The 57,671-nt window shown below is 46.5% G+C and carries 49 protein-coding genes (2 of these 49 cut by a window edge); 24 read left to right on the top strand and 25 right to left on the bottom strand.

Annotated features, from left to right (window positions below; genetic code table 11):
* Positions 1 to 1,122 carry the 5' portion of a PQQ-binding-like beta-propeller repeat protein gene (locus tag VL525_RS04705; RefSeq protein ID WP_325383881.1) on the bottom strand. 228 nt of this gene lie to the left of the window's left edge, so the window shows 1,122 of its 1,350 coding nt (coding positions 1-1,122); it begins with the start codon at positions 1,120 to 1,122; its stop codon lies beyond the left edge, outside the window.
* Positions 1,123 to 1,317: 195 nt separating this feature from the next.
* On the opposite strand from VL525_RS04705, the gene VL525_RS04700 reads away from it, so the two are divergent.
* Together VL525_RS04700 and VL525_RS04695 are read left to right on the top strand one after the other, a co-directional pair.
* On the top strand, positions 1,318 to 1,689 hold the full coding sequence (locus tag VL525_RS04700) for a hypothetical protein (protein ID WP_325383879.1): 372 nt from the start codon (positions 1,318 to 1,320) through the stop codon (positions 1,687 to 1,689).
* A gap of 202 nt (positions 1,690 to 1,891) precedes the next feature.
* Positions 1,892 to 4,165 (top strand): TonB-dependent receptor, encoded by a 2,274-nt coding sequence (locus VL525_RS04695; protein WP_325383877.1) that lies wholly within the window; start codon positions 1,892 to 1,894, stop codon positions 4,163 to 4,165.
* A gap of 45 nt (positions 4,166 to 4,210) precedes the next feature.
* Here the strand turns inward: VL525_RS04695 and VL525_RS04690 are convergent, their stop codons facing one another.
* Positions 4,211 to 5,410 carry a DUF3179 domain-containing (seleno)protein gene (locus VL525_RS04690; RefSeq protein WP_325383876.1) on the bottom strand — a complete coding sequence of 400 codons (1,200 nt, stop codon included), beginning with the start codon at positions 5,408 to 5,410 and terminating at the stop codon, positions 4,211 to 4,213.
* A 161-nt stretch (positions 5,411 to 5,571) separates the two neighbouring features.
* On the opposite strand from VL525_RS04690, the gene VL525_RS04685 reads away from it, so the two are divergent.
* Complete coding sequence (locus tag VL525_RS04685; RefSeq protein WP_325383874.1) at positions 5,572 to 6,747, top strand: MFS transporter; 1,176 nt, start codon at positions 5,572 to 5,574, stop codon at positions 6,745 to 6,747.
* On the opposite strand, the gene VL525_RS04680 is transcribed toward VL525_RS04685, so the two are convergent.
* The 11 genes from VL525_RS04680 to VL525_RS04630 all read right to left on the bottom strand — a co-directional run bounded on the left by VL525_RS04680 (position 6,744) and on the right by VL525_RS04630 (position 26,990).
* Complete coding sequence (locus VL525_RS04680; protein WP_325383872.1) at positions 6,744 to 7,019, bottom strand: hypothetical protein; 276 nt, start codon at positions 7,017 to 7,019, stop codon at positions 6,744 to 6,746. The genes VL525_RS04685 and VL525_RS04680 overlap by 4 nt on opposite strands.
* 192 nt (positions 7,020 to 7,211) lie before the next feature.
* Complete coding sequence (locus VL525_RS04675; RefSeq protein ID WP_325383870.1) at positions 7,212 to 8,423, bottom strand: glycoside hydrolase family 27 protein; 1,212 nt, start codon at positions 8,421 to 8,423, stop codon at positions 7,212 to 7,214.
* Positions 8,424 to 8,447: 24 nt separating this feature from the next.
* Entirely contained in the window at positions 8,448 to 10,196 is a 1,749-nt protein-coding gene (locus VL525_RS04670) for an alpha-L-arabinofuranosidase (protein WP_325383868.1), read from the bottom strand.
* 54 nt (positions 10,197 to 10,250) lie between these two features.
* Positions 10,251 to 11,498 carry an AGE family epimerase/isomerase gene (locus VL525_RS04665; protein ID WP_325383866.1) on the bottom strand — a complete coding sequence of 416 codons (1,248 nt, stop codon included), beginning with the start codon at positions 11,496 to 11,498 and terminating at the stop codon, positions 10,251 to 10,253.
* A gap of 3 nt (positions 11,499 to 11,501) precedes the next feature.
* On the bottom strand, positions 11,502 to 12,707 hold the full coding sequence (locus VL525_RS04660; protein WP_325383864.1) for a glycosidase: 1,206 nt from the start codon (positions 12,705 to 12,707) through the stop codon (positions 11,502 to 11,504).
* Positions 12,708 to 12,831: 124 nt separating this feature from the next.
* The gene (locus tag VL525_RS04655) at positions 12,832 to 14,664 is read right to left on the bottom strand and encodes a sodium:solute symporter family protein (protein WP_325383862.1); all 1,833 of its coding nucleotides are present in this window, start codon (positions 14,662 to 14,664) and stop codon (positions 12,832 to 12,834) included.
* A 248-nt stretch (positions 14,665 to 14,912) separates the two neighbouring features.
* Positions 14,913 to 15,788: an AraC family transcriptional regulator gene (locus tag VL525_RS04650; protein ID WP_325383860.1), complete on the bottom strand. Its 876-nt coding sequence runs from the start codon at positions 15,786 to 15,788 to the stop codon at positions 14,913 to 14,915.
* Between the two features lie 276 nt (positions 15,789 to 16,064).
* On the bottom strand, positions 16,065 to 17,339 hold the full coding sequence (locus VL525_RS04645) for a hypothetical protein (protein WP_325383858.1): 1,275 nt from the start codon (positions 17,337 to 17,339) through the stop codon (positions 16,065 to 16,067).
* A 24-nt stretch (positions 17,340 to 17,363) separates the two neighbouring features.
* On the bottom strand, positions 17,364 to 18,995 hold the full coding sequence (locus tag VL525_RS04640; protein WP_325383856.1) for a RagB/SusD family nutrient uptake outer membrane protein: 1,632 nt from the start codon (positions 18,993 to 18,995) through the stop codon (positions 17,364 to 17,366).
* Positions 18,996 to 19,015: 20 nt separating this feature from the next.
* On the bottom strand, positions 19,016 to 22,216 hold the full coding sequence (locus tag VL525_RS04635) for a TonB-dependent receptor (RefSeq protein WP_325383854.1): 3,201 nt from the start codon (positions 22,214 to 22,216) through the stop codon (positions 19,016 to 19,018).
* A gap of 541 nt (positions 22,217 to 22,757) precedes the next feature.
* Entirely contained in the window at positions 22,758 to 26,990 is a 4,233-nt protein-coding gene (locus tag VL525_RS04630) for a two-component regulator propeller domain-containing protein (protein ID WP_325383852.1), read from the bottom strand.
* A gap of 273 nt (positions 26,991 to 27,263) precedes the next feature.
* Between VL525_RS04630 and VL525_RS04625 the strand changes: the two genes are divergently transcribed.
* From VL525_RS04625 to VL525_RS04610, 4 genes are all read left to right on the top strand, one after another.
* Positions 27,264 to 28,076, top strand: a complete 813-nt coding sequence (locus tag VL525_RS04625) for an ABC transporter permease (RefSeq protein ID WP_325383850.1) — start codon at positions 27,264 to 27,266, stop codon at positions 28,074 to 28,076.
* A gap of 9 nt (positions 28,077 to 28,085) precedes the next feature.
* Positions 28,086 to 28,859 carry an ABC transporter ATP-binding protein gene (locus tag VL525_RS04620; RefSeq protein ID WP_325383848.1) on the top strand — a complete coding sequence of 258 codons (774 nt, stop codon included), beginning with the start codon at positions 28,086 to 28,088 and terminating at the stop codon, positions 28,857 to 28,859.
* A 14-nt stretch (positions 28,860 to 28,873) separates the two neighbouring features.
* Positions 28,874 to 29,869, top strand: coding sequence for an MlaD family protein (locus tag VL525_RS04615; protein ID WP_325383846.1), 996 nt, complete (start codon positions 28,874 to 28,876; stop codon positions 29,867 to 29,869).
* A gap of 84 nt (positions 29,870 to 29,953) precedes the next feature.
* Positions 29,954 to 30,295, top strand: coding sequence for a hypothetical protein (locus VL525_RS04610; protein ID WP_325383844.1), 342 nt, complete (start codon positions 29,954 to 29,956; stop codon positions 30,293 to 30,295).
* 143 nt (positions 30,296 to 30,438) lie between these two features.
* Here the strand turns inward: VL525_RS04610 and VL525_RS04605 are convergent, their stop codons facing one another.
* Positions 30,439 to 32,355: an SPFH domain-containing protein gene (locus VL525_RS04605; RefSeq protein ID WP_325383842.1), complete on the bottom strand. Its 1,917-nt coding sequence runs from the start codon at positions 32,353 to 32,355 to the stop codon at positions 30,439 to 30,441.
* 274 nt (positions 32,356 to 32,629) lie between these two features.
* On the opposite strand from VL525_RS04605, the gene VL525_RS04600 reads away from it, so the two are divergent.
* The 5 genes from VL525_RS04600 (at position 32,630) to VL525_RS04580 (ending at position 37,206) form a co-directional block, all read left to right on the top strand.
* Positions 32,630 to 33,037 (top strand): hypothetical protein, encoded by a 408-nt coding sequence (locus VL525_RS04600; protein WP_325383840.1) that lies wholly within the window; start codon positions 32,630 to 32,632, stop codon positions 33,035 to 33,037.
* 119 nt (positions 33,038 to 33,156) lie between these two features.
* Positions 33,157 to 33,696 carry a sigma-70 family RNA polymerase sigma factor gene (locus VL525_RS04595; protein ID WP_325383838.1) on the top strand — a complete coding sequence of 180 codons (540 nt, stop codon included), beginning with the start codon at positions 33,157 to 33,159 and terminating at the stop codon, positions 33,694 to 33,696.
* A complete protein-coding gene (locus VL525_RS04590; protein WP_325383836.1) occupies positions 33,677 to 33,949 on the top strand; it encodes a hypothetical protein in 273 nt (90 codons plus the stop codon). The genes VL525_RS04595 and VL525_RS04590 overlap by 20 nt, the downstream gene beginning before the upstream one ends.
* Before the next feature lie 12 nt (positions 33,950 to 33,961).
* Positions 33,962 to 34,639: an ATP-dependent Clp protease proteolytic subunit gene (locus VL525_RS04585; RefSeq protein ID WP_325383834.1), complete on the top strand. Its 678-nt coding sequence runs from the start codon at positions 33,962 to 33,964 to the stop codon at positions 34,637 to 34,639.
* Positions 34,640 to 34,824: 185 nt separating this feature from the next.
* Positions 34,825 to 37,206 carry an ABC transporter permease gene (locus VL525_RS04580; protein WP_325383832.1) on the top strand — a complete coding sequence of 794 codons (2,382 nt, stop codon included), beginning with the start codon at positions 34,825 to 34,827 and terminating at the stop codon, positions 37,204 to 37,206.
* Between the two features lie 124 nt (positions 37,207 to 37,330).
* Here the strand turns inward: VL525_RS04580 and VL525_RS04575 are convergent, their stop codons facing one another.
* Positions 37,331 to 38,071 (bottom strand): ADP-ribosyltransferase domain-containing protein, encoded by a 741-nt coding sequence (locus VL525_RS04575; protein WP_325383830.1) that lies wholly within the window; start codon positions 38,069 to 38,071, stop codon positions 37,331 to 37,333.
* A 223-nt stretch (positions 38,072 to 38,294) separates the two neighbouring features.
* Between VL525_RS04575 and VL525_RS04570 the strand changes: the two genes are divergently transcribed.
* Entirely contained in the window at positions 38,295 to 38,903 is a 609-nt protein-coding gene (locus VL525_RS04570; protein WP_325383828.1) for a hypothetical protein, read from the top strand.
* Positions 38,900 to 39,346: a hypothetical protein gene (locus VL525_RS04565; RefSeq protein ID WP_325383826.1), complete on the top strand. Its 447-nt coding sequence runs from the start codon at positions 38,900 to 38,902 to the stop codon at positions 39,344 to 39,346. Before VL525_RS04570 ends, VL525_RS04565 begins: the two co-directional genes overlap by 4 nt.
* A 647-nt stretch (positions 39,347 to 39,993) precedes the next feature.
* Here VL525_RS04565 and VL525_RS04560 read toward each other — a convergent pair.
* On the bottom strand, positions 39,994 to 41,220 hold the full coding sequence (locus tag VL525_RS04560) for a multidrug effflux MFS transporter (protein ID WP_325383824.1): 1,227 nt from the start codon (positions 41,218 to 41,220) through the stop codon (positions 39,994 to 39,996).
* A 125-nt stretch (positions 41,221 to 41,345) separates the two neighbouring features.
* On the opposite strand from VL525_RS04560, the gene VL525_RS04555 reads away from it, so the two are divergent.
* Complete coding sequence (locus tag VL525_RS04555; protein ID WP_325383822.1) at positions 41,346 to 41,702, top strand: nuclear transport factor 2 family protein; 357 nt, start codon at positions 41,346 to 41,348, stop codon at positions 41,700 to 41,702.
* 38 nt (positions 41,703 to 41,740) lie between these two features.
* Here the strand turns inward: VL525_RS04555 and VL525_RS04550 are convergent, their stop codons facing one another.
* Positions 41,741 to 42,118, bottom strand: a complete 378-nt coding sequence (locus tag VL525_RS04550) for a VOC family protein (protein ID WP_325383820.1) — start codon at positions 42,116 to 42,118, stop codon at positions 41,741 to 41,743.
* Positions 42,119 to 42,326: 208 nt separating this feature from the next.
* Here VL525_RS04550 and VL525_RS04545 point away from each other — a divergent pair, with 208 nt between their 5' ends.
* The 3 genes from VL525_RS04545 to VL525_RS04535 all read left to right on the top strand — a co-directional run bounded on the left by VL525_RS04545 (position 42,327) and on the right by VL525_RS04535 (position 45,498).
* Entirely contained in the window at positions 42,327 to 43,643 is a 1,317-nt protein-coding gene (locus VL525_RS04545; protein WP_325383818.1) for a gluconate:H+ symporter, read from the top strand.
* A gap of 94 nt (positions 43,644 to 43,737) precedes the next feature.
* A complete protein-coding gene (gnd, locus tag VL525_RS04540) occupies positions 43,738 to 44,694 on the top strand; it encodes a phosphogluconate dehydrogenase (NAD(+)-dependent, decarboxylating) (protein WP_325383816.1) in 957 nt (318 codons plus the stop codon).
* A gap of 42 nt (positions 44,695 to 44,736) precedes the next feature.
* Complete coding sequence (locus VL525_RS04535) at positions 44,737 to 45,498, top strand: TlpA disulfide reductase family protein (protein ID WP_325383814.1); 762 nt, start codon at positions 44,737 to 44,739, stop codon at positions 45,496 to 45,498.
* On the opposite strand, the gene VL525_RS04530 is transcribed toward VL525_RS04535, so the two are convergent.
* The gene (locus VL525_RS04530) at positions 45,482 to 45,847 is read right to left on the bottom strand and encodes a response regulator (RefSeq protein WP_325383812.1); all 366 of its coding nucleotides are present in this window, start codon (positions 45,845 to 45,847) and stop codon (positions 45,482 to 45,484) included. The two genes, VL525_RS04535 and VL525_RS04530, sit on opposite strands and share 17 nt — an antisense overlap.
* Positions 45,848 to 46,019: 172 nt before the next feature.
* Between VL525_RS04530 and VL525_RS04525 the strand changes: the two genes are divergently transcribed.
* The gene (locus VL525_RS04525; protein WP_325383810.1) at positions 46,020 to 47,573 is read left to right on the top strand and encodes a M20/M25/M40 family metallo-hydrolase; all 1,554 of its coding nucleotides are present in this window, start codon (positions 46,020 to 46,022) and stop codon (positions 47,571 to 47,573) included.
* On the opposite strand, the gene VL525_RS04520 is transcribed toward VL525_RS04525, so the two are convergent.
* Positions 47,568 to 48,056: a DinB family protein gene (locus VL525_RS04520; protein ID WP_325383808.1), complete on the bottom strand. Its 489-nt coding sequence runs from the start codon at positions 48,054 to 48,056 to the stop codon at positions 47,568 to 47,570. The two genes, VL525_RS04525 and VL525_RS04520, sit on opposite strands and share 6 nt — an antisense overlap.
* Before the next feature lie 119 nt (positions 48,057 to 48,175).
* On the opposite strand from VL525_RS04520, the gene VL525_RS04515 reads away from it, so the two are divergent.
* From VL525_RS04515 to VL525_RS04505, 3 genes are read left to right on the top strand one after another with little or no spacing between them, the layout of a single operon-like run.
* Positions 48,176 to 48,586 (top strand): Dabb family protein, encoded by a 411-nt coding sequence (locus VL525_RS04515; protein WP_325383805.1) that lies wholly within the window; start codon positions 48,176 to 48,178, stop codon positions 48,584 to 48,586.
* 43 nt (positions 48,587 to 48,629) lie between these two features.
* Positions 48,630 to 50,186 (top strand): alpha-L-fucosidase, encoded by a 1,557-nt coding sequence (locus VL525_RS04510; RefSeq protein ID WP_325383803.1) that lies wholly within the window; start codon positions 48,630 to 48,632, stop codon positions 50,184 to 50,186.
* Between the two features lies 1 nt (position 50,187).
* Positions 50,188 to 51,201, top strand: coding sequence for a zinc-binding alcohol dehydrogenase family protein (locus VL525_RS04505; RefSeq protein WP_325383801.1), 1,014 nt, complete (start codon positions 50,188 to 50,190; stop codon positions 51,199 to 51,201).
* On the opposite strand, the gene VL525_RS04500 is transcribed toward VL525_RS04505, so the two are convergent.
* The gene (locus VL525_RS04500) at positions 51,202 to 52,227 is read right to left on the bottom strand and encodes a sterol desaturase family protein (protein ID WP_325383799.1); all 1,026 of its coding nucleotides are present in this window, start codon (positions 52,225 to 52,227) and stop codon (positions 51,202 to 51,204) included. It lies immediately after the preceding gene.
* Positions 52,228 to 52,549: 322 nt separating this feature from the next.
* On the opposite strand from VL525_RS04500, the gene VL525_RS04495 reads away from it, so the two are divergent.
* Positions 52,550 to 53,047 carry a hypothetical protein gene (locus tag VL525_RS04495; RefSeq protein ID WP_325383797.1) on the top strand — a complete coding sequence of 166 codons (498 nt, stop codon included), beginning with the start codon at positions 52,550 to 52,552 and terminating at the stop codon, positions 53,045 to 53,047.
* Between the two features lie 2 nt (positions 53,048 to 53,049).
* Here the strand turns inward: VL525_RS04495 and VL525_RS04490 are convergent, their stop codons facing one another.
* Positions 53,050 to 53,910, bottom strand: a complete 861-nt coding sequence (locus tag VL525_RS04490; RefSeq protein ID WP_325383795.1) for a hypothetical protein — start codon at positions 53,908 to 53,910, stop codon at positions 53,050 to 53,052.
* A gap of 47 nt (positions 53,911 to 53,957) precedes the next feature.
* On the bottom strand, positions 53,958 to 54,905 hold the full coding sequence (locus VL525_RS04485) for a 3',5'-cyclic-nucleotide phosphodiesterase (RefSeq protein WP_325383793.1): 948 nt from the start codon (positions 54,903 to 54,905) through the stop codon (positions 53,958 to 53,960).
* A 67-nt stretch (positions 54,906 to 54,972) separates the two neighbouring features.
* On the opposite strand from VL525_RS04485, the gene VL525_RS04480 reads away from it, so the two are divergent.
* A complete protein-coding gene (locus VL525_RS04480; protein WP_325383791.1) occupies positions 54,973 to 55,275 on the top strand; it encodes a hypothetical protein in 303 nt (100 codons plus the stop codon).
* On the opposite strand, the gene VL525_RS04475 is transcribed toward VL525_RS04480, so the two are convergent.
* From VL525_RS04475 to VL525_RS04465, 3 genes are all read right to left on the bottom strand, one after another.
* Complete coding sequence (locus VL525_RS04475) at positions 55,268 to 56,380, bottom strand: AI-2E family transporter (RefSeq protein WP_325383789.1); 1,113 nt, start codon at positions 56,378 to 56,380, stop codon at positions 55,268 to 55,270. The two genes, VL525_RS04480 and VL525_RS04475, sit on opposite strands and share 8 nt — an antisense overlap.
* A gap of 111 nt (positions 56,381 to 56,491) precedes the next feature.
* On the bottom strand, positions 56,492 to 57,565 hold the full coding sequence (locus VL525_RS04470) for a C39 family peptidase (RefSeq protein ID WP_325383787.1): 1,074 nt from the start codon (positions 57,563 to 57,565) through the stop codon (positions 56,492 to 56,494).
* Positions 57,566 to 57,662: 97 nt separating this feature from the next.
* Positions 57,663 to 57,671, bottom strand: the final stretch of a protein-coding gene (locus VL525_RS04465; RefSeq protein WP_325383785.1) for a nucleoside phosphorylase. 867 nt of this gene lie beyond the right edge of the window; the window shows 9 of its 876 coding nt (coding positions 868-876); its start codon lies beyond the right edge, outside the window; it ends in the stop codon at positions 57,663 to 57,665.

The following is a 57,671-nucleotide window of genomic DNA, read 5'->3' as shown; positions in this document are numbered from 1 at the left end:
AAATACACCGGATGGCTTGCCTGAACGAGCATCTATTGCGTATAAATTACCTGTAAAATCGCCAAAGTAAACAGTATTGCCAGCCAAAGCAGGTGATGAATAAATATAGCCATGCGTTTTGTACCTGAACTTCTCTTTCCCGGTTTTCGCATCAAATGCAAGGAAAAGAAAAGTATCTGAAGTACCCAGGTAAACTATGCCATCCTTAACAGACGGCGTAGTTAATACCCATGAATTATCGGCGGCATATTTCCATACCATTTTGCCGGTTGCTGCATCAAGCGCATAAAAAAATCCGTCCCTCGAACCGAAGTAAACGATGCCATCGGCACAGGCTGGTGATGACTGAATACCTTCGAGCAGATGGACAACAGGTTGGTCGTGCGTCTCAAATTTCCACTGAAGTTTCCCCGTCTCCGCATCAAGAGCATATAAAAACCTATCCCAACTTCCAAAATAAACCTTGCCCATATACAACGCGGGGCTACTATGTATTAGTCCATTTGTTTTATAGGTCCACTTCTTTTTTCCTGTGCCGGCATCCAGCGCGTATAAATTACCGTCGCTGCTGCCATAATAAATAACCGGCTGTGTTTTATCTGTATTAATAACCGGGGATGACAAAAAGAAATCAAACGGGTCATCCATATACTGGCCAGCAGGTTTCATGGTCCATAAAGCCTTTGCACCAACCAACTTTTCGCCTCCTGTTTTAAACTTCCAAATCAGCTTGCCTGTCACAGCATTAACAGCATAATAATAACCATCAAAACTGCCAAAGTATACCACATTTTTATAAACGGCAGCCGACGAATGCACAGCGCCCCCTGTTGCAAATTTCCACTGTATTTTTCCGTTCTTTTCGTTAATGGCGTACAAGCTATGGTCCTCACTACCTATGAGAATCGTCCCATTATAAACAGCGGGTGAGGAAAACACCTTGCCACCTGTTTTAAATTTCCACTTTAGCGTGCCCAAACTACTGCGTTTACCACTATCGTAAACCCCGGCATGACCGGCGGATGCGTGAAACGTGGCGCCTTTATCTTTAGCAGTGGGTTGAGCATTAGCTATATAGCCTATGCATAAAAGAATCACAAGAACAAATAAGCGTGTTGGCATAATTTAGGTGAGGATTAATTGGAGGGTCCAATGTACCTATGACCGGATTAACTTGCAACCAAATAAATATGTTAAAATCACTTTAAAAAGTAACCTTGGTTACTTTTTCCCAAACGCCCCTTATCTACTTTCGCAGGGTCGAACTTTAATTATTATGAATGTTGTAAATAATAAATACCGTTATACCTTTGCGCCATGAAGTACAGGATCACAGCCCTATTGCTTATCTTTTGCATTGTCAGCTGTAGTTTTTCGCGCTTTTTTATCTATGCAGGCTTCGAGTTTAACAGGAATTACATTGCCGCCAAACTTTGCGAAAACCGCAGCCGTCCATGGCTGCATTGCAACGGGCATTGTTACCTGATGAAAAAGCTGAAGCAGGCCGATGAAAAACAAGCCGCGAACGAGCGTGAAGCGCAAAAGAACCTGGTACAGGAAACCTATTTCCAGGCCCCGGGCCAGGTAAAATTCTTCACCCATGTTATCATGGTGCTGGCCATTCCTAACAACCGTATCCAGTTGCCGCAGGGACACGGTACCATCTTCCAGCCGCCGCAATTAGGGTAATAAACCCCTATCTGTTTTCTGTCTATTACTACTGTTCCGACGTTTTGACGCGATGAAGTTACCATAGTCTTGTATGGGACGGCGTCTCTGACCATACGTGTTTGGAAAGCCGGTAACAGTTGACGGAAACACTTCTTTTTACAAACGATCCGACATTTAATTAAGCCTGAAATTTTTATCTCAGGCCCAAAAACCATACTATATGAATACACTTAAAAAAGTGGTTCTGCTTGCTATTATCGCAGCTTTTACGGCACAGTTTGCCCAGGCGCAATACCTTGTAAAAGGAAAAGTGATAGACAGCGCCACACGGCAACCTATACAATACGCTACTATTTATGCTGATGGAAGGACATCAGTTACTAACCAGGATGGAGATTTTCGCATACCCGTAGCCAGCGATACCTCCACAGTAAAAATAAGCTGCATCGGCTGTAAATCAAAAATTATGACCTGTGGCATGACAGGGCAAAAAATGATCATATCTATCTCCAAGGGAGCTATCGATCTTAATGAAGTGGTGATCTCGCCGCAATTAAGCGCCAATTCGTTTCATACATTAAGCACTGTCGACCTGAGTCTGCGCCCGGTAAATTCATCGCAGGACCTGATGCGGCTGGTGCCGGGCCTTTTTATAGCCCAGCACATGGGCGGCGGCAAGGCCGAACAAATATTTGTGCGCGGTTTCGACGCCGATCACGGCACCGATCTGGATGTATCGGTGGACGGCATGCCTGTAAATTTGGTATCGCATGTGCACGGACAGGGTTACGCAGACCTACACTTCCTGATCCCTGAGACCGTATCAACGTACGACTTTGGTAAAGGGCCTTATTATGCAGGACATGGTGATTTCGCTACGGCGGGTTATTTGAATTATACCACCAAAGATGCACTGGACCGTAGTATGATAAGCCTGGAAGGCGGCCGGTTCAATACTTTCCGCATTGCGGGCGCTATCGATCTGTTAAGCACCAGGGCGAAACAAAATGGCGAGAACGCCTACATAGCCGGAGAATATAATTATACGGATGGCCCCTTTCAACTGGCCGAACACTACAAGCGTTTTAACCTGTTTGGCAAGTACACCAAACAGTTTGGCGCTAACAATAAACTATCGCTCAGCGCGTCCACCTTTAGTACAAGCTGGATACCATCAGGGGAAATTCCTGAGCGCGCCGTTGCGAACGGAACCACGGCAATAGACGATGAGGGGAATATTTATACGGTTGTATCTCCGGGAACGCTTATCAACAGGTTTGGAACCATAGACAGTGCGCAAAATGGCAAAAGTACGCGCACCAATGTGATTGCCAAACTCAATTCGGACCTGAAAAATGACTGGACGCTGGAGAATGAGTTGTATTACACCCACTATACGTTCCAGCTGCATGTAAACTCAACTTTTTTTGCGGAAGACAATGAGAATGGCGACGAGAGATTTCAAAACGAAACGAGAGATATGTTCGGCTACAACGGCAAACTGAGCAAGCGCAGTTATTACGGCAATAGCAACCTGACTTCGACCCTTGGTATTGCCGACAGGATAGATAAAACCTACGCCCTGTATGCAGGTGTCGACAGGCAGGATGTATTACTGGACGTTATAAACAGTGGCGATGTAAAGGAGAATAACGCTAATGCATACATCGACGAGACCTTTGAAACCGGGAAATGGCTCATCAATTTTGCAGCACGGATCGATTACCTGCACTTTAATTATCATGATACCACGCAAAACAAGGCCATCATCAGCCCCAAATTTAATATTCAATACACGGCTAACAACCAGGTTCAGTTTTACCTGAAAGCAGGCAAAGGCTTTCATTCCAACGACGCCCGTGCGGTTATCGGCAACAACGGCCTGCAAACCCTGCCGGCTGCTTACGGTGCCGACCTGGGTATTAACTGGAAACCTATCCCCCATTTATACCTGAACGCCGCCCTTTGGTACCTGTACCTGCAACAGGAATTTGTTTATACCGATGATGGCACCATTGAACCCGGCGGTAAAACCCGGCGCGAGGGTATCGACCTTTCAGCACGTTACCAGCTGGCTAAGTGGCTGTTTGCCGACCTGAACGTTAACCTGGCCAAACCAAGGCTGGTGGATGCCCCAAGCGGAGAAAATTACCTGCCCCTTGCCCCAACTTTCACAAGTACCGGCGGACTTGACTTTAAATTTGCCAACGGCATAAACGGAGGCATCAGCTACCGGTATATGCACCGGCGGCCGGGCAACGAGAATTACTCGCTGGTGGCGGATGGCTACTATGTTACCGATCTGAAAGTGAATTACACCCAAAAGCGATACGAGATAGGGCTATCCGTCGAGAACCTGCTGAATACCAAATGGAACGAGTTCGAGGCCGAAGAAGTAACCCAATTGAGAAGCGAAACAGCACCTGTGGACCAGATGAGCTTTACCCCCGGAACGCCTTTTTACGCCAAGTTGAGGGTAGCATTATTCTTCTGAAATAACCTTTAAGATTTACGAAGTCTTAAAAACTTCGTAAATCTTTTATTTCCAGAATAAAGTACCCGGATGAAAGTGCTGCCACGAATGCCAGTATTCCTGGTAGGCCTGCACCACGGCTAATTGCCTGCCCTTACTGGCGCCGGATATGCATTTTCCTTCCCAATTCCAGGTGGATGCAGTTTCGTTGTCGGTAAAACGGCCGGTGGTATCCTGCTTAAAAGTTAACGTTTTGCCATTTACCTGGCGGCTAAATACATGGAAGGTATGGTCATCATCCTCGAGGCTAATCAACAAAGGTGTCGTTCCGAGCCGGTCATTCAGGAGACAGGTTTTAGTGAGTTTACGCCAATCGTAGGCTTTGGGCTGTTTATCAATGATCACTCCCAATATCCAGCTTTTCCGTATCAACGAGTCTTTATTTTTAATGGTTGAATCACGGTCGACAGCCTGCTTTACGTCGTAATCTTTCAGATCGTCATAATCGCTTTTGAAGTGGCCGTCGGGCTGTAATATGAGCGAGCCGGGATGTTTGTTGAGCCATGCGCCAAGAGACGATTGTTCATAAGGTAATTCCTTTAAATAAGAACCCTGCATGGGCCCTACTGCCGCCTCGCCTGTTGCCTGGTACCACCAGGTGCCGGTGCTTTCGTCTTCGATAATGGCATTATAATGCCTGGCCCCTACCAACCGGAAAGTTTGCCTTTTTCCGTCAATAACAGGGCTGTAAACTCTGCCCGTGCGGCACATGGTGCAGTACGTAACCAGTACCGGAAGATCGCCGACATTATCCTGCACTTTGTGATGGTAGCCTAAATAAACGAGCGGGTATGCCTTAGCTACTCCGTTACGCACCACACCTAATACAATATAACTTTCGGGCACCTTATTGGCCACAGCATCGGCAAATTTGATAGTTTTTGGCTCCTCGAACATGGTTGAGGCCTTAAAGGCAAAATCGGTGATATAAAAACTGCTCAGGCCCAAAACCAATATCGTAACCTTCACTATCTTACCCCATCGCCTGTTATTTGTAAAATATTTTATAAGATACCAAAGGATAACCAACGCACCGGCGATACGCAGCGGCAGTATTATCTTCTCCAGGTAATAGCAAAGCTTTATCGCCTCGATGTTTTGGCTGCCCGGGAATGGCATCAGCAGGTAGGCATGCAGCAGCCCTGGAACGAACAAAAGCAGCATACCTGTCCAGAAAATATAGGAGCTGGTCGGTTTTTTCATCATTGGCCTTTAATTGTGAAAACTTCAAATTTGTAACTGATTAAAGATATTAATTAGTTTAGCGAAAGCAAATTAGCCGTTGATTTGCTTTTCGGCTAAAAAGCGATACATTTGTATAAAGCACCCTTAGTGTATTTATTACACTAATGAAAAATATTTTATATATGGATACATCCCTGCATCCAGTTGCCAAATCCCGTTTATCGCTTCGGATAGCTGTGGGCGCCATGTTTTTTATGGCCGGGCTAAGTTTCGCCAGCTGGGCCTCGCGGATACCTGCGATACAGCAGTCGCTGCATTTGTCGGAGGCCGGCCTGGGTGGTGTGCTGCTGGCAATTCCTACCGGGCTCATGTGTTCGCTGCCATTTACGGGGTGGGTGATCACTAAAATAGGCAGCCGCAAATTACTGGTCATTTCTATTACCTGTTATGCCATTTTATTGGTGGGGCTTGGTGCGGCACGGTCCGTTTATGAATTGCTGGGATGCCTATTCCTGTATGGTTTTGCCGGGAACGCAGCAAATATCGCTGTAAATACCCAGGCGGTGGCTACAGAGAAATTATACGCAAAGCCCATTATGGCGTCATTTCATGGTATCTGGAGTATGGCCGGGTTTACAGGTGCGGGTATCGGCATCTTCATGATCGGGCAGCATATTATCCCCTTATACCATTTTTTGGGTATCATGGTATTACTTATTATCGGCGTCATCATTACTTCGCGCAACCTGGATGAGGACTGTGATGCAAGGGTGAAGGATGAGGTTGTAGTTTTGTCTATCCGTGACAGGATCAGGTCGATGACGCCATTATTGAAGTTGGGGATAATTGCCTTCTGCTCCATGATATGCGAGGGTACGATGTTCGACTGGAGCGGCGTATATTTTAAAAAAGTGATACTGGCCCACAACGGGTGGATAGGCGCAGGCTATTTCGCTTTTATGTGCACAATGGCGTTAGGCAGGTTTACCGCCGACTGGTTCGCAGGCGTATATGGCTTAAGGCGGACGCTTATTTTAAGCGGATCGCTGACGGCCACCGGTTTGGTTGTGGCCGTGGCATTCCCCTACCTGTGGCCGGCTATTATAGGGTTTATGCTGGTTGGCGCCGGCGTTTCGTCTGTTGTGCCGATGATCTACAGTTCGGCCGGCAAAACTACTATTATGTCGCCGGGTGTGGCGCTGACTGCGGTATCAACTATTGGGTTTTCCGGTTTTTTGATCGGCCCGCCGCTGATCGGTTTTATAGCGGGGATAGCCACTTTAAGAGCATCGTTCCTGCTTATTGCGTGCATGGGCATGAGTGTAGCGATCATTTCCAGTCGCACAAAGCTTAATTAGTCACCAGATCCCAGATCTTCCTGGTTCGGATTCAGGATATAGTCAAAAACCTCGTTCCCATTTTTGAATATAAACCGCAGCCTGTCTTTCGGCACGTCTATATCCAGCGAAAAAGCGGCAATTACCTGCGGAACATTGTCGCGAACGATCTTCAGATCGCTGACATTAGGCATCTCGACGAGTATATCGTAGTCGTCCACTGCTTCTATCTTCCAGCCATCAAGTCCGGCGGCTTCTAAAACCTCGACCCATTTTTCCTGGTACGCACTCATAATCCCCTCTGTTTTATAAAGATATAACGGTTGAGAAGAGGATTGGTTTTGGGTTGACCGGTGGGAATATCTCAAAATATTTATCATTTCGCATGAGCGCAGCGAAGAGAAATCTTAAACACCATGTAAACGAATTATGCGGGATGTTTAAGATTTCTCACTATCGCTCGAAATGACATTATTTTAGTAAAATTATTGCTTACTCAACCGCACCATCACCACATCATAATTAGGGATGGGTTGTTTGAATACCTTTTGCGTCGTGCCCAGGTCTTTTTTCGACCATAGGTCACGGATCTTGAAAGTGGTTTGGGTGAAATCAACACTCGTTTTGGATGTGGTGTCGTTGATAAGGTGCGCTGTCCAATCGTAATTGAGCGTTTGTGCCCGGCCGGAACGATTTAAAAAGCAAACAGCCAGATCGCCGCCCGTTAAAGGTTTTATCCAAATTTCGATACCATCAAATGCATAATAACGGAAACCCTCGATACCCAAAGCGTCCTGGTCTACAGCGATCACATCTTTGTTGGTCAGGATATTTTTGGTTTGCTCTGTCAGTTTACCCAAATCGTTACCGGCCATCAGCGGGGCTGCCAGCATACACCAAAGCGAAAAATGCGCGCGGTCCTCGTTCACGGTCATACCGTTACCAACTTCCAGCATATCCGGGTCGTTCCAGTGGCCTGGACCTGCGTACTGGCGGATGCTATCCTGCCGATCGAGGATATTCAGCACGGTAAGCGGTGTCCAGCCATTTTTTGTTACCGGTTTATCAAAATACGGACCGATATCGCCTGTTGTGCGCCACAGCTGCCCGTCATCCTTTCCCCATACCCATGGCCGATGTGAACCCCATTCGCAAAGGCTGAAAACAATTGGCCGTCCGGTTGCTTTCAGCGCCTGGCTCATCACCCGGTAAGCTTCGATAGCATTCATCCCTTCGGCGTAACACCAGTCGAATTTGAGGTAATCAACACCCCATGATGCGTACAGGCGGGCATCTTCATATTCGTGGCCGCGCGTACCCGGGTAGCCGGCGCAGGTTTTGGTGCCCGCACAATTGTAAATACCGAATTTCAAGCCTTTGGAATGCACGTAGTCGGCAAATTCCTTCATTCCGTTGGGGAACTTTTTCGGATCGGCAACCAGTTGCCCGTTCTTGTCCCTTTCCATCGCCATCCAGCCGTCATCCAGCACAAAATAGGTATATCCTGCATCCTTCATCCCGGATGAAATATAGGAATCAACCATTTGCTTCAGCAGCGGCTCGTTAATGTTGGTCTGAAAAATGTTCCAGCTGTTCCAGCCCATAGGCGGCGTTGGCGCCAGCATGGTGATATCCTGGGCAAAGGTGCCGGTGCAGGCCACAGCCAGCAGCAACACGGTAAAAATGATTCTTCTCATGCCTAAAGCTATAAAATTCATCAATTACTTTGTATCTGCTACCAAATAAATTACACTGTAGGCTGGTATTGTTATCCTGATACCATCCTTTTGAGCGCCCGACGCCGGGGCAATGCCTGTAAAATTATCGGGGCCGCCGGATGCGCCCGAAGGGCCGTGACCGTTGACAACCACCTTGCGCGAGAAGGTTCCATCGGTTCCGCCCTGCAAAACATAAAAATAATAGTTGGTACCCGGCACGAAATTACTGATGGCAAGCGCTACAGTATGATCGGCTGATCCTTTATTCACCAGGACCACCCCAGCCTGGCCCGAAGTGAACGAGGATGCATAACTCAAAATATCGCTGCTGCCGATAACCGTGGAGGATACCACACGGTCGCCAAAATACTTCTGAAAGTAGTAATAATAATAATAAGCCGGGCGGGGATTCCAGGCAGCGGCGCCAGGTTCGGCACCGGAAGTTTGCGCCGAATTGTTAAACATCCCCATATCATTGCCGTTATCCCATGAGTTGGCAAGGTCCCAACGGGCAGCCATGCTTACCTGGTTCTTTAGCGCCTCGCCTAAAACCATCACCCCATGTATGCCCGCAATATCCGACACCATCTGGTTCGATCCCGTTGCAAATATGTTATACTCATCCAGCGCTACGGGTTTTTGTGTAACACCTGCACCCTGCGCACTGCTTTTAACCCAATTCAGCATCGATTGGGTGGCTGATACGGGGGTATTCAGGATGACATCGGCCGTTGAATTTTGATTATAGGGCGTGTAATAATTGTGCACCACATAAAAATCGGGAGAATTGCCGGCAGCGGACAACACACCCGCGTTCCAGTTACTTACCCCGGCTGAATTTGAATTGTCGTTAGCCTCGGTCAGTACAATACCCACCTGTATAGTGGCACCCACTTCTGCCGCGGCTGCGTGCATCGAATCGGCGAAAACTTTAAAATGAGTACCATAGGTTTGCGGCGTAAGTACTGCGGGTTGCCCGTCGAGGTTTGCAGCGGTGTTAATGCGATAGCCGGCTTCCCAGTTGCCGAAACATTCGTTACCAACCTCCCAATATTTAGTACGTCCCTTATCATACCGCACCCAATTAGCGGCCAGGTGCGCAGCCGCCTGGTCGGGGTGCGGGCCGGTGCCGTAGCGGGCATAACCATAATTTACGGTGATCAGCCCTGTACTATTGGTAAGCTGCAATGACTTGTAATAATTATCGAGGCTCATGGTCCATGATGCCGGGTTGTTGCCATACCAATAGCCCGCCGCAGATGCGTTCCCACTGGCATCAAGCAGCTGCGCAGGGGCATCTGCAGGCGATTGACCGTCGGCGGCGTTCCAGAAATAAATATCGGACAAGCTGCCACCAGGGAACCGTAATATATTGGGCGACAGCGCAGCGATGTTATTGATAAGCACCGGCTGATCGGCCACCTGTCCCATAAAAGGGTTGGTGTTATTACCGAACAGGTAGGGTGATGTTTTGGTGATCACCTTGCTTAAGTCGATGCTTACACCAACGTCGGAAATATCGGGCTTTGATACCGTGGTTACGGTGGCCGGAGCGGTGAAGGTTTTAGGCATCCACGAATTTTCGAGGAAAAACCCCTGGGTGGCCGCAACACTGGGATCTGTTCCTTTTACCATGGTTGCAGCGGTGTTGCCTGTTGACGCCGGCGGTACATTGGTACTGCCGGTATTGTTGTTATTTCCGCCGGTATCCACGTTGCCCTTCGGGCTCTTTTTACAGGAGTAAACTGTCATCAAAACAATTAAAAGTAAAGAAAATGTTCTCGTAATATTTTTCATATCGCGTTGTCAGAATGTTTTTTCGGCTGAAACTAAAGGTATTTGTGAGGTGATCCTGTTGATGATCTCTATACAGGCCCGGCTGTTGTGATAAGGGCATTTCCACATCCCTGCCTTATCTTCGGCTGTCATTGGGCGCCCGTCTTCATAAACACCCCAAAGCCATTCGCCGTTCCGCTTGTCAATGATGTTATTTTTTACAAAATCCCAATTGCCGACGGACAATTCAAGATATCTATTGTCGCCGGTCACCCGCCATGTATGGAAAAACCCCACCATAGCCTCGGCTTGCACCCACCAGTGTTTTTCCTTTACCAGGTGGCCAGCGGCCGGTTCATATTCGTACCAAAGTCCGCCGTCGCCGTCCAGTCCTTCTACGGCCGCATCGGATATTTTTATGGCACAGGCTTTCAGTTTTTCTATCGAGGCGGCATCATTGATGATCTCGGCAGCATCCTGCAGAAGCCAGGCTGCTTCAATGTCGTGCCCGTAAGAGACAAGGGTCGATCTTTTGTTCCAGTTCTCATCAAAAAACAGGTTGAGATGGCCTTTTTTTTCGTCAATAAAATGATCGGTAAAGTTATTCAGCAGCAGGATAATATGGCTGCGCAATGTTTTATCGGGCCAAACCCGGTATAGGTTGGTATAAGCTTCGATGACATGCAGATGCGTGTTCATCGTTTTCTTTTCGTTGGCGTCCTTCTCACTCAAACGCAAATCGTCTATCGGCTGCCAATCTTCCGTAAAAGCTTCGAAATAACCTGTACTCGACCAGTCATAGCTTTTATCAACCAGTAACCTGAACAATCCGACAGCCATATCGAGTGCTTCCTGCTTTTTTGAGGCCTTGTAATATTCGCTCAAGGCATAAATGGTAAAAGCATTGGCATAAACCTGTTTTTTGGTATCGAGCTTATTGCCCGCATGGTCAACCGACCAATACACCCCTCCATGAGTTTTATCAATGATATGTTCAATAATATATTGATAGGCACGATCGGCCATGGCCAGATATTCGATCTTCCCGTTGAAATTATGGGCAGCCGAAAAGCTCCACAATATCCGTGCATTCAACACCGAGCCCTTGGGTGAGCCGGGTATTACCCGGTTATCATTACTGATCCTGCCAAAAAAACCACCCTCTACTAGGTCCTGCGCATTATCGATCCAATAATTAAGGATATTGGTCAATTCGGCATTCAACTCGTTACTGTACGCCGCCAACAATTGCTTCTGGTTCCTTTCCACTTTCATCATCTGCTAACCTGGTTGCACCACTCCATCGTTGCCGGCGTATAAAAAATCCTTGTTTTTCCTTATGATGTCCGAAAGCGTTTTTACCGACAATGCCGAGCGTAGCCCATCTTCGGGGTTGTTCATCACATAATCCAGCAACTTATCTACCGTACTTACAGCCACATGCATCCGGGTATCCGATGAAGCGTAGTAGATGTAAACTGTGCCATCATCGTCTGCTATCCAGCCGTTACAAAATACGACATTGGATACATCGCCGATGCGTTCTTCACCCTCCGGTGCCAGGAAGTATCCGGCGGGCTTGTGCAGCACCCTGGCCAGGTCGGTAATATCGGTCATGAACATATAGAGCACGTACCTTAGCCCGGCAGCGGTGTTGCGTACGCCATGCGCCAGGTGCAGCCAGCCGTGCGCAGTTTTGATAGGCGCCGGGCCCTGCCCGTTCTTCGATTCATAAACGGTATGATAATTTTTATTGTCGATGATGGCCTCATGGTCGATATAGGCGTTTTCCATTGAATCCGTTAACCCGAAACCTATTCCGCCGCCTGTGCCGGCACTGATAAAGCCATCCTGCGGACGGGTGTACAGCGCATATTTTCTATCCACAAATTCGGGGTGCAAAACCACGTTGCGCTGCTGTGGCGACCTGGTCACCAAATCGGGCAGGCGCTCCCATTTTATCATGTCTTTTGTCCGCGAGATCCCGCAAGCCGCTACAGCCATCGATTGATCGTGAGCCGGAGCCCCGGGGTCGCGCCTTTCAGTGCAGAAAAGACCATATATCCAGCCGTCCTGGTGCGCGGTGAGGCGCATATCGTAAACATTGGTGTCCGGCTCGCCGGTTTCGGGCAGGTCGACCGGGTAATCCCAAAAGGTGAAATTATCAATGCCATTCGGGCTTTCGGCCACCGCGAAAAACGATTTGCGATCGAGCCCTTCTACCCTCGCCACCAGCAAATACTTGCCATTCCATTTAATGGCACCCGCGTTGAACGCTGCATTGATGCCGAAGCGCTCGAGCAGGTAAGGGTTGGTTTGCGGGTTAAGATCGTATCGCCAGAAAACAGGCGCATGGGCGGCCGTAAGCACAGGGTTTTGGTAACGGTCGAAAATACCGTTGCCCAGTTCCTGTTTTTTATTGGGTTTGCTTATCAACTGGCGGTAGCTGTTTTCCAGTTGGTTTAGCCTTGATTCGAATTCGGTCATATATTGCATCGTGTGTTATTAATCAAAATTATTATCGCCCGCCCAAGTGACTCACCCCGGCGTTGTTTCGCTCGCCAACGCTCTCTACCGCGAGCGGTAAAGAGGATTGGTTTTTGTTGTTTCTTTAATAATCCTTCAACTTGTTCCACCACGTTTTTTTCAAAATGATGATGGCGACAGCCAATAGGACGACGGTGTAAACCAGCGGTATTTTTTGCGACAGCACCAGGTACATGGGCAGTATGGTAAGGCAGCATTGCGCTATGGTGCCGATAACCACATTGAACATATTGAGCTTGAAATTTTTGTTAGGTTTGAACGACGGATCATCTTTCATGACGGCCAGCTTAACCGGCCCCCAAAAACCCCAGGGACGAACGTTTTTATAAAACGACGCCAGAACATTTTCCTCCGTTGGCGGCGAGGTGTAAGAGCCCAGTATGGAACCGGCAAGCGACACCCCAAAAAGCACGGGAAACCAATATATCAATTGTGAATTATCAATAAATAACGAAAACGCCATAGCCGATACGATACCGGTAAGCATACCCCAGAAAAATCCCCTGGCGTTAAAACGCCACCAATGCCATTTCAACACATTGGACGCGATGTACCCGCCATAAAGTGCAGACACGATCCATTGCAGCATTTCATTTACATTTTTTATGAAAAATCCGAGGAATACACCTGTTGCCACCACAATAACACCCACCAGGTAATTCATTGTGATGATCTTTTTTGTGGAGGCTTTGGGATTGACGTATTTAATGTAAATATCGTTGACGATATAGGCCTGGGCCGCGTTCATGGTGCCGCTGAAAGTGCTCATGAAAGCGCCTAATAAACCGGCGAGCAATAAACCTACCAAACCCACAGGCAGGAAATTATTGATAACAGCGGGCAGTATCCTCTCAAAATCGATGCCGCCGGTGGCGTCCTTCAGGTTCATCTGGTGATAGTAGATAAGGCCGAGTATCGTCAAACTAACGATCAGTGTATAACGTATCGGCAGCAGGATGATATTGACAAAACCGCTCATTTTACTGGCCTCCTCGGGCGAACGGGTGGAGAGTATCTTCTGCATATCGTAATTGGGCGCCGGACCAGCAAGCGCGGCAAAGAAGCCTTTGAAAGTCATCATCATAAAAAACAGGCCGAACAGGGAATAGCCGTCACTTTGTATCTTGGAATTAACTTCTTTGATGATGCGCGACCAATCGAGCCCAAGATGTGAGCCAAAGAAAGGGCTATACCACCCATCGGGCACATTTAAATGGTGGCTATTCAGTTGCCCGGCCGCGATGAAACCTATCCAAACACAGGCCACCGTCATGATGCTGTATTTGATCATATCCCCCACCACAATGCTGTGCATACCGCCCAAAATGGAATAGAACATAGCAAATAGCGTAAAGATGATGCCATACACATGCGGCACATATTGCGGGGCAACGTGAAAGGGCACGTAGCCCTTTATCATATCCCAGGGCACAAAAATTTCGATGAATTTACCCAGGCCGATGAAGCCGTAAGCCATAAAGGCCAGGCAACTAAGCAATGCAAAAGCAATAACCACCACCTGCGAACCACCCACGCCCGGCCCGGTTTTTCCGAACCGGGTTTGCAGCCACTCGGCACCGGTAGTGGCGTTAGAGCGGCGCAGCCAGCGCGACAGGTACATCATCAAAAACACCTGGTTAAACACCGGCCACAGCCAGGGTATCCAGATGCTTTTCATACCATAAACAAAACACAGGCTCACCATCCACATGGTGCCGCTGATATCGAACATATCCGAGGCATCGCTTAAACCCAGCTTGTACCAGGGCAGCGACTTGCCGCCGAGCATATAGCTATCCTTATTCTGGCTGGCCTTTTTACGGTACCATATCCCTATGAAAATGGTGCTTAAAAGGTAAAGCAGGATGATGGCAATATCGTAGCCGGATAATCTCATTGTCTGAATCAGAATTAACAGAATTTAAGAATTGGCACCATGGGAGTATCTTAAAAAGCAATAATTGGCATACTCTAAAATATATGGATTAATAACTTTTGACTAATACTATTTTAACGTTTGGTGATTTGTTAATTGGTGATTAATGATTTGTTGACTTTTGACCGGTGACTTGTTAACTTGTGATTCGTGACTTGTTGCCCCTGGTCAACTAATCACCAGTTAACTAATCACCAATTAACCGATCACTAAATGAAAACCCTATTCCCTGTATAGGTCTCCCGGAACTCTTTAGGAATGCAGAACTTTTTGCGCTTGAATATCCTGTTAAAGTTTGAAATGTTATTAAACCCGCATTTGTAAGCTATCTCGGCGATGGTATTGGTGGTGTCGATCAGCATGCGCGAAGCATGGCCGAGGCGGATCTCGTTCAGGCTGTCAATGAACGTTTTACCGGTACGTTTTTTTATAAAACGACTAAAGGATGCCTCGGGCATGTTGGCTATCCGCGATACTTCGGCCAGCGAAACCTGCTTATTATAATTGGTGTTCATGTATTCAAATACCTTTTCGATACGGCGGCTGTTGTAATAAAACTTTTCGTTAGTAAATGCGAGGTCGGACAGCGTACGCATGTTGCGTGATATGGAAAGGTCGTGCAGGATGGACAGCAGTTCGAGCACCGAGTCGAACCCGGTCTTTTTGTCGAGCGAAAGCAACCTGTCCTTCAATGCTGAAATAGTTTCATGCGAAAACAATATACCGCGCTGCGACCGCTCCAGCATGCTTTTTACAAAACTCAACTGGTTGCGCCTCAGGAACTTCTCGTCAAACAGATCCTTATGAAACTGGATGGTAACTTCAGTTATCTCCTCGCTACGGCACTGGTGCGTAAACCAGGCATGATACAAATTAGGGCCTATCAGCACAAGCTCCGCATCGTCTATTGCTTCGATATGGCCCCCAACTACCCTTTTTGCGCCGTTTGCATTTAAAATGAGGTTCAATTCATACTCCTCGTGATAGTGCAATGGAAAGTCAAATTTCTGCTTCACCCTCGAAAAAATGGTAAAGCAATCACTTGGGGTAAGTGGGGTTATCTCCCGCATTACGTTACTTGTCATATCAGAATTATTAGGTTTTTGAGTCGGCCCAGCTATAATACAAATTTAACCTAAATGTAGTCATTTATTACACGCTATCAAATTGAACCCAGGCCGAACTACAATAATAACCATCGCTTTCAACCTGCCGGCAGTACCTGCCATTAACCAAAAAAGATGCCGCCAGTGCTGTTTTCTTAAAAGGAACCTATCAATGGCGGCATCGGGCATTAATCAACTGATCTTATGTTTAAGACCTACGAAGTGATTGCAACTTCGTAAGTCTTTTCAATGTTTTTATTTAATGAAGGCCACCTCGTCAAAATACATGGTCTCGTTAACATCGCCGCTCATTCCCTGCAAAAAGAATCCCAGCTGTTGCGCCGGCGTGCCGTTTGCCCAATAGTTGAGCAAGGTCGATTCTTTTGAATATGCAGTTGACGGTGCGGTAAGCGGTATTTTGACGAATGTCCAAACACCGGCCGGAACCTTAACCAACTGGCCCGCATAGGCATTGGCGTTTTGTACCTGCCCATATCCGCCGGCCATTTTATCACCGACAAGCACCAGCGTGTGGTCGGCTTTTCCCCCTTTAACCCAGAAGGTTAAATACTTGTACGCAGCATCGTATGGAAAGCTCGGGTACCAGTTGGCCCAGCCTTCAACTTGCCAGGCACCGGCAGGATAGCTTGCCTGGATAGAGCTTGTACCGCCAAACGCATGCGGGTTACCAGGCTGCGAGCCGGATGGACCCGACCAGGAGTTATCGCCCCATGAATTTTGGAAGCTGTCTTTGAAATAAATGTTATAGGCATTGTCGAGGTCGTTAAAAATAGCGGTCGACAATGTTTGGGCGCCGGTATTTTCGCCCGAAGTATAGGTAAATAACAATGGCGATTCGGTAACGGTACTGGCTGCCGGCATCTGCAGCACCAGCGTACTATCATTTTGCGATACTATGGTTACATCATCGCTCGTGGTATTCAGTTTTATGCCCGACACCGATGCAAAACCTTTCCCCACAAGGGTGATCTGTGAGTTAGCCCAAAAGTCGAAGTCGCTTACCTGCAGGATAGTCGGCGGCGGTGGTAATGTGGTGAAAGCGTAAGTAACTTTCCCGTGCAGCGTGGTTACTTCTAATGTGTTAGACTGGGGCTGAACATAGGGAATATTTGTAGGCAAGGTGAAAATAATCGAATTGTCGTTGCCAAGGCTTCGATTATAATACACGGTAACCCCATTGATGGTAAGTTTAGTGGCACTGCCCAAATTGGCACCAACTATCATATACATATTGCCCAAATTACCGGTTGCCGTAGTTGAATCAAACGCCGTAACCGATTTGTGGTTAAAATTGGTATCCGTGGTCATGCTCACAACCCCCGAACTATTGTAAGTTGTTGTAGTTTGAACAACGGTATCCAATACATATTTGTTGATGGTTTTTACCGAATTGATAGTAGGCACACCCGTACCCGGCGTATATCCCAGGCTGTCCTGCTTTTTACAGGAAACTATACTAAATACCACCAACGCCGGCAGTATCCAGTAATAAATTTTTGATAGTTTCATTTTCTTGTTCATATAAAATGTTACTTAATTGCTGAAATTGTAAGGCACCGGCGCTTTTATCAGGTTCGGATCGGTTGCCGACTCCACTACCGGCACCGGGAAGAAAAAGTTTGCGTCGGTTGGCGTGAGTTTGTTAGAATAAATTACCGGGTTATTATCGGCTGTGGTACTGTAGGTCCCTCTTTCCTGCTGGCTGATAATGGCAATAGCAGTAGGATGCTGTGTAGGGCTGATGGCCGACCCTTCGGTCTTATATCCATCTATACGGCACAGGTCGAACCAATAATCCTGCTCGAGGGCAAATTCGAGACGCCTTTCGTTGAGCAGTTGCTGATAGGTAAACGAAGTAACCGCCGGAACGCCTACACGCGCCCTCACCATATTAAAATAGCTGAGCGCAGTCGCATTCGAGGTGGAAGCAGTAAGCGGTATCCCGGTGCCGGGTTGTACTCCTGCTTCCTGGCCTAAAATAGCTTCTGCCTCTATCAACAGAACATCTGAATAACGCATGATATAAGTGTTGTTACCGGCAGCCTGTGCAGCGCTCTTGCCGCCGTTGTCGGCTGGTGTGCCTACCACGTATTTTTTTGCCGCGGCATTTTGATTTTGAGCACTTGCGTTTACCGGAAACCTGTAGCCTCCGGATGCCGCATCAAGGTCGGGATAAAAGCTGCCCGGCATCATAATTGTAGCATGCCTGCGGGTAGTATCGCCCCCTTCGGCGGCAAATGCATTTTGCAAATCGATGGAAGGGCCGAAAACGCCATAACCGTCGCCTGTGCCGGTGATAGTACTGTTATAGGCCCATGATGCCTGTATGGAGTTACCATAATCATAACCTCCGTTCGATATCCACTGCATAGCCAATATACTCTCCTTATTATTGTTAAAGGCAGTCTGGAACAGGTTTTCGTAAGTTGGCAGCAGCGAAAATTCGCCGCTGTTGATCACCTTTTCCGCCTCCTTTTGTGCATTTGCATAATCCTGCATGTACAGGTAAACTTTCGCCAGCATTGCCGATGCAGAGCCGCTGTCGCCATGCCCCGTATTTGCAGTACCTGACGAACAATTGGCTTCTGCAAATTGCAGGTCCCTTACCATCAGCGTATATACGTCGGAAATCGGGTTAGTGGGTACGGTTTGAAAATTAGCAATATCGTTTAGCGGATTTTCAACAATGGGCACATTTCCAAAAACGCGTACGAGGTAGAAATAGGCGACCGCACGCATTAAATGCGCCTCGCCGAGTGCATTATTGACCATGGACTGCGGCACGCCATCGATAGTAGGGGCCATATTAACGATCAAAGCATTACATTGAGCGATCACCGTAAAGGGAGAATCCCACGCAGCGAGTATTTCAGGATTGGCGTTTGGCGCCGACCAGGTTATAAAAGCATTTACATCCGACGAATAAGTAAAGCCATTACCGCTCGATAGTTCGGTAATTGCCCACCCTACTTTATTGTTCCAGCCAAACCACGGCGACCCGTACAAGCCATTGGTAGCAGCCTGCACCTGTGATGTGGTTTTATAATAGTTGCCAACCGTAACGCTGGACTGGGGCGGACGATTAAAGAAGTCCTTTTTGCAACCTGCAACAAGTATACTTGCCATTGCAGCCATGCCCGTAACGTATTTTATATATCTTTTCATATCAAATTTCTTTAAAAAATTTAAAACTGCGCATTAACTCCAATGGTGAAAACCCGTGGTGTTGGGTACCGTCCCATATCAACGTTCATTAAAAGCGGGTTTTGGTTAAACGACCCAACTTCCGGATCGAGGCCGGGGTATTTGGTAATAACAAACAAGTTTTGCCCGCTTACATATACTTTTAAACTGCTCATTGCTATGTATTTGGCCCATTGCCCTGGTAAATTGTATCCTAAACGCACATTTTGTAAACGCAGGAACGATGCACTTTCCAGAAACCGGTCAGACATTACCAGGTTAGGATTGCCGAGCCCGCCACGCGGTGCAGGGATATTTGAATTCGGGTTATTAGGTGTCCAGAAGTTTGCTGTCGAGGCTAACTGGTTTGTATACAAACCCGATAATCCGGCTGTTTGATATTCCAGCACATCCAGTATTTTACCGCCGTATGAGCCGTAAATAAATATGGACAGGTCAAAATCCTTGTACGAGAAATTATTGGTGAAACCGTAAGTAAAAGTAGGATTGGGATTACCAAGCGGCACCTGGTCGTTCTCATCAACTTTACCATCGTGATTTGTATCGGCATATTGCAAATCGCCCAGCCAAATGGTATTTCCCTGCGCGCTGCTAACCACCTGCGGCGAGGTGCCGGTAACGTTTTGCGGGTGCGTGGCCAGGTAAGCCAGCTGATCCTCCGTTTTTACCACGCCCTGTACTTTGTAACCATAAAACTCGCCGATGGGCTTGCCAACAATTGTTTTGGTGGCCGCTAAGCTAACGTAGGCCGTGCCAACAGACTGATTAATAGCCGGCGCACCGCTTAGGGAGGTTACTGTATTGGTGTAATGCGATAACGTTAGCGTTGTGTTCCATTTAAAATTCGTCGTGTTAATGTTACGGCTGTTGATGGTAAATTCAAAACCTTTATTTTCAATATTTCCGGCATTTATATAAGGCGGAGCAATACCGGCAGGGTTATCGCCGTATTCGTTGGGCCCGCCCAAAAGGAAATAAGGCAAAGGCTGCTGGAACAGGAAGTTTTTAGCTGTTTTATCATAAGCATCAAAGGTGATATCGATGCGGTTAAGCAGCGTCAGGTCGATACCCAGGTTTTTCTGGATGGTGGTTTGCCAGGTCAGGTTTGGATTAGCAACATTGTTGATAATGAACCCTGTGCCAAAAGCTGTAGCAACTCCTTTAAGCGACGCACCATATACGTATTGGGGCACACCGGAATTACCGGTGGTACCATAACCCAACCTGATCTTGATATTATCGGCCACTGATTTTATCGAGGCCATAAACGGCTCTTCCGATAACCTCCATGATACCGCTACACCCGGAAAATATCCAATTTGCTTATTAGGGTCGGGGTTAAAATTTGAGCTTTGGTCGCTGCGTATGTTGGCTGTAATGCTATACTTATTGTCGTAGGTATAAATAACACGCGCGATATACGATTGCATAACCTGGGTGCCTATTTGTTCGGCCACCGAAGCCCCGACCGCGTTGGCCAGTGCGATGCTCTGCACATTATTGCCTGCCGGGAAACCTATGCCGGAAAGCGGTATGTAGTTATAGTTGGATTCCCACACTTCGCGGCCGGCTAAGGCCGTTACATTGTGTTTGCCCCATGTATGCCCGTAGTTCAAATACTCTTTCCAGCTCCAGTATGTACTGCTTGTAATTGCACGGTTCAGGGTAGCGTTATCATTGTGGAAAGCCGAGATGCTGCCGGTTTGCCCGTAGGAATAAGTGGGATTGAAGGTTTGGCCATTGGCCCAGTTGAAATCCCCGTCAAGTTCGGAATGCAGCGTCAGGTCCCTGAAAAACTTTACATCAGCGTATATGTTGCCGTTGACGTTGCTCCTGACCAGGTTATTTGTAATATTCAGCGCCTGTTGTACCGGGTTAGGGCCGCCCTGAATTTGACCGTTAACCACCGACGGGCCGGCAAACGTGCCATCGGCATTGTAAACCGCCTGGTCTGGCGCTGCCAGCAACGCATTGTAAATAATACCTGTATTGCTGCCCAGGCCAACATTCTCGTTGCTGCGGCTGGCGCCAAAAACAGTACCTAATTTTAACCATTCCTTGGCTTGCGAATTTATTACGCCGCGTATAGAGTAACGATCAAAATCATACCCTAAAATTGTACCGTCCTGTTTAAAGTAACCTCCGGAAACATAAAAATCCGATTTGTCCGTCGCGCCTGATACGGCGATATTGTGGCTATGCTCAACTGCTGTACGGAAGATAGCATTCTGCCAGTTGGTACCAGGACCTAATATAGCCGGATTGGCAAATTCGGCCCTGGGCTGCGTACCAAAAACAGCAGCCAGCCTGTTTTGCAAAACCGCGTATTGCTGCAGGTTATCTACATCCAAAAACCTGCCCTGCTTCTGGAAGCCGACAAAACCGTCGTACGTTACTTTCGCGTTACCGGTTTTGCCGCGTTTTGTTGTAATGATAATAACGCCATTTGCGCCCCTGCTTCCGTAGATAGCACTGGCCGATGCATCTTTTAAAATATCTATCGACTCAATGTCATTCGGGTTAAGCAGTGCGAGGGGGCTAACCGTGGTTTCCATGTTAGAGGAACCCGGGCTGTTTAACTGTGCGCCGCCGCTGTAACCGCCGGCTGCATTACCGCCAACCTCGACCCCATCAATAACATACAAAGGCTCGCTTTGACCGAAATTATTGATCCCGCGGATATGCACTGAAGTTGCGCTGCCAGGTTCGCCGGAGTTTTGGGTCACCGTTATGCCGGCAGCCTTGCCCTGCAGCAACTGATCGATACTGGGCTGGGGGATGTCCTGTATCTGTTTTGCGCTGATGGATGAAATTGCACCGTTTACATCGCCGCGTTTTTGCGTGCCATAACCGATAACCACCACATCGTTCAACGCAGTTGTCGACGAACGCATCGTTACGTTGATGGTGGTTTTACTGCCCACAGCAATTTCCTGTGTTTCCATCCCGATAAATTTAAAAACCAGCGTAGCACGCTGCGGAACGGTGATGCTGTAAAGCCCGTTAATATTGGTGACAGTGCTAACGTTGCCACCTTTTACGGCCACCGTGACACCGGGCAGGGTTACCCCCTTGTCGTCGGATACCGTTCCCTTGATCGCTGTTCCTGTTCCCTGTGCCATAGCTGATGCACAGGTGAAGAAAGAAGCAAACAGCAATGCCATTCGTAGAAATTTTCCCATAATGAAGTTTTGTTTACAATTGATTTGATTTTATTTGCTTATCATAAAGACTTAAAAGCACCTAAAAAAACAGCAACCACCAATTCGCATTGATCTGGTAAAAGGTCATTGAACAGGGTACAACAGCCGGGCATCGCGACCGGTTATTACAGGCTGAAAAATTTATAAATGGCTTATTAAGTTTATATCGTTTAACAGAAGCTGGTTAGGCACTGTTAAATTTTCATTATAACAGGGGTAAAACTATATGCTATCCCATTTGCGGTTGTGGATAAATAGGGGCACAAATGTCAACCCATCACATTTAACTGATAAACAGATATTTACATTGAAAAATAACTACGGTATCGCTACAAAGTAGACAAATGAGCCCCTGCATTATGCCGCCGATACTTTTTAAAATGGTGGAATGACGTTATAAAAGAATGGCAAAATTGTATTTGTTTTGCGGGGCGCAAGGCGGTTGGCGATCAGGAGGGTTGATAAGCGAAGTCCCGCATGTGCGGAATCAGGGCGGGTCAAATGATAACGCGGACTGTATTTAGTTCTCCTTCTCCCCCTGCGCCATTTCCGCATACCGCGATGGGATAACATTGAATTCGGCCTTAAAGGCTTTGACAAAATACTTCTGGCTTTTAAAACCTACCTTATGGCCTATCTGCAAAATGGTGAGGTGGCCGGTGCCCAGCAATTGTGCAGCGCGTTTGAGGCGCATGGAGCGGACCAGTTCGTTCGGGGTTTTGCCGGTCATCATCAGTATTTTTTTGTAGAGCGTATAGCGGCTTACAAACATATCGTCGCTCAGTTCCTCGACCGAGAAGTTGGGGTTGGAGATATTGTTATCTATAAGCAGCAGAACCTTTTTAATAAACAGTTCATCGGGCGAATCCACCTGCACTTCGGTTGGGGTAACGTCTACCTGTTTCTGGTAGGTTTTGCGCATGTGTTCCTGCTGGCTCAGGATATTTTTGATCTTCGATAACAGTATCTCAAAGTTGAATGGCTTGGTCATATAATCGCTTGCACCGGTTTCAAGACCCTTCAACTGCTGCTCCTCGCCTATTAATGCCGTCAGCAATATTACCGGGATATGCGATGTGCGATTATCGTTTTTCAGTTTCATGCACAGATCAATGCCATTCATTTCGGGCATGCTGATGTCGCTTACCACCAGGTTGGGATGCATGGCCAAAGCTTTTTGCCAGCCCTTTTTGCCGTTTTCCGCTTCGATGATGTTAAACGCATCCTTCAGGTTATCCTTGATATAAAAGCGGAAATCATCATTGTCTTCCACCAGCAATACGGTTGGTTTCCGTGCGTCGCGGCCGGCAGCGGCCGGTGTCCCGTTTTTTTGCTGATTATCCGCAGGTATATAGGCAGGATCGTGATCGATCGTAGTGGGCTTATCGGTAAACAACGACTTATCCAATTGCTGTAAAGGCAATACTACGGTAAAGCAGCTGCCCTGGTCAAATTCGCTTTCGACAAAAATACGCCCCCGGTGCAGCCGCACAAATTCGCGGGTAATGGAAAGCCCTATACCGCTACCCAGGTTGAGCATGGAACCCGGAACATCATTTTGAAAAAAGGGATCGAATATCTTTTCCATTTTATCGGCAGGTATGCCGATGCCGGTATCTATCACTTTGATCTCCAGGCGCTGGCTGCCACGGTCATCGGGTGCTAAAACATTCAGCAGCACGCTTACCTGCCCGCCCTGGTGGGTAAACTTATAGGCGTTGGATAACAGGTTGAACAGGATACGTTCTATTTTATCATGATCGAACGTAGTATAAAACTCATCCGCTTCCGAATCGAACATAAAAGTGATATGTTTTTGTTCGCCAATGTCATTAAACGAATAAGATAGTTCCTTAATAAACCTGACGATGTCTCCCGGCTTTTCGTGCAGTTTAAGTTCCTGGTATTCCATACGCCGGAAATCGAGTAACTGGTTCACCAGGTTCAGCAAGCGGCGGGCGTTACGGTTCACCAAATGCAGCTGACGCTGAATATCGGGCTCGGATACCTGCTTCAGTATCTTATCAACAGGCGCCATAATAAGGGACAATGGCGTGCGGAACTCATGACTAACATTGGTGAAGAAGCGTATCTTCATCAGGTCGAGCTCGTGCATACGCTGGGCCTCTTCACGCTCATTTTCCAAAGCAAACTGAAGGCGCAACTTGCGGATACCTTCGCGGCGGATATAAAGCAATGCGGCTATAATTACCGCCGCATAAAGCAGGTAGGCCCAAATGGTTTTCCAGAAAGGCGGTGTGATGACGATATTAAGCATCAGTTGCCTGCCATTCCAGCCATCCTTGTCGGAGTTGCGTACCCTGAAAACGTACGTACCCGCGTCAAGATTAGTGTAGGTGGCTTTACGTATCTTATTATCAACCGATATCCAACCAGGGTCAAACCCATCCATTTTAAACTGGTATTGCACTTTATCAGGGTTGAAATAATTAAGCGCCGCAAAATCGAGTGAAAACGAGTTCTCGTTATATTTCAAACTGACCGACTTTGCTTCGGTAATGGAATGCGGCAGTATAACGCGTCCGTTGGTCTGCACACCAGGATTCAGGCTCTCGTTAAATATTTCGAAACCTGTGAATACGAGGTTGGGTAAGCTTTTGCTCGAGCGTACATCAGATGGTTTAAAAATATTGAACCCGTTACTCCCGCCGAAAAGGAGGAAGCCATCGCGTGTGCGAAGCGATGAGTTCTCGGTAAACTCCCTGCCCTGCAGCCCGTCGTTCTCATTGAAATTGATAAAGCGAAACTTAAGGCCGGCCTGCGAACGAGTGACGGTAATATTCGACAGCCCGTTAGGTGTACTCGCCCACATATTGTGATGGTTGTCTTCCTCTATGTCGCTAACCGTATTATCGGGCAGGCCATCCTGTTTTGTGATATTGGTGAACTTACCGGTTTCAGGGTCAAAAACACTCAGACCCTCGCGCGTGGTCACCCATATCAAACCGGCGCTGTCCTCGTGTATATTATTGGTGTTGTTATTTACAATGCTGTATGGGTCTTTATCATCGTGCAGGTAATGCACAAACTGGTGTGTCTTTTTCATTAAAACATCCACCCCGTAAGATGTTACTATCCAAAGATTTTTCCGCTTATCCTCCAGCATAGCGCTGATATAGTTGGAGTGGATGGCATTGTCGATGCTGCTGTACTGTATATGCGAGAATTTTTGAGTTTTTGTATCCAGCACATTTACCCCGCCGGCGGTGGTTCCAACCAGTAAACGGTGTTCCGAATCTTCCAGTATCGAGCATACCCGGTTCTCGGAAATGCTTCCCGGATCAGCATCGCTATGCTTGTAATGCCGGAAAGTTTTGCCATTGTAACAGTCGAGCCCGCCAAAATAAGTGCCAAGCCAAAGGTTTTGAGCATGGTCGATAAACATATAAACAACCACATTATTGGCAAGGCTGTTCGGGTCGTTCGGGTTATGCAGGTATTGTTTAAAGCTGCCGTTCTTCCGGTTAAAATAGATCAGTCCGCCACCATTGGTACCTATCCAGATGTTGCCTGCTTTATCCTCGGCGAAATTGTTGACATCACTAAAGGGTAAACTGTTCGGATCGGAAAGGTGATGGGTATAATGTGCAAATTTGATGATACCGGGGTGGTAATAACTTACCCCTGCTTTGTAGGTTCCTATCCAGATGATACCGGTATCGTCCTTGTAAATATAAACCAGGCTGTTTTGGCCCAGGGTTTTAGGATCATCCTCGCGGTTAAGCAGGTAACGGATGCTAAAATCGCGCTTGTTCAATAAATTGATACCGCCATGGTCGGTAGCTATCCACATGCGGCCCTGGTCGTCTTGTATCACATTGGATATGACATCGGTATTTAAATGCGCCGGTCCGCCGCCCCTGCCAATATGCCTTAATGCGGTATGCCTGTTATCCAGGTAATAAACACCGGAGGAATACGACGGTGCATAAACCCACAGATCGTCCTGGTTATCGATGTAGATCTTATAAGAAGTATTTAAGCCGGGCGGCAGCCTGGCAGCCGCATACGAACGGTAATCGACATGGTAGGTTTGCCCGCTGATACGCTCCAGGACACCGCTGTAATAACTGAGCCAGATATTGCCTTTGGAATCCTGTGCCAGGTCGGATACCGTATTGGCATAGATCGATGTAGTATCTGCCGCAGAATGGTGCAGGCGCGTAACTATTCTGGTTACCGGGTTATACCTGAAAAGGCCCATCGTGGCGTTCAAAAACCAGTAGTTTCCCTGCCGGTCCTTTTTTATAGCAGTAATGCGTGCGTCGGGCACAGAGATGGACCTGAGATACCCGCCGATATTATGACTGAATTTTTCGGTAAGCGGATCGTAAATGTTATAGCTGGTGCGCGATTCGACCCACAATTTTCCGCCCGGCCCTTCGCTTATGTTAATGATATAGTCGTCATTTAACGAAGATGAATCGCTTGCCGAATGTTTAAATACTTTAAACCGGTAACCATCGTACCTGCTTAAGCCCGACAGTGTGCCAAACCACATAAAGCCCTTGCTATCCTTAAATATGCAGTTCACCTGGTTGTGCGAAAGGCCATTGTTGATATCAAGCCTGGAGAATTGGAACTGGTCGCCCTGCGCCTTTAACAGACTGGCTGTCAAAACCATAGCAAACAACAGGATCAGGCGCCGGCACATCATTTTAAGGCTGGGAAACAGGTGAAATTGGTTTATAATACTGATTGTCAAAAATACCCGCTTTACAAAGTAGTGCATAGTACTTTTTTGACATTTTATGCATTAAACGATGTAAAATACTAAAAATAGTGTTTTACTGACTGCAAAAACATCATGTATTTAAAAAGTTACCCGCTTTTATTACATCAAGCCCTGCAAAACCGAAAGGGCTGCTTTTACGTTATTGAAAAAGCTGCAATATGAGTAAGTATTAAATATTTGTTTATATAAAATCATTTTTAGTACAGTACCCATAAGTTTTGCAGCCGATGATTATTACTATCTCTATAAATATTTACCTTTGTCGCCTTAATGGATAGCGCAAAAAGCTTACAGGAAACACCCAAGGAAAAAAAAGGTCCGTCTATCAGGCAACGCCTGGCGGATACTTTCGCCACACTGTATAAGATCAATAACTTTATTCTACGTTTTTTTAAGGAGGCATTTTTGCCCCCTTTTGAACTGAAAGAGGTAATGCGGCAGTGTTATGAAACGGGAGTACGCTCATTTACGCTGATCACTTTTACCGGTTTTGTTACCGGTTTGATATTTACCAAACAGTCGCGGCCTTCGCTGTTAAGCTTCGGTGCACAATCATGGCTGCCCTCGTTGGTATCCATTGCTATTATGCGTGCGCTGGCTCCCCTGATAACCGCATTGATAGCTGCAGGCAAAGTAGGTTCGAGCATCGGGGCCGAGATAGGTTCGATGCGGGTAACCGAGCAGATAGACGCTATGGAAGTATCGGGCACCAAGCCATTTAAGTTCCTGGTATGTACCCGGGTGCTGGCCACCACGCTTACCATTCCTATCCTGGCAACTTATACAGGGTTTATTGCCCTGGTTGGCGGATACCTGAACGTTGCAGTGAACGAGGGTACAAGTTGGGCAACATTTTGGGAGCAGGTTTTTGAGCCGCTGACCTTTGTCGACTTTATTGCCTCGCTGGCCAAGGCTATTGTTTTTGGGTTTACCATAGGTATTGTAGGCTCTTACCAGGGCTATTATTCCACCAAAGGCACCGAAGGTGTGGGCAAAGCGGCGAATGGCGCGGTGGTAACGGCTATGTTTTTAGTTTTTGTTGAAGAAATACTGATCGTACAGATAGCGGGATGGTTCCGCTAAAATAAAGAGATGGATAAACCAAAGGCACATATCGACCATAACGACACCGTGATCAGGATACGGGGGCTTGAAAAAGCATTCGGCGATTTCCAGGTATTGCGCGGCGTCGACCTTGACCTTTACCAGGGCGAGAACCTGGTGGTGCTTGGCCGGTCGGGTACCGGGAAATCTGTGCTTATCAAGGTTATATCAGGCTTGCTTACGGCTGATAAAGGCGAAGTGGTTGTACTGGGAGAAGATATGAACACCATATCGGACGCCAGCCTGCAGGAATTGAGAAAACGCATAGGTTTTTCGTTCCAGAACAGCGCCCTTTACGATAGCATGACGGTTAGGAAAAACCTGGAGTTTCCGCTGGTGCGTAACCGCAAAGGCGTAACACGCAAGGAAGTAAACTCGTCGGTCGAGTCGGTGCTGGAGGCGGTGGGTTTGTCGCATACCATTAACCAGATGCCGTCGGAACTTTCAGGCGGGCAGCGTAAACGTATCGGCATTGCACGAACGTTGATCCTGAACCCCGAAGTTATGCTGTATGATGAGCCCACAGCCGGGCTTGACCCCATAACCTGCCTTGAAATTAACGACCTGATAAACGAGGTGCAGGAACGCTATCATACTTCGTCCATCATCATTACGCACGACCTGACCTGTGCCAAAAGCACAGGCGACCGGATAGCTATGCTGCTTGACGGGCAGTTTCAGCGTGTCGGTTCGTTCGATGAAATATTTGATACCAACGACCCGCGCGTAAAACCATTTTTTGAATATAACTTTATACAATAGAAAACCATATCAATATGGACAAATCAGAAAACCGGAAGGCAGTTATCGTAGGCATTTTTTTAGCCCTGGGACTTGTCATCTTCGTGGTTGGCATATTAACATTAGGCAGCGCGCAAAAAACATTTTCAAAAAGCATCCATATAAGCGCAACCTTTGACGATGTTGCCGGCCTCAAAAAAGGCAACAACGTGTGGTTTTCAGGTGTAAAAGTAGGCACCATCAGCGATGTTCATTTTACCGGACCGGCCCAGGTGGATGTAAGAATGAGCGTTGACCAGGAATCGCAACAATATATCCACCGCAACGCTGCCGTCCATATCGGCTCGGACGGGTTGATCGGTAACAAAATTATCGTGATTGACGGCGGCAGTCCGCAGGCGCCGATAGTACAGGACGGCGACGTGCTGCAGACAGCCAAACTGCCATCGACAGATGACATTATGAACACCCTGCAAAAGAACAACGAGAACCTGCTGGCCATCACTAAAGATTTCAGGCAGCTTAGTCACCAGATACTGGCGGGCAAAGGCACCGTTGGCGCATTGCTGGCCGACAGCACCATGGGGCAACAACTAAAAGCATCGATGCGCAATTTGCAGGTCACTACGCAAACAGCGGCGGCAATGGCGGCGCAGTTAAACGCTTTCAGCAAAAAAATGAATACCAAAGGCGGCCTTGCCGATGAATTGCTTACTGATACGGTAACATTTAATAAGCTGCGCGCAACAGCAACCCAACTGCAGCAGGTGGCCAACAACGCCAATACCTTTGTTGAAAATATGAATACCGCCAGTAAGAAACTAACCACTACGGATAATGCCCTGGGCGTATTACTGAACGACCCGAAGGGAGCGGAACAGGTACGTACCAGTTTAAACTACATACAGCAAAGCACCATTAAACTAAACGACGACCTGGAAGCGGCGCAGCATAACTTTTTCCTGAAAGGTTTCTTTAAAAAGAAAGCAAAAGCAAAGGCAGATAGCCTGAAAAAGGCGAATGGGAAATAGTTCATGGTTCATAGTTCACGGCCAATATTGGCTATCGGCAGTTTTCCGCTATGAACTATGATCCATGAACCATGAACGAAAAAAATGAAACCCGGCGATAAAGTGATATGCATTGATGCCAGTATCGACCCGGAAAAGGCGGAGGAGATACGGCGTGATTTCGAGATATGGATAACCAAGGACAAGGAATATACCATACGCGAGATACTGGAGAATAATGGTATTGTACCCGGCGTTCTGCTGGATGAGGTACACAATTTCCCGAAATATTTTAAGCTGATAGACCGGATGCAGGAGCCTGCATTTGCCATCTGGCGCTTTCGTAAACTGAATTATGCTACCGGTACTGCGGAGGAAGTGCGGGAGGCGGAGTTGGTGGAAGTTGGGAAGCCGGGAATTGCAGAACCGGGGAAACAAGGTCAATAAATTCTGCCCTCTCATTGTCATGCTGAACGCAGTGAAGCATCTATTGGTACCACAATATTCAGCAATAGATTCTTCGCTGTCGCTCAGAATAACAGACAAAAAAGGCGCACCTTTCGATGCGCCGATATGATTTATCATTAAAATTATTCCGTCCTTTTGTCAGGAGCGTCATCCTTCTTTTTGGGCTGATCTTTTTCTTTGGCTGATTCGGCCTGCAGCTTTTTCAGCATTTCGTTACCTATCAGGGCGTCTATCATGCCATTACCCTCGCCGGATTTGCCACTTACTAAAATATCGGGAACCAATTTGATACGATTGCTGGCCAGCGTTTCGGCCACACGAACGATAGCATACTGCTCCGAACCCATAGCCTGGGTTTTCTGCTTGGTTACTTCGGCTTCTGCCAAACCGATAGCTTTGATCTTGCCGGCTTCAGCGGTACCGTTTACCTGCGTAGCGTTAGCATCGGCAGTAGCGTTCACGGTCTTCACTTCGGCATCGGCCTTAGCGTTGATGGTTTTCACTTTGGCGTCAGCTTCGGCATTGATGGTTTTTGATTCGGCCTCACCCTTGGCTGACGCTACTTTTGAAGCGGCCAGCTGCGTGTTTATTTCCACCTGGCGGGTCGATTTTACCACCTCGGGCTGCATATCGGCGCCGGCTTTGGCGCTTTCAAATTCCTTACGTTCAACCTGGGCATTACGCTGTATTTCGTAAGTGATCTTTTCCTGTTCGGCCAGTTTACGGTCGGTCAGGGTTTTCATCAGGGCTTCCGGTGGCACAATGTCGCCGATCAGCGTATCCACACCAACCACATTATAATCGGCCAAAACCTTGCTGATATGGTCCTTCGCATCATTCTGCCTTTGCACGCGGTTAGCCAGGAACTCGATCACGTCACTCTTTTGTGCCGAGTTACGGAAATAGTTGGCTATGGTTGGTTCCAATACCTGCGAAACCAGGTTTTTCATATTACCAAAACGGGCGATCACCTTTGGCGCTTCATTGCGCGGTATATGGATGATCTGCGACACGTCGAGGTTAAATGTAAACCCGTCGGACGAGCGCACCGTAATGGTACACAGGTTCTTGTCCAGTTCGTGTGCCTCGGTGCGGCTGTTGGCCCAGTTAAGCACAATGTTGGTAGTTGGTACAATTTCAACCGCGTGGGTATAAATATTTACCGGGTGCTTACCGGGGTCAAGCGGTTCGTCCCAAACGCCTTTTTGTTCCTTCTTTACAATGTTGCCATGTTTAAAGCTATCGCCGCTGGTATCCTTCCCTTCCGGACCTACGAACGAGTTAACAACGCCCACATAACCGATAGGAATGTAGATCATATCCACCTGCTCCACAATAACAAACCAGGGGTTAAGGTAATAGGTACCAGCCAGTATCACATCCTCCTGCAAACCCTTGCGGCCGCCGGCATTGATAAAGGCAATTGGGTCCTGGTAGTTTTTATGGCCCGCAACCGAACCGCCGGCAATTTCGCCCTTGTTAAGGGGTTCGCCGTCGAGCGTGGTCACTATCCCGACCTTATTTTCATGGATCTGGGTGATAGGCACCATTTCGATCTCGAACAAAAAGTTGTTGATACGATAGTTACCCGGCGTTAAAAATGCAGCCTGCGGACCTTTTTGCCCATTGTTCTGCAAAAACGCAACCGCATCCTGGAACTTGTCGCAATCCACAGGCTTACCCAGTACACGGCCGGTATCTAATATGGCACCATCCTTAGCCTTTACCAGGCCCAGTTTATTTTGTTCGATAATGGTAAACGGCGCCATGGTGATAGCATATTGCCACGGCCACATACCCCAATATAAACCAGGGGCCAGGGTTTGAGCCTGCATACCGGCTTCGCCATTAGTGGCGATGATACGGCCGTCGGGAAGGCGCCTGTTACCCGAAAGGACATACTTTTTTACTACAAGACCGATACGGTCATCAGGAACGATAACCATACCAAAAAACACGCGGAGTACAAATTTGTACATCAGCAGGAGCACTATAATGGGCACACCCCACCATAGCGACTGGATCAATAAATTGTTCATCTTTTTATGTTGATTTTTAAAACGGGAACCTTAAGGTGCGGCTCCCTCACAGAAACTTATAGCTTGTATTGGCCTTAGCTATATAGCGATATTTAGATACGTGTACTTGCATATTGTTACAAATTGTGAAAGGTTTTCGATAGTCAAATATGCTTTTTGCGATGCGGATTTCCAACCGAACTACAAAAAATATTTCAGTTGATGCCCCGGCGGGGTTATTTGTTTATCTTCTGGCGTATTTTACCCATATTTGGAATACAGCATAAATATCAGCATGGCACGTCATCTTTCGCTCTTATATTCTTTCATAGGCTTATTACTACTTGTATCCTGCAAGCAGGAAAAAGTCAAGCTTAAGTCCGGCGACCTTTACGGCAAGTGGAAATACATTAAAGTGGAAAACCCATACAGCCATCCGCCGGACAGCGTGAAAAACGAGGAGTTACAGGTACAGAAGCCTTATATTTTGTTCAGTAAAGATAGTTTGCAAATATGGTGGGGCGGCGGCATACTTTCGCGGGGAAGCTATAAGGTGGAGGGCGACAGCATTCGCTTTACAGAAATTATGACCGACGGCAAAACCCGCGAATTTCCGTTCATCGTAACTAAACTCGCGGGTAAGTACCTGGTGTTTGAAACCAGCGGCGAAGATGGATCAAGGGTGACGGCGGTGAAGGAGTAGGCAGTTGACAATTGGCAGTTAACAGTGGGCAGTTGGATCATCAACTATCAGCAATTAATTTTTTAATAAAAAGGTGATACTTTAACGTCAATTCGCACTTATCAATAAACGACAGTAACATGACTGAGCGCACAATTTTGGTTAGTACAATGGAAGAAAGGGAAAAGCTTTTCATCGCTTTATACAAAGGCGCTTTCCCTGCGGTGGCGCGATACGTCAGCAAAATGGGTGGCACGTTTGATGAAGCGAAGGATATTTTCCAGGATGCGCTGGTTATTTATTATGAAAAGGCGGTTGCCGGCGAGCCTGACATCAGGATAAACGCTAAAGCCTATTTAATGGGCATTGCCAAACATTTATGGTTGAAGAAATTCGGGGTAAACAGCCGGCATGTTTCGATAGATGGTATTGACACGGAAGAGGCTGAGGATGTCCGGGTGTCGGACAGCAGGCTGCTAAACTTCCTGCAAACCGCCGGTAAAAAGTGCATGGAACTGCTCCGCTCCTTCTATTACGACCAACTGCCGCTCAACGATATTGCCGAAACATTTGGCTTTTCTGGCGTACGGTCGGCAACGGTGCAGAAATACAAATGCCTGGAAAAAGTAAGGGAAACCGTTAAAGAAAAAGCATTGACCTATGAGGACTTCCTTGATTGAAACCGAACAGATAGAGGCGCACTTGCTGCAGCTTTCGGATACCGGGAACGCCCTTGTGTTCGAGGCAAAGATGCTGCTCGACCCGGAATTGACGGATAACGTATTGTGGCAACAGAAAGCTTATCATATAGTAAAACTTTATGGCCGCGACCAGTTGAAACGGGAGATAGAATCGGTTCATCAACAGTTATTCAAAGACGAACAACACCAAAGTTTCAGGCAAAAGATCATGCGCTTGTTCACAAAAAAGTAATCTAACAACATCATGAATATCGACAAAAATGAGTTCCGCAAATACGCGGTGGGGCATCGCCATGTCCAAAGTTTGCAATTAGATAATTATATCTCGAAGATGGAAAGCAGCATTTATGCCATGACACCTTATATCATGGAAGAGCGTGAAATGCGCATGTCGCAGATGGATGTTTTCTCGCGCCTGATGATGGACCGCATTATCTTCCTGGGCGCAGCGGTTGACGACAACATCGCCAACATCATCCAGGCGCAGATGCTTTTCCTGCAATCGGCCGATGCGAAAAAGGACATCCAGATGTATATCAACTCGCCAGGCGGTTCGGTATATGCGGGTTTCGGCATTTATGATACCATGAACCTGATAGGGCCCGATGTGGCCACCATTTGCACCGGTATGGCGGCATCAATGGCGGCGGTACTGCTATGTTCTGGCGCGAAAGGCAAGCGGGCGGCGCTTACCCACTCGCGGGTAATGCTTCACCAGCCTTTGGGTGGCGTACAGGGACCAGCTTCGGACATAGAAATAACCGCACGCGAAGTATTGAAAGTGAAAAAAGAGCTTTACACTATACTGGCCAAACATAGCGGGCAGGAATATCAAAAGATACATGATGTATCAGACCGCGACTTTTGGATGGTGGCGCCGGAGGCGAAGGAATTTGGAATAATAGATGAGGTGCTTTCCTGAGTGAATGGTGAATGGTGAATAGTGAGTAGTGAGTAGTGAATGGTGAATGGTGAGTAGTGAATGGTCAATAGTGAAGGGGCAATTATTGTTGTAAATTCTTTTTAAATTGCCCATAATGCAATAAGATGCCCCCCGGGGAAGTTTCATTATTGCTATTGACAACTTATTATCTTAATCAGGACCACATGCTCCGGAATTACTTAACAGTCGCCTGGCGCAACCTTATCAGGAACAAGGTTATGTCGTTAATTAATATCGGTGGTCTTGCGGTTGGCATGGCGGTAGTAATGCTGATCGGTTTGTGGATATTGAATGAAGTATCATTTGATAAGTATCACAGTAATTACCGCCATATAGCCCGGGTAATGCAAAATGTGACCATTAATGGCGAAGTGAAAACCTCGTTCCATGCCCCTTATCCTTTGGCGGCCGAGCTACGCAAAAACTATGGCAGCGATCTTAAGGCTGTAGCAATGGCAACACTGCCGAGAGATTACATACTGGGTTTAAACGACAAAAAGCTGAACGAGCAGGGCGTATTTATGGAAGCCGGCGGACCAGACCTGTTTACACTAAATATGCTCAAGGGCAGGCGCGATGCTATAAAGGACCCATCGTCTGTACTCATATCCGCGTCGACAGCTAAGGCATTTTTTGGAAATAAGGATCCCATGTCTGGAGTGCTGAAGCTGAACAACCAGGGTAACCTGAAAGTTGCCGGCGTGTATGCTGATCTCCCTGAAAATACCACGCTTGCGGGTCTGGCTTTTATTGGTTGCTGGGACCGCTATGCGGCAGATTACAGGCTGAGCGGAATGCGTGATCCATGGGGGAACGGCATTGTTAATTTATATATTCAATTAGCTGATAATGCCGACCTTGAGAAAGTGTCTTTAAAAATCAGGGATGAACAGCTGCGGCATTTAAAACCGGTTTCAGCCAAAGCCAAACCGGCGCTGTTCCTGCAGCCCATGAGTAAATGGCATTTGTACAGCGAGTTTAAGGATGGGAAAAACACCGGTGGCGCAATACAATATGTATGGCTTTTTGGCATTATAGGCGCATTTGTGCTGCTGCTGGCCTGTATTAATTTTATGAACTTAAGTACAGCCCGGTCTGAGAAACGCGCGCGCGAAGCAGGTATCCGCAAGGCAATAGGTTCATCACGCGGCCAATTGATATACCAGTTTTACGGTGAATCGTTGCTGTACGTATTGCTGGCATTCCTGGCCTCATTGCTATTCGTTCAGTTAAGTATTTCAGCCTTCGGCCAGCTGGCCGGTAAGCAGGTAGCCATTCCCTGGAACAGCACCGCGTTTTGGCTTGCGGGAATTGGCCTCAGTTTCATCACCGCTATTATCACCGGCAGCTATCCGGCACTTTACCTGTCATCATTTAAACCTGTAAAGGTATTAAAGGGCGCGTTCCGGGTAGGGCGGCTGGCCTCGGTCCAGCGCAAAGTACTGGTAGTAGTCCAGTTTACAGTTTCTATTGTGCTCATCATCGGCACCGTTGTAGTTATCCGGCAGATAATTTTCGCAAAAGACCGCCCCATAGGCTACAGCCAGGACAGATTGGTTACCATACCCGTACGAACCATTGAACTACACCAACATTTTGATGCGATAAAACAGGCCCTTAAAAGTAACGGCACAATAACTGAAATGGCCGAAGCAGATGCTCCGCCTAACAAAGTTGCCGGTACTACCGACGGTATCGCATGGCCCGGAAAAGACCCTAACCTGGATGTAAATTTCAGCCAGGAGGATATTTCATACGATTATGGCAAAACCATTGGCTGGGAATTTAGCGCAGGACGCGACTTCTCGCGATCATTCCCTTCCGATTCGTCGGCGGTGATCATCAACCAGGCGGCGGCTGATTTTATGACCATGAAGAACCCGGCAGGAAATTACATAACCTTTTATGGTCAGCAGTTCAGGATCATCGGCGTAACCAAAAACATCATTAACCGTTCGCCTTATGACCAGGTACAACCCATGGTTTATTTTTTGGCGAAATGGGCGGGAGGCTCCTTACTGCTAAAGATCAGCCCGAAAATGAGCGCCGGTAAAGCTATTAGTAACATCGCTTCGGTGTTAAAAACAGAGAACCCGGAACAGCCATTTGAATACCACTTTGTTGACCAGGAATATGCTAAAGAATTCGATAATGAACAGCGCATAGGTAAGCTGGCTACTGTTTTCGCCGGCCTGGCAATATTTATCAGCTGCCTGGGGCTGTTTGGTATGGCTTCATTTATGGCCGAACAGCGTGTTAAAGAAATAGGTGTGCGCAAGGTGCTTGGCGCTTCCGTGTTCGCCCTGTGGCAACTGCTATCCAAAGACTTTGCCATACTGGTGTTTTTGTCAATAATTATAGCCTCGCCTGTAGCTTATTATTTTATGCACAACTGGCTGCATAACTATCCGTATCACACCGATGTCGCCTGGTGGATATTTATCGTTACAGCTATTGGCGCCATGCTGATCACATTACTAACGGTAAGCTTCCAGGCCATAAAAGCAGCGCTGGCAAACCCGGTTAAGAGTTTAAGGGCGGAGTGAGGGATTGTTTTAGGCGAAAGGATAAAGGTAAAAGGCGAAAGGTTTTTCCGCAGCCGGTATCCATTGCTGTCCCTGGCACGGGAACTTTTGAAAATATACGCGACAGTTTACCAAGCGGATGGACTTAGTATGAATCCAATGCTTTTAATTCTATCAGCGTGTAATCAGATTCCTGCCTTAAGTTGTCGATTCGGAATGCACAGGAAACGGGGTATAAAACTTCAGCTTCCTCTGGAAAAATAGATAAGGCTGAAATATCTCTCGGGTATCCTTTGTCATTCAGCCCCATGAAATGTTCCTGATTCGTTATTTCAAAAATCACGTTACCACCGAAACATCTTGTGATATCTTTTGACGCGGATACAAACGGCGCCCAAATGAACATTTCGCCGACTTTATATTGGGCTATGTCTTCACTGGAAAGCACCGTGCCCCGGTAGGCTTTTCCTTCAAAATGAGGCAATTTTCTAATACAGGAATTCAATTGTAAAATCCAAGGGGCTAAGGGTTCGTCATATTCGTTATTCTCCGCAGATGCGTCGAAATCATGGAAGGCATGACAAGCTCTAAGAATATCGTTAACAGTTTTATAAAGATCGCTCTCATCAGTGTACTGATATATTATAAGGCTGTTCAATTCATCTTCTGTAGCGCATTTTTCAATTTGTTTTCCTTTAAAATTAAAACCGCTCTTCGATAGCGCTTCAGCTATAAGTTGGCGAAGTTTTTCGAAATGCTCTCGTATATGATAAGTGGGTGGTTCACCATTGACGCGTCTGACGAGGCTATGATAATGCTCTAACCAATGCAGATAAGGATGGCGTTCGAGGCAATTATGCAGAATAATCGGTTCCTCCAGATGCATATTCAAATAGGTCGAATACGTCAACCTTTGCGCGATGATAGATGTATTAAACCGATCCCTCATATGTTTTCCAAAGAAATTATTCTATTTTCGAGGACTTCTGTCTAAATAAGTAATGAAAAGTGTGTGTTATTTATATTATGAAGATTTAAGACGCTTAAAGATAGCCATTTAACATTATTGACGTATATTTATAAGTTAATAATTAAGTAAACCTACTCCGTTGCGTTGGACTTTTATAAAAGCTTTATTGCATAACCAAGTGATTAAAATATCTTACTTGGTTGTGATTGGGTTACCGATTTTTATCGAGATCGCGCAGGGACTCAAATTAGTTCCTTCTATAACTGGTAGCGTTTATGATATTTTTTTCTCGGGAATATTATTATTGATTTTGGTTTTGCTTTATGGTGTATTTGCGCCAGAAGAAATCAGACATTATGAAAACATTCATGACTATATCACTAAAAACCATGCTGAATTGCTAATTGCCTACCCTGACATGAAAAAGCAAATAGTTATGGCACATTTGGATGACGTACAGGAAACGGTTAAAGGTAAGATTATCGATTTTGACAGAAAAATAAGACAAGAATTAAATTTACTAGCCAAGAAATCACTTGAGTTATCCTTAGATGCATTGTTAACTCCTCTGTATCCGGGTTGTATTAACAGGTATCTACAAAAAAAATGGGATAAGGCAAATCGTAGCAAAAACTGGGTTGCGTTAGCGATATGCCTAGCTATAGCTGCAATTGCTGCTGCATTGGCAATTTGGGTTTTTTATTTACGGATCAAAATTGTTATAGATTATAAAACTTTAAATCAATGATACTTGTTCCAAGATTGACCGCTGATGCGTTGACCTTAAATGCCTATTCTTATCAAGACCGGGAGATCAATATTGTCACTGCTTATTTATCACAAGAGAATTTTCAATTTACGAGTAATTCTATTCCAAAGGACGGCGATGACAGAAAGGGCATTGAATTTACTATGCTGGGATTAACCCAAATTCTTCGGCTAGAAATGTTACTAGAACTAAAGTTTCAAAACAAATCAGATAACAAAACATCTATTAGTTTTATACAAGGGAATGGTGGTAGTAATCCCTACTGCTGCATTCGTTTAAAACATATGCCTTGGGAAAAGGGATGCAAAGATATTACTGCCCCGGACGATAACGCAGCGTTTATCAAATGCTCACTGCTTGCAAGTGAAGAGAACTGGTTTGGGGCAGATAGCAAAGCAGGAACTTGTAAAGGGAAAGTGTAACGGAGGTTACAGAAAACAATACAATTCCCAATCTGGCGCCAGAATGAAGGGCCGGCAAAGAGCGCGGAAGCTTCCCATGACTTTCCCTAATTTTTTTCATCATCAAAAACCAATTTTCCCCCCACACACAGAAAGTTTAGGCCACCAAAACCAGTACCCCCCCATCGACTATGATCTATGAACCATCAACTGAAAGGTCAGCGTGCAGTTAAGCTGCCTTAGTGTATCCATTTTCAGAAAAACTATTTTCACTTACTTCGATTTTTTACCGTTGTGGTAACAAGAAATGATTCGACCCTGGCGAGGAAACAGCCTTGTGTTGGCTTTTCTTGCCTTTTTAAGCTCTTTTTGGCTTTTTTCGGATTTTCGCGTGAAAAACAGGTTGAAAAATGGGTCTGCCGTGAACGCTTTAACCTGTTGATTTACAAATAAATACCAGAATAGTGTTCACGGAAATGTTAAAAATGGGGCACTTTTTGGGATCTGCAATTTGTCAATAAACTGATAATGAAATACTTATAACAGGATTAGTTTGACAAGCGGCGGTGGCGTGAACACTTAGTGTATTTGGGGGATTGGGCATTAGGAATTAGGCATTGGGGATTGGTCATTGGGCATTTGGGTGAGTTGGCGGGCGTACAACCAAGTTAATGACCGGCGGCGACGGTGTCCGGGGTTGTTTCAACCTGTTGCACGATATTTCTTCGCCCGGTAAATAAGATAAGCGCTGCGACGGTAGCTGAAACAGCCATAATAGCCGCCAATGGCACAGCCGATCTGCCGCTGAACAGGCCCATCGCCGATGATGATAACGCCCCAAGGCCCAATTGCATAGCACCCAATAAGGCAGAGGCCACCCCGGCGTTGCGCGGAAAGGGGGCCATGGAAAGCGCTGAGGTGTTGGGGTTGGTGAGGCCGACAAAAAACAGGACCATAAACACCATTGCGATGGTGCCGCCCATCCCAAGCCAGCCGTTAAGGGCACCTACCAGGAAAACTGCGGCAAATACGATCTGCCCGATGGCCGATACTGCTACGATCTGCTCGCTTTTGTAGCGTTTCAGTAACCGGGTGTTAACCTGTCCTGCGCCAATGAAGCCCACGGCTATGCCGGCAAATACCCAGCCGAATTCCTTTTTACCCAAACCGAATACGTCCATAAATACTAGTGGCGAACCTGCAACGTACGAAAACAGGGCACAGAAAGCCACCGAGCCGGAAATGGCATAGGTGTAAAACTGCGGGTTTCGGATGACGGTTAAAAAACTGGTGACGATTGGTCCGGGCTTTAGGGAGTATGATTTATCGGGCTTATAACTTTCAGGAAGAAAGAAAAAGGACGCCAGCAGAACGATAACGGATATAACCAGCAGCACCACAAAAACCGATTGCCAGCCGAATGCCAGCGAAAGATAACTGCCCGCAGTCGGCGCCAGTAATGGCGATGCACCCAACACCACGAACAATAAGGCGTAAACTTTGGCAATATCCTTTACCGGGAAAAGATCGCGTACCATTGCTATACACGCCACCTGCGCGGCACAGCCGCCTAAAGCCTGGAATAAGCGGGTTGTGATCAGTATTTCGACCGATGAGGACAGGTAACAGCCAACAGACGCTATGATATACAGGCACAGCCCGAAATACAATGGCACCTTACGCCCGAACCTATCCATCAGCGGTCCGTAGATAAGTTGCCCGAAGGCCAGCCCGATAAAATAGCTGGATAAGGAAAGCTCGACACGCGCACTGGTACTATGCAGCGATTTGGCAATATCTCCGAATGCAGGCAGGTACATATCGATAGAAAACGGGCTGAGGGCGATCAGCATACCCAGGATCAGTACCAGGAAGATGTAGCGTTTTTTTGTCATGCGTCCCAAAAATCGTTTTTTGCCGCTGATTAGCACTATACAAGCTTATAAATTTTGTAGATATTCTGTCAGTTTTTCAGGCATCATTACAGGTACATTTACTATTTTCACGCCAAACAAAATTTATGATCACCCGGGAACAGGCGCTGGCCTTTGCACAGGAATGGATAGAAGCGTGGAACGCCCACGATCTTTCGAGGGTTTTATCGCACTACGAAGATGATTTTGAAATGAGCAGCCCCGTGATGATCCAACTTGGCGAAAGTGAAACAGGTACCTTAAAGGGTAAGGATAAAGTTGGCGCCTATTGGAAAAACGCCCTGGTTAAATACCCCAACCTGCATTTTAAGCTGGTCGAGGTTCTTTCGAGTGTCGATAGCGTCGTAATTTATTACCACACCATTAATAACAAGCTGAGTGCGGAGTTTTTTATGTTCAATGAAAAGGGTAAGGTTTATAAGGCGATAGGGCATTATAATTAATGCTTTAGGCTATTGCACCCTACCCTGCTCATCAATATTTACTCCGCAGCCGGCTCCCAAAGTTCGATCTTATTTCCTTCCGGATCGAGGATATGGACGAACTTACCATATTCAGAATCCTGTATCTCGTCAACTATAGCAACACCATCTTTCTTTAGCTGTTCTACCAGGCTTGTTAGATCTTCTACCCTGTAATTGATCATAAAATCTTTGGCTGAAGGCTCGAAGTATTTTGTATCCGCCGGAAATGTGCTCCACGCGGTCGAACCCTGAACATCGCTATCCAGTTCGCGCCATTCAAAGTTAACACCCCACCCTTTATTGTCTAAACCCAAGTTTTGGGTGTACCAGGCGTTCATCGCTTTCGGATCATTGCATTTAAAGAATATGCCGCCGATACCGGTTACTTTTTTCATACAGGTTGTTTTACGTTTACTGAACACAAAACTAATAAACAATTGCAGGCATCAACTCATACTTTCGGGTGATTTTGCAAATCTGAATCGGTTTAATGACCAAACAACTTCTTTCTTTTGTGAAATAAAGGAAAATGAGATAATTATTTTGTTTTTTTGGAATACCCGGCAATAACCAATTTTTAACGGCTAACCCAATCAATCGCAAATGGCGCTACTTACTATCCTGTTCTGTATCATCCTGCTCGTCCTGCTGGTTAGCTGGGCCAAAGTAAATCCGTTCCTCGCATTTATCATTGTTTCCGTCATTGCAGGGCTTTTATTAGGTATCCCGGTAGATAAGATCACGGCCTCGGTACAAACCGGGCTTGGTAAAACCCTTGGCGACATTACCATTATTATTATTCTCGGCGCTATGGTGGGCAAGCTGGTGGCCATCAGCGGCGCAGCGCAGAAGATCGCCAATATGCTCGTTAACCTGTTCGGGGTAAAATATATACAATGGGCACTGGTTGTGGTAGGTTTTATAGTGGGTATTCCCCTATTTTACAACACAGGTTTTGTGCTGATGGTGCCGCTGATCTTCTCGGTAGTATATAAATACAAATTACCTGCTGTTTATATCGGGCTGCCTATGCTGGCCGCTTTATCGGTTACCCACGGGTTTTTACCGCCTCACCCCTCGCCTACGGCGCTTGTAGGAATGTTCCATGCCAATATGGGCACTACGCTCATGTACGGGCTTATGCTTGCAGTGCCGGCCATTGTGCTGGCCGGACCAGTATTTGCGCGAACTTTAAAGAATATGCCTTCCACCCCCCTGGAAACTTTCCGCGCCGAAGAACTGCCTGAGGATAAATTACCCGGCGGCTTTAACAGCTTTTTTACCGCGCTGCTGCCCGTTATCCTGCTAATGGCAAGCGCGATCTACCTCAACAACGATCACGCTACGGGTGCTTTTCATAAGTTTATCGCATTTATTGGCGATGCACCTGTGGTAATGCTCATTTCCATCATTACCGCTACATTTACGCTGGGTACCATGCAGGGCCGCAGTATGAAAGATGTGGGAGTGTTATATGTCGACGCTATAAAAGACATCGCTCCTATCCTGCTCATCATTGGCGGCTCCGGAATATTTAAAGAGGTGCTGGTTGATAGCGGCGTTAATAATGTCATTACGCAATCCATGCAAAATTTGCACCTGCAGCCCTTGCTTTTGGGTTGGCTGCTGGCGGCTATTATCCGCATAAGCCTTGGTTCGGCAACTGTGGCCGGCCTCACGGCTGCAGGTATTATGTCGACGATGGTATTGCACGACCCAAGTATCAATCCGAACCTGATGGTATTGTCCATCGGCGCAGGCAGCCTCGCGTTCTCTCACGTTAACGATGGCGGGTTCTGGATGTTCAAGGAATATTTCAATCTTTCGATAAAAGACACTATTAAATCCTGGTCGGTAATGGAATCTATCGTTTCAGTCGTGGGGATTATTGGTGTGTTGATCCTGAATCAGTTCGTGTGATTTTTTTGACCATGGCCTATGACCGATAGTCCATAGGTATGCATATCTTTGAAACAAAACTATGGTCTATTGACCATTTGCCACTCAGAATACTATGGAAAACAAAACATACGGCATCATCGGCCTCGGAAAAATGGGACTGAACCTTGCGCTTAATGCATCAGAAAAAGGCTACAAGATCATCGGTTACGATATGCACACCCCGGCGGGAATAACACAGGAAAACCTGGTATTTGCCGACAGTCTGCAGGCGCTTATCCATCAACTGCCAACACCGCGAAAAATATTCATTTACATCCCGGCCGGCAAAGCGGTAGATACGGTTATGGATGAAGTTACCCCGCTGCTGGATAAAGGCGACATTATCATTGATGGCGGTAATTCTTATTGGGGCGACAGTATTCGACGTGCTGAAAAACTTAAAGAACAAGGTATTTACCTGATCGATTGCGGTACCAGCGGCGGCACAAGCGGCGCCCGAAACGGGGCCTGTTTTATGATCGGCGGCGAAAAAGAAGCAGTCAGTCAAATAGAAGGCCTGCTGAAAGACCTGGCGGTGCCGAACGGCTATACCCATTGCGGCGCGCCGGGTTCGGGGCACTTCGTTAAACTGGTACATAACGGCATCGAATTTGGTATGCTGCAGGCTATAGGCGAAGGCATGGACCTGCTGGAACATTACCGCGAAAAACTAAACATCAGCGAAATATTATATACCTGGAACCACGGTTCGGTGGTACGCAGCTGGCTGGTGGAACTTATGAAAAAGCTGTATGATGAAAAGCAGGGTTTCAACGTGCCATCATATGTGGAAGACACCGGCGAAGTAAACTGGCTGGTAAGCGACGCCATGCGCATGGAAGTTTCGATACCGGTTATCTCGCAATCTGTTATGCAGCTCATCGCTTCGCGCGATAAGGATCATACTTCGCCTAAAGCTATCGCTATGATGCGTAATGGTTTTGGCGGCCACCCCTTCGGTACCGATGCAGGCATTGAGCACGAAAGGCATTTTGGCCGCGTAGGCGGCTACGAGGAAGAGAAAAAGTAATGTGCGGATTCAGATGTGCAGCTATTTTGATATGAGTTTGATATGAGAAATTTATTTTTTACTTTTTTTCTGTTGACTGCACTGTTTTGCAGCGGTCAGGCTTCAAAACCGGGCAAACCCATTGAACAACCTGCTGATATCCTGAAAAACATGGACAGCTTTGTGTATTACCTTGGCGATTATGTGAATTTTTATGAGGACTATATTGCCTATGATGATCATTCAAATATTATCAGCAAAGAACGGTCTTACCAACTGATGCTGACCAAAAAGTATATCCCCCTCAGGCTCATTTCAACCGATGGCAATCCCTATTACCAATTGTATAGACTTAGCCCTGCGCAGGAAAAGAATTATAACGTGGCCGGCTGGGTAGCCGAAGCCTACGATTCATTTAAGCGTGAAGGCAAAAAACTACCAGCCTATAATTTTACCGATCTAATGGGTAATGTTTACAGCCCGGCCAATACCCGGGGTAAAATAATGGTGTTAAAAACATGGTTTGTTGCCTGTTCTACCTGTGAAACGCAGCGTCCGGCGTTTAATCAATTGGTAAAACAGTACAAAAATCGTAAGGATATCCTTTTTGTAAGCCTGGTGAATGATAGTGCGACTAAAGTTGTGCCTTTTCTGAAAACCAAAAAAATGGATTACATGGTGGTTCCGGGGCAGGAGGATTACAATAGCAAAAAGTTGAATGTACTGGGCTATCCAACCTATTATATTGTTAACCGTAATGGCGTTATTGCACGGGTGGTAAACAACCCCGAAAATGTAGATTATGTACTTAAGAAGCTAAATTAAGATTGGTCCTAACCGTAGTGATGAAATCGGCCAGGTCAAATGGCTTAGCGATATAGGCATCGGCGCCTGATTCTTCCTTAACGGCCTTAATATCCCTGTTAGCCGACATGAGGACCACCGAAGTCTGCTTCAGGTCGTCGTTGCCCTTAATGTACTTGCAGATATCCTTGCCGTGATAACCTTGCAGGTTCAGGTCCAGCAGCACAAGATCGGCTTTACTATCGTTTACTTTTTTCTCGAAACCCGGATACTCGCTGATGCTCGCCACCTCATATCCTTCGTCCTCAAGTATGAGAGTTGCTATATCGATAATATCTTTTTCATCCTCGATGATCAGGATCTTCTTCATTGCGTTTAGTTTAGCTAAGCCTTGTACGGCACTGATAATAAGAAAGTTTCGATAATGGTGTCGAATATACACAAAGGTTGTAAATTTCCAATTTATTTGTTCCGGGTTACATATTTTTCAGAAAAACTGTATTATTTTTAAACTGATATATACTCAACTTAAAACCCCTGACATGAAACCCTTTAAACTCCTGGCCGCCCTCGCAATTTTACTCACTGCCAATGCTTATGCACAGCAGGAATCAATTGATACAACCGCTTTCCGGCAGATACGAAATGCCGAGATGAGCAACTCACATATCCCGTGGATAGCACATAATATCACCGATGTTTCCGGGCCCCGGCTTACCAATTCGCCGGGCTTTTTCCGCGCAGCCAACTGGGCGGCTGAAACTATGAAGAAATGGGGCATGGCCAACGCCGGGCTTGAAGCATGGGGTGAATACGGGAAAGGGTATGAAACAACTGAATTCAGTATTTCGATGAGCGCCCCGTACAGGCAAATGATGACCGGTTATGCCATACCTTACAGCGCCAATACCAACGGCGAAATACACGGGCAGGTATATCAAACGGGGTTTTTCAGCCTCTTCGATCCGACCTTCGTTGACAAGCATAAAGCCGAGTTGAGCGGCAAGATAGTAATGATAAGCAGCCAGGCGAAACGCAAAAGCGATTTCAAGCCTTATGCAACCCGTTACGTTGATAGTAACCTGGTGAACATGAAAGACTTCTACATGGTATCGCGCAAGGAGATTGAAACTGATGTTAAATACCTTACCCTGCTTTCACAGGCGATGGATAAGATGAAAGATGCGGGAGTTTTAGCTGTAGTACTGGTCGACAACAGCAACCGCGATGGTACCGTAGCGGTACAGAGTTTCGGAGGACAGAAAACAACCGATCATGAAAGTGTGCCGATGGCCGAGATCTGCGCTGAAGATGGGCTAAAGATCAGCCGGCTGATGGCTTCGGGGCACCCGGTTGAACTGACCATGAATCTGAAGGGCAAATTTTATACGGACAACCTGCAAGGCCATAATGTGATAGCAGAAATACCCGGCACCGATCCTAAATTAAAAGCACAGGTAGTGATGTTGGGCGGTCACCTCGATTCGTGGAACGCCGGAACCGGCGCCACCGACAACGGTGCAGGATGTATCGTGATGATGGAAGCCGTCCGCTTGCTCGATTCGTTGCACCTTCGCCCTAAACGCACTATACGCATCGCCCTGTGGGATGGCGAAGAACAGGGATTATATGGTTCGTATAATTATGTCAAAAATCATTTTGGCAATGCCGAGACCGGCGTTTTTAAACCCGAACAGGCGAAAGTATCCGCTTACTTTAATCTCGATAACGGCACGGGCAAAATAAGGGGCATTTATGCGCAGGGCAACACAGCAGTGAAACCCATATTTGAAGAATGGTTCAAGCCTTTTTATGACCTTGATGCTAAAACTGTAACTCTCGCTAACACAGGCTCAACAGACCATCAATCGTTCGACTGGGTGGGCATACCTGGCTTCCAGTTTATACAGGACCCGCTGGATTATGAGGAGAAAACGCATCATACCAACATGGACACTTACGATTTCCTGCAGATAGACGACCTGAAACAGGCAGCCATCATTGTTGCGTCGTTCGTATACCAGGCCGCTAACCGGGCCGATATGCTGCCACGCAAACCGGTCGTTAAGGAAAAATTCGTGTTCGACGGTCTATGATCTGGGGGACAGGTAATTCAGTTGCCCCAGGTGTGTGCTCAGGTGATTAGTGCGGTTGATAATAATATTCAGTTTATTGCGGTGAGGCTCTTTTGCAAAATCCTCCTCCGATACTGAATTGTGCCGGTTGAACCATTCATCAGGCTGCGTGGCGTTAATATGCTGTTCCAGCGTTTCGCTTACCTTTTTCCAGCATTCGCGCAAGTGTGATACCGGTGGTTTTGGAAGGCCCGATTTATCAGGATTATGAATAAACACTTCATCCAGATCGGGGTAAAGCCTCTCGCCAAAACCTAATATCGTGAACATACCATCGTGCACGGCGGCCATATGGCCGAGCAAATAAACGCCTGTATTGCGGCCCGGGGCTGTTTCCGTTGCCAGTTCGTCGTCGCTTAGTTTATCGAATAGCGCGCTTAGCCGCCCGTTTTGTGTTTGCCAGTTGGATAGTACCATTTTGATGAATACCGCAGAATTTTCCATAATTTGATCTTTAAAGGTTACGGCTCAAATATCATTGTCAGCGTTTAAAAGTATCAACATGCCTGTGTAAACTTTTCGCCAATAAATTTTTCATTACTTTTAAACTTCAGGACAACAACATGAAAACCTCGGACAGGCGTAAATTTATAGCAACAGCGGCAACCGTTGTTGCCGGCACCGCAGTAGCCACGGCTTTGCCATTGAGCTCTGCTGAAAGTAAATATCCATTGATACACCATGTATTTTTCTGGCTGAAGAACCCATCGTCAAAAGAGGACCTGGACAAACTGATAGCTGGTGTTAAGACTCTTGCCAAGATCGAAACCGTGCGCGAGTTACGTGTGGGTGTTGTCGCCAAAACTGAAAAACGCGATGTGGTTGATCAAAGCTGGGCCGTATCTGAACACATGCAATTCAGCGACCTTGCAGGCCAGTTGGTTTATCAAACCCACCCGGTGCACTTGGAATTCATCAAAAATTGCAGCCACCTGTGGGAAAAAGTGGTGGTGTACGATGCGATGGATGTTTGACATTTATATTTAAAATATTTTTTATTCATTTAACTTGCTACCAATGAAAATATCCAGGAGAAAAGCCGTTCAAGCGATTGCAGTCGCTATACCGGCACTTAAATTTATGCCGGGCTATGCTTTCGGACAAACCGCACCTAACATACAGGGCGGCCCTTTTACCGGCACACGCGAATCGTTAAAAAGCTATGTGATACCCGAATGGTTCCGCGATGCGAAGTTTGGAATATGGGCGCATTGGGGGCCGCAGTCGGCTATCGAGGCCGGCGATTGGTATGCCCGTAATATGTATATGGAAGGCAGCCACCAATACAAGCACTTTGTGAGCAATTACGGGCACCAATCGAAGATCGGCTATAAGGATACGATCCCGAAATGGAAGGCCGAAAAATTTGATGCCGATCACCTTATAGGGCTATACAAAAAGGCTGGCGCCAAATATTTCATGTCGATGGGTGTGCACCACGACAATTTCGACCTTTGGAACTCAAAACATAATCATTGGAACGCAGTAAAAATGGGGCCCGGCATCGACATCGTCGGCGAGTTTAAAAAAGCCACCCAAAAACATGGTCTTAAATTTGGAATCAGCGACCACCTGTGGATAAGCCCAAACTGGTTTTCCACCAGCAAGGGCGCGGATAAAGACGGCCCTTATGCGGGTATGAAATACGACGGGGCAAACCCGCAATTCGCAAGTCTTTATGGCAATTCGCCAAAAGTTTATACAGATCTGCCCTGGAATGAGGACGGTATCCCCGAAAGCTGGAAAAAGCACTGGTTTTTACGTATCAAAGACCTGGTTGACCAATACCAACCCGACCTGCTTTATTGCGACGGGGCCATACCTTTTGAAGAGCATGGTTTAAGTATGCTGGCCCACCTTTATAATCAGAGCGCGGCAAAAAATGGCGGTGTTGCGCAATCAGTCTATACAAGCAAAAGGGCCGAAGATTCGCAGGTAGGCACCTGTGTTTACGATGTGGAGCGGGGCGTGGTCGATTCGATCTGGCCACGGCCATGGCAAACCGACACGTGCATTGGCGACTGGCATTACAACCGGGAAACCGTAGGCCATTACAAATCGTCTAAAACGGTTGTGGATATGCTGGTGGATATTGTAAGCCGCAACGGCAACCTGATGCTGAACTTTCCGCTGCCTGCAAGCGGCATGCTGGATAACGATGAATTAATTACCCTGGACGGCATAACAAAATGGATGGCGGTAAACAGCGAAGCGATTTACGCCACCCGGCCGTGGAAGATATATGGCATAAGCCCGCCGGCCGTAGTGCCAACAGGAACATCATTTAACGAAAGCAAACGGCAGGACCTAACTTTCAATGATATTCGTTTTACTACCAAAGGCAAAACCCTGTATACCTTTTTTATGGGCTGGCCGCAAAGCGGGCAGGTGCTGATAAAGCCCCTGGCTGAAAATAATGCACAGCGTACCGGAAAGATCGAAAACATAGAACTATTGGGGCACGGCAAGGTTGAATTTAGCAGGGATAATGAAGGCCTTAAAGTGAATTTACCATCGCAAAAGCCTTGTGAGCATGCTTATGCTTTAAAGCTTTCGGGTATTGATCTGACTTAACATGAACACGCTTGTTTGTACGCAACCGGGAAATTTTGAATACCGGGCCGCGCCGGAACCCGTTTTAACGCCGGGCAATACCGTTATCAAAATAAAACGTATCGGCATTTGCGGCACCGACCTGCACGCTTTTGAAGGCACACAGCCTTATTTTGAATATCCCCGCATTTTGGGGCATGAACTGGCGGCAGAGATTGTTGATACCGATGCCGCGCCGGGTTTCGGGCGCGGAGAAGCAGTAACCATCATTCCCTATTTTAATTGCGGCAACTGTATTGCCTGCCGCTCGGATAAACCCAATTGCTGCGTGAGTTTGAAAGTTTGCGGAGTGCATATTGATGGTGGCATGGCCGAATATTTATCTGTGCCTTCCTACTCGCTTGTACATAGCAACGGATTGACCTTTGACGAGCTGGCTTTGGTCGAGCCACTGGCGATAGGTGCTCATGGCATCAGGCGGGCCGGCGTGACACCAGGGGAGTTTGCTTTGGTCATTGGTGCGGGCCCTATCGGCCTGGGAGCCATGGAATTTGCCCGCATAGCAGGTGCGAATGTGATCGCGATGGATATCAATACATCACGTTTAGCCTTTTGTAAAGACAGGTTAAAGATCGGCCATACGGTAAATGCACTTTCAGAAGATGTTATGGAACAGATCAGGGACATCACCCACGGCGATATGCCAACAGTAGTGATCGATGCCACAGGCAGTCAAAAAGCTATCAACAACGCTTTTCAATACCTTGCTCATGGGGGCAGGTATGTTTTGATAGGGCTGCAAAAAGGAGAGATCAGTTTCAGTCATCCCGAATTTCATAAACGCGAAGGTACCTTAATGAGCAGCCGGAATGCTACACGTGCTGATTTTGAACTGGTGATGCTGGCCCTAAAAGATAAGCAGATCGACCCGCTCACTTATATAACTCATCGCGTAACGTTCGACCAGGTAAAAGGTGAATTTCCGAGCTGGCTTAAACCTGAAAACGGTGTTATTAAGGCAATGGTGGAGACGTGATCAGGCAGGTTCAACAGCTTCGGTTTTGCTTTCGGCTTGCTGTCCCTGTTCCTCGAAATATTTCCTTCTTACCAGGTGCGCCATTTTATGGTCGCCGGTATGGCTCCAGCCGGGAGGCATAATGATGTACAGGAATTTATTTTTTATTCCCGGGGCCTTAACTACATCCCTGCCCAGAGCCACCAGTTCGCCAAAATAAGCGTCGAGGAAGCTATTTTTCTTCATGGGGCGGGTTATGCCGTATTCGATGGGCATGTCACGGTATTCGGGCTGATAGGTACCAAATACGCGGTCCCATATATTTAACAGGTTACAATAGTTTGTATCCATATAGGCAGGATTGCGTGCATGATGTACGCGGTGGAACGACGGTGTGAGCACTATTCTGCCTAAAAAGCCAAAACGGGCATCTTTTACCAGGTTTTCGCCGATATGGATAAAGGCGCCCCAAAAACCGTCGATAAACATGATCACGAATAGCATGGCCGGGTTAACGCCGAGCAGGATGCAAATGGTAGTGCGTATCACATCGGCATATGGCGCTTCCAGAAAGAAATGCGCGTAAGTTACCGACAGATTCATAGATTCCGGCGCATGGTGGGTTGAGTGCAGGCACCAAAGAACACGCACTTTATGCGCCAGGAAATGATAAACGAAATGCGCCAGTTCCCAAATTATATAGCCGTAAATAAACCAATACCAGGTAAAAGTAGTTTTAAAAACGGCATACCTGGCAAACCAGCCTATGCACAGCGCCACCATGGCAAAAGATATCACCCTGCCGATAAAAGCATTCAGCACGTAAGTAAAAAAAGAAATTTTGTAATGGATAACCTTAAATCGCTTGTAGAAGGCGCCCCTGATGATCTCTATCAGCAAAATAAAGGGTATTAGCGGACCCAGCGTAGCAGTGATACCATGCCAGGTGAGCAACTCTTCGTATTTGCCCGTCCGCAATATGCCTACCAGGTCGCCAAGGCCCCAGAAGCCCGTAAAATTATCCCAGATCGCTTTCAAAAACTCCATAATATTTAACTGATCATTGCGAATGTACAATTTGTATAAAATTTAATGGCCCGTATTGAGGATTTTTATACACAATACCTTCGCTGCTCCTCATAAAAAAGTTACCAGATATTGAGCTAAAAATTACCAGCCTACAGGTTGTTATCAACTAATCAGACAATATCATAATTGCAGATTAATTACATTATTTCGCATCTTAAAAATATAACCATAGGTTAAATAAAAATATATAACCCGTTCTATTTCAGTTAGTTAATTTTTTTAATAGATTTGGTATACCGTTTGCCACATACGTTCTATTAACTCCTAAACTTAATTGACTATGAAGCGACTACTTTTACTGACCAGCACTATATTCCTGTTTGCAGCGGTTGCCAGCGCACAGACAAATAAAGCCGACCGCGCCATTAACAAAGCTAACAATTCCGTTAACAGCGCTACAAATAGTGTGAACAACGCCAGCGCCACCGGGACAAATGCCGTAGGTGCCGCCGCCAACGCGGCAACGCAGACCAAGGCTCTCGCCGACCAGGTGAGCAACCTTTTCGGGGGAAAAAAGAAATCTGAAAGCGCCATCGTGATCAAAGTTCCCGGCGCCGACCGCGGCAAGCTAAAACAACTGTGCGCTGCCCTAAAGGAATGCCCGGGAGTTGATGCCCGGGGTCTTGATTACGACGACGGTCAGCAAACCATTACCCTTGACCGGTATAAAGGCAAACTGAATGATCTTCTGGACGACCTGGAAAAGAAAACCCCGATGGTAACCGATAATAACGTTCACACATCCAAATCGGATAATACCATAACTATTAATTTATAAGCTTACTGAGTTTTTGCCGATATGTTACTGCAATTGGCGAATAATAGTTTGAGATTTTTCCCATCGAGCCCAACGACATAAACGTTGGATACCCTGGATTGTATTTTACCGCCTGTAAATAACACTTTGCCTCCCTGCAGCCATACGCCTGTTGCATAATAGCCCTTAGGCGATAATCTTACCGATGTTTTATTGTCGACGTCGTATACAAAAGCAGCCGAGGGCGGCCCGTCATATCCGGGCTCATCAACATCGCACGAATAAATCATTTTCCTCCCCTCTGGCGACAACAAAACCCGGTCTGTGCTACTCAATCCCATACCTTTGACAACATCGGTAACTTTGTATTTATTAATAATATTTCCGCCCAGGTCAAAAACAAATATGTCATCAAGGTCCTGGGTTATCACGCTTTTACTATCATTGCTCCAGGCCGGCGAATAACATTGCTCCTGCTTTTTAGTGATCACACGGGGCAAGCCGTCGGCGATATTTATCACCGCTATCGACCAGTTAGCTTTCTGCTCATCAAAAACATTGTAAGCAATATAATCACCGTCGGGCGACCAAACCGGCCCGTAACAATTATAGCTGTTAGTATGCAGCAAACTCTTTTGTTTTGTGGTCAAATCGATGATGCCAATTGTGCGATTACCGTTTTTTGAATAAACTGTATAGGCAAGTTTTGTACCATCCGGCGATATACATGGATCATGCCCCTGGGTTACCAGCACCTCCGTTTTGCCAGCTATGGAGTACACACAAATGCCCTTCTTCTTTTCATAGGCATAATCGTAGGACTTCACCTGCGCACAAAGCCCGATTGTGCAGCAGCTTAACAACAAAATCAAAATAACTTTCATTTTACAGGGGATCAGGTACCAATAAAGATAAGTAATTTCGCTTATTATCAAAGAGTTATCGCCTTGCCTTGTTGGGGATAAATAAGATGCAGGCCCAGGTTATTTTCGGCAGCCAATTGTTTCTTTATTTTTTCGATGCTGCTTTGTGGCGGCTTTACGTGTGTTATTACTAAATTCAGGCCTTTAAGCGAGCCCGCCATTACTTGTAGCTTTTTCATTTCAGCCATTAGCCAATGCGGGGTTAAATGACCGAATAACAGTTTATCAGGCTGCTCATCCGGAAATGATACCTCTATCATGATCGCTTTCAGTTTCTTTGCCTTAATTAAGGGCGCTATGGTTTGCCACAATCTTTCAAGGTTTTGGCTTTTTTCGACTTCATCGGGGCCGGTATCGCCTAAATACAAAATAGTATTGCCCTTGCTCCTTACCAGGAAGGCAGTGCTGGTTAAATTGGAGTGGCTCAGCGGGAACGCCTGCACCGTCATTTCCGTATGCTCTATTGGTGTTTCGGCACCCGGGTCCAGTATTTTGTAATGATATTTTTTTAGTTGCGGGGCCTCGCCCTCATCAGCAAAATTGGCCCAGCTTTCCCAGGTAAAATAATGGGTTTTGAAGGTCTCTATACAATCAGCAAAAGCGTAAATATTTTTAATGGTATCATCCGGCGAGTTGATGATCAGGCCCGAAAGATGATCCAAATGGGCGTGCGATATAAGGTAGCCTTTTATATATTTTCTCAGTACCTGTTCAGCAGGTATATTGAACACTTTGTTAGCTATCGCTTTTTCTATCCCTGCATGCAAGGTACCGGCGTCAAGGCAAACAAAATCTTTGCTGCCTGCCGGTGCGACCATGTAGGCCGACAGGTTGCTTTCATCTATCCCGCCCTTTACGCCCAGCGGCACTATCCTGAAAGCAGCGCTTTTATGCTGCCCAAAAGCCGCAGCGCTAAAAAATAGCGTAAGGGTTATTATCCAAAGCCGATGCATCATCCTGTTTATTTACTGCTAAAAATAATCATCCGCAGTACATTAATGTCAATTTATTTAATTTCGCAGCATGAAGACCAGCCAGATAGCTGTTAAAGCCGTTACCCGGATATTTTTTGTCCTGTTGTTACTTGGCGCTTTCACCCTTTACCAGGATGGCAGCAAAATAACCCATCTTTATTTTATCGGGAATAATAAATGGACCCTGGTGTTTCCTGCGTTGCTGCTGGTTGGTTTTGCGGCATTATTTATTACCTGCGCTAAACAAAAATATACCAAAACCGACTGGAACTGGTTATTAGTACTCAATACTATTGTACTGATGATCTATTGTGTTACGCTTTATACCCGTATAACCGACCTGGTTAAATAGAAGTATCGGTTTTTGCTTTTTTTAGTCGCTTGCCTGTTATTTTTGCAGGCTCATAATCCGCCCCCAGCAAAAGCCCCCAGGCTTTGAGGGTTTCCAGCCTGTCAAAAACAATTTTTAACATGGCAATAACCGGTATAGCTAAAAACATTCCCGACAAACCCCACATTAACTCGCCTACTACAATGCCGAGGAACGATATAAGTGCGTTCAATCGCACCTTTGAACCAACCACCATCGGCAGCAATACATTTGAATCGATGATATGTATGCCCAGAACGCTTATAGCCACCCATAAGGCATCCTGCGGTGTGCCGGTTGCGAATGTGATCAGCGAGCTGAGAAACAATGCCGTAAAAATGCCGATATAGGGGATAATATTGAACAGCCCGACTATGATGCCCAGCAATACTGCGTAGTTGATGCCCAACAACAGGAATATGGTGCATGCCACGCACGACACGATAAACATCTCCAATAGCAGGCCAAGTATATATTGCCTTAATATCTTCTGGACGTTCTCCACGATATCATAAACTATTTGCTGGTTTTCATCGCCCGATACCTGGAGCAAAAACTTGAATAGCAATCGCCTGTATAACAATATTAAGAAAGTAAAAATGATGATAAAAGAATAAAACAGGAGTAACGACGAAAGTGCGCCGAAAGTGGTACCAATAACGGCCGTGCTCGACGACATGGCTTTGTTGGTGGCATTGTGCACATAATCCATCTGCTTTTCCATATTGACATGGAAAGTGCTCTGTATCCAGCCCTGCATATCCTGTATCGAACCGCTTACCTGCTTTTTAAGCATCGGCCAGTCATCAGCCAGCTTGGCAATTTGCGAACCTACCAGGTAAATAATGCCCCCGATGAATGCTACCATGGCGATAATAGCTAAAAAAGATGCAGCGCTGCGCGGAAGGCGGATCTTCTTTTCAAAAAAATCAGCTATTGGCAAGAGCAGGATCGAAAACAGGAAACCAAAGATCAATGGGTCGACAAAATCCTTTCCTAATATGATGAGGTAACCCAACGCAGTAAGACCAACCAATACAAGCGCTAATTTTTCATAAAATGGATGTGCAGAGTTTTTTAAAGGCATAAGCTGGTATGTTTACCGGTTTCCGGCGGTATAGTTTGTCTAAGTGAAAGATAAGTATAAATCTTTTACAGTAAACTCATCCCCCTGATAATAGTTTTGGAAAACCGTTTATCACTTGCCACTGGCCACGGGCACGGGCTTATGTAAGCTGTTGAGCCTGATTTTTGAAGAAGTAACTGTTTGCCCCTTCGGCGATACGATAATGGCGTACGGCCACCAGATGGATGTAGCAGATTTTATGCTGTAATCTACATAATAACGGTCCTGGCCCTTTAGCTGGCCGTTCGTTATCACAGAATATTTGTTATGGTTGGAATAAGGATCGTAGATTTCGAGATAAAAATTAGCATCGGTCTGCTTATATCCCTTAACCAGCAAAAAATGTCCCCAGCCTGCCGACTGCGTGTCATAAAATTTTTGGACATGCTGATAATCTGCTTCATTTCTTGGGACACTAAACATATCAAGGCACACAATTACCAGGTTACCATTGTCGATACTTTTTTTAACCACGGCAGCGACATTGTCTAACGTATCTACCGCGGTATTGATGTTATTTTGGGCCAGGTAAAACTGGATATCGCTGGTGTACCACCATCCGCCCGCTTCAGGTATCCGCGTGCGGGCATCAACCGGGGTTTTGGTAAAAGTTGAATCGGCCCACTTAATGGCCATGGTAGATACCGTTGGCCCGCAATTGATACCCTGGTACTGGCTGCCGTCAAACTGATCTATATAGAAAGCATAACTTCTGTTCAGGCTATTTTCGGATATAATGTGGCCCAATACGCCAAAATATTGCAGGTCGGTATTTACATATACCTGGAAGTTGAGCGAAGTTTTGGAGTCTGCCGAAAGCAGGGTGAAATTGACAGGCTGAGAGAAATCGGATACAATACCGGTAGCTGCCGCTGCATTATTGATCTTCACGCCTGTTCCGGGTGAAAGTGAAAAATTGACTGTAAGCTTATGCATATCGAATGCACGCGGCACCACGGCATGTATCTGATGATGAACAGTGTCGATCGTCGCGCCGATGAGCTGCCCATCAATAGAAAAGGCAAGGAGATTCTTATTTAATGAAACCGTTTGCGCAGGTTTCACTGCCCTGGATGAGTCTTTTTTGCAGGCAGAAAAAGGCAAAAGAAAGATGGAAAGCGACAGAATAAGGCAACATTTTCTCATTTTAAGCCTGTTTTAGTCAAAATTAACCAAACTACAATGGATTATGCAAGTAAAACAACTAATAAATTAGTCAATAATCGGAAAAAGTGACATTTGCCTATTTCAG

The organism is Mucilaginibacter sp. (genome assembly GCF_035492695.1).
In the GTDB taxonomy this organism is placed as follows: domain Bacteria; phylum Bacteroidota; class Bacteroidia; order Sphingobacteriales; family Sphingobacteriaceae; genus Mucilaginibacter.
The sequence above is the reverse complement of the archived record's forward strand: the minus strand, read 5'-3'. Positions and strand labels throughout refer to the sequence as shown.

Coding starts and splice junctions, on each gene's coding strand:
- VL525_RS04525 (WP_325383810.1), top strand. CDS start 46,020: ATGAAACCCTTTAAACTCCTGGCCGCCCTCGCAATTTTACTCACTGCC.
- VL525_RS04520 (WP_325383808.1), bottom strand. CDS start 48,056: ATGGAAAATTCTGCGGTATTCATCAAAATGGTACTATCCAACTGGCAA.
- VL525_RS04645 (WP_325383858.1), bottom strand. CDS start 17,339: ATGAAACTATCAAAAATTTATTACTGGATACTGCCGGCGTTGGTGGTA.
- VL525_RS04650 (WP_325383860.1), bottom strand. CDS start 15,788: ATGACAAGTAACGTAATGCGGGAGATAACCCCACTTACCCCAAGTGAT.
- VL525_RS04695 (WP_325383877.1), top strand. CDS start 1,892: ATGAATACACTTAAAAAAGTGGTTCTGCTTGCTATTATCGCAGCTTTT.
- VL525_RS04610 (WP_325383844.1), top strand. CDS start 29,954: ATGAAACCCGGCGATAAAGTGATATGCATTGATGCCAGTATCGACCCG.
- VL525_RS04690 (WP_325383876.1), bottom strand. CDS start 5,410: ATGATGAAAAAACCGACCAGCTCCTATATTTTCTGGACAGGTATGCTG.
- VL525_RS04615 (WP_325383846.1), top strand. CDS start 28,874: ATGGACAAATCAGAAAACCGGAAGGCAGTTATCGTAGGCATTTTTTTA.
- VL525_RS04550 (WP_325383820.1), bottom strand. CDS start 42,118: ATGAAAAAAGTAACCGGTATCGGCGGCATATTCTTTAAATGCAATGAT.
- VL525_RS04625 (WP_325383850.1), top strand. CDS start 27,264: ATGGATAGCGCAAAAAGCTTACAGGAAACACCCAAGGAAAAAAAAGGT.
- VL525_RS04590 (WP_325383836.1), top strand. CDS start 33,677: ATGAGGACTTCCTTGATTGAAACCGAACAGATAGAGGCGCACTTGCTG.
- VL525_RS04560 (WP_325383824.1), bottom strand. CDS start 41,220: ATGACAAAAAAACGCTACATCTTCCTGGTACTGATCCTGGGTATGCTG.
- VL525_RS04580 (WP_325383832.1), top strand. CDS start 34,825: ATGCTCCGGAATTACTTAACAGTCGCCTGGCGCAACCTTATCAGGAAC.
- VL525_RS04515 (WP_325383805.1), top strand. CDS start 48,176: ATGAAAACCTCGGACAGGCGTAAATTTATAGCAACAGCGGCAACCGTT.
- VL525_RS04665 (WP_325383866.1), bottom strand. CDS start 11,498: ATGATGAAAGTGGAAAGGAACCAGAAGCAATTGTTGGCGGCGTACAGT.
- VL525_RS04530 (WP_325383812.1), bottom strand. CDS start 45,847: ATGAAGAAGATCCTGATCATCGAGGATGAAAAAGATATTATCGATATA.
- VL525_RS04555 (WP_325383822.1), top strand. CDS start 41,346: ATGATCACCCGGGAACAGGCGCTGGCCTTTGCACAGGAATGGATAGAA.
- VL525_RS04500 (WP_325383799.1), bottom strand. CDS start 52,227: ATGGAGTTTTTGAAAGCGATCTGGGATAATTTTACGGGCTTCTGGGGC.
- VL525_RS04605 (WP_325383842.1), bottom strand. CDS start 32,355: ATGAACAATTTATTGATCCAGTCGCTATGGTGGGGTGTGCCCATTATA.
- VL525_RS04640 (WP_325383856.1), bottom strand. CDS start 18,995: ATGAAAAGATATATAAAATACGTTACGGGCATGGCTGCAATGGCAAGT.
- VL525_RS04685 (WP_325383874.1), top strand. CDS start 5,572: ATGGATACATCCCTGCATCCAGTTGCCAAATCCCGTTTATCGCTTCGG.
- VL525_RS04545 (WP_325383818.1), top strand. CDS start 42,327: ATGGCGCTACTTACTATCCTGTTCTGTATCATCCTGCTCGTCCTGCTG.
- VL525_RS04510 (WP_325383803.1), top strand. CDS start 48,630: ATGAAAATATCCAGGAGAAAAGCCGTTCAAGCGATTGCAGTCGCTATA.
- VL525_RS04680 (WP_325383872.1), bottom strand. CDS start 7,019: ATGAGTGCGTACCAGGAAAAATGGGTCGAGGTTTTAGAAGCCGCCGGA.
- VL525_RS04595 (WP_325383838.1), top strand. CDS start 33,157: ATGACTGAGCGCACAATTTTGGTTAGTACAATGGAAGAAAGGGAAAAG.
- VL525_RS04670 (WP_325383868.1), bottom strand. CDS start 10,196: ATGACAGTTTACTCCTGTAAAAAGAGCCCGAAGGGCAACGTGGATACC.
- VL525_RS04475 (WP_325383789.1), bottom strand. CDS start 56,380: ATGCCTTTAAAAAACTCTGCACATCCATTTTATGAAAAATTAGCGCTT.
- VL525_RS04630 (WP_325383852.1), bottom strand. CDS start 26,990: ATGCACTACTTTGTAAAGCGGGTATTTTTGACAATCAGTATTATAAAC.
- VL525_RS04485 (WP_325383793.1), bottom strand. CDS start 54,905: ATGATGCATCGGCTTTGGATAATAACCCTTACGCTATTTTTTAGCGCT.
- VL525_RS04505 (WP_325383801.1), top strand. CDS start 50,188: ATGAACACGCTTGTTTGTACGCAACCGGGAAATTTTGAATACCGGGCC.
- VL525_RS04620 (WP_325383848.1), top strand. CDS start 28,086: ATGGATAAACCAAAGGCACATATCGACCATAACGACACCGTGATCAGG.
- VL525_RS04660 (WP_325383864.1), bottom strand. CDS start 12,707: ATGACCGAATTCGAATCAAGGCTAAACCAACTGGAAAACAGCTACCGC.
- VL525_RS04480 (WP_325383791.1), top strand. CDS start 54,973: ATGAAGACCAGCCAGATAGCTGTTAAAGCCGTTACCCGGATATTTTTT.
- VL525_RS04600 (WP_325383840.1), top strand. CDS start 32,630: ATGGCACGTCATCTTTCGCTCTTATATTCTTTCATAGGCTTATTACTA.
- VL525_RS04585 (WP_325383834.1), top strand. CDS start 33,962: ATGAATATCGACAAAAATGAGTTCCGCAAATACGCGGTGGGGCATCGC.
- VL525_RS04700 (WP_325383879.1), top strand. CDS start 1,318: ATGAAGTACAGGATCACAGCCCTATTGCTTATCTTTTGCATTGTCAGC.
- gnd (WP_325383816.1), top strand. CDS start 43,738: ATGGAAAACAAAACATACGGCATCATCGGCCTCGGAAAAATGGGACTG.
- VL525_RS04535 (WP_325383814.1), top strand. CDS start 44,737: ATGAGAAATTTATTTTTTACTTTTTTTCTGTTGACTGCACTGTTTTGC.
- VL525_RS04565 (WP_325383826.1), top strand. CDS start 38,900: ATGATACTTGTTCCAAGATTGACCGCTGATGCGTTGACCTTAAATGCC.
- VL525_RS04675 (WP_325383870.1), bottom strand. CDS start 8,423: ATGAGAAGAATCATTTTTACCGTGTTGCTGCTGGCTGTGGCCTGCACC.
- VL525_RS04470 (WP_325383787.1), bottom strand. CDS start 57,565: ATGAGAAAATGTTGCCTTATTCTGTCGCTTTCCATCTTTCTTTTGCCT.
- VL525_RS04575 (WP_325383830.1), bottom strand. CDS start 38,071: ATGCATCTGGAGGAACCGATTATTCTGCATAATTGCCTCGAACGCCAT.
- VL525_RS04635 (WP_325383854.1), bottom strand. CDS start 22,216: ATGGGAAAATTTCTACGAATGGCATTGCTGTTTGCTTCTTTCTTCACC.
- VL525_RS04490 (WP_325383795.1), bottom strand. CDS start 53,910: ATGAAAGTTATTTTGATTTTGTTGTTAAGCTGCTGCACAATCGGGCTT.
- VL525_RS04495 (WP_325383797.1), top strand. CDS start 52,550: ATGAAGCGACTACTTTTACTGACCAGCACTATATTCCTGTTTGCAGCG.
- VL525_RS04655 (WP_325383862.1), bottom strand. CDS start 14,664: ATGAGATTATCCGGCTACGATATTGCCATCATCCTGCTTTACCTTTTA.